The sequence below is a fragment of the Maribacter sp. 6B07 genome, assembly GCF_002700155.1.
In the GTDB taxonomy this organism is placed as follows: Bacteria; Bacteroidota; Bacteroidia; order Flavobacteriales; family Flavobacteriaceae; genus Maribacter; species Maribacter dokdonensis.
On record NZ_PDUT01000002.1, the window covers coordinates 173,015 to 230,685 of the forward strand.

The 57,671-nt window shown below is 33.9% G+C and carries 48 protein-coding genes (2 of these 48 running past the window's edge); 21 read left to right on the plus strand and 27 right to left on the minus strand.

Going from position 1 to position 57,671, the window contains the following annotated elements; all coding sequences use genetic code 11:
• The 6 genes from CSC80_RS10480 to CSC80_RS10505 all read right to left on the minus strand — a co-directional run.
• On the minus strand, positions 1 to 302 hold the 5' end (the start) of the coding sequence (locus CSC80_RS10480; RefSeq protein ID WP_099191664.1) for a peptidoglycan bridge formation glycyltransferase FemA/FemB family protein. The gene continues 760 nt to the left of window position 1, outside the view; the window shows 302 of its 1,062 coding nt (coding positions 1-302); its start codon is at positions 300 to 302; its stop codon lies off the left edge, out of view.
• 104 nt (positions 303 to 406) lie between these two features.
• The gene (locus CSC80_RS10485; protein WP_099191666.1) at positions 407 to 1,588 is read right to left on the minus strand and encodes an acyl-CoA dehydrogenase family protein; all 1,182 of its coding nucleotides are present in this window, start codon (positions 1,586 to 1,588) and stop codon (positions 407 to 409) included.
• Between the two features lie 277 nt (positions 1,589 to 1,865).
• Positions 1,866 to 3,146: a nucleotide sugar dehydrogenase gene (locus CSC80_RS10490; protein WP_099191668.1), complete on the minus strand. Its 1,281-nt coding sequence runs from the start codon at positions 3,144 to 3,146 to the stop codon at positions 1,866 to 1,868.
• A gap of 95 nt (positions 3,147 to 3,241) precedes the next feature.
• Positions 3,242 to 4,234, minus strand: a complete 993-nt coding sequence (locus CSC80_RS10495) for an SDR family oxidoreductase (protein WP_099191670.1) — start codon at positions 4,232 to 4,234, stop codon at positions 3,242 to 3,244.
• Positions 4,235 to 4,315: 81 nt separating this feature from the next.
• Positions 4,316 to 5,341, minus strand: coding sequence for an NAD-dependent epimerase (locus tag CSC80_RS10500; protein WP_099191672.1), 1,026 nt, complete (start codon positions 5,339 to 5,341; stop codon positions 4,316 to 4,318).
• Positions 5,338 to 6,735 (minus strand): nucleotide sugar dehydrogenase, encoded by a 1,398-nt coding sequence (locus CSC80_RS10505; protein ID WP_099191674.1) that lies wholly within the window; start codon positions 6,733 to 6,735, stop codon positions 5,338 to 5,340. Before CSC80_RS10505 ends, CSC80_RS10500 begins: the two co-directional genes overlap by 4 nt.
• Before the next feature lie 290 nt (positions 6,736 to 7,025).
• Here CSC80_RS10505 and CSC80_RS10510 point away from each other — a divergent pair, with 290 nt between their 5' ends.
• Genes CSC80_RS10510 through CSC80_RS10525 form a run of 4 tightly spaced genes read left to right on the plus strand, consistent with a single transcriptional unit; the run spans position 7,026 to position 13,255 of the window.
• A complete protein-coding gene (locus tag CSC80_RS10510) occupies positions 7,026 to 8,114 on the plus strand; it encodes a DegT/DnrJ/EryC1/StrS family aminotransferase (RefSeq protein ID WP_099192302.1) in 1,089 nt (362 codons plus the stop codon).
• On the plus strand, positions 8,111 to 10,045 hold the full coding sequence (locus CSC80_RS10515) for a nucleoside-diphosphate sugar epimerase/dehydratase (RefSeq protein ID WP_099191676.1): 1,935 nt from the start codon (positions 8,111 to 8,113) through the stop codon (positions 10,043 to 10,045). Before CSC80_RS10510 ends, CSC80_RS10515 begins: the two co-directional genes overlap by 4 nt.
• Positions 10,046 to 10,068: 23 nt before the next feature.
• Complete coding sequence (locus tag CSC80_RS10520; protein ID WP_099191678.1) at positions 10,069 to 10,845, plus strand: polysaccharide biosynthesis/export family protein; 777 nt, start codon at positions 10,069 to 10,071, stop codon at positions 10,843 to 10,845.
• A 34-nt stretch (positions 10,846 to 10,879) separates the two neighbouring features.
• The gene (locus CSC80_RS10525; protein ID WP_099191680.1) at positions 10,880 to 13,255 is read left to right on the plus strand and encodes a tyrosine-protein kinase family protein; all 2,376 of its coding nucleotides are present in this window, start codon (positions 10,880 to 10,882) and stop codon (positions 13,253 to 13,255) included.
• A gap of 6 nt (positions 13,256 to 13,261) precedes the next feature.
• Here CSC80_RS10525 and CSC80_RS10530 read toward each other — a convergent pair whose 3' ends face one another.
• The 5 genes from CSC80_RS10530 to CSC80_RS10550 all read right to left on the minus strand — a co-directional run bounded on the left by CSC80_RS10530 (position 13,262) and on the right by CSC80_RS10550 (position 20,958).
• Entirely contained in the window at positions 13,262 to 14,002 is a 741-nt protein-coding gene (locus CSC80_RS10530) for a CpsB/CapC family capsule biosynthesis tyrosine phosphatase (RefSeq protein WP_099191682.1), read from the minus strand.
• Positions 14,003 to 14,208: 206 nt separating this feature from the next.
• Positions 14,209 to 15,024, minus strand: a complete 816-nt coding sequence (gene murQ, locus CSC80_RS10535; RefSeq protein WP_099191684.1) for an N-acetylmuramic acid 6-phosphate etherase — start codon at positions 15,022 to 15,024, stop codon at positions 14,209 to 14,211.
• 4 nt (positions 15,025 to 15,028) lie between these two features.
• Positions 15,029 to 16,426: a sodium:solute symporter gene (locus CSC80_RS10540; protein WP_180268602.1), complete on the minus strand. Its 1,398-nt coding sequence runs from the start codon at positions 16,424 to 16,426 to the stop codon at positions 15,029 to 15,031.
• A gap of 127 nt (positions 16,427 to 16,553) precedes the next feature.
• Entirely contained in the window at positions 16,554 to 17,858 is a 1,305-nt protein-coding gene (locus tag CSC80_RS10545; RefSeq protein ID WP_099191688.1) for a RagB/SusD family nutrient uptake outer membrane protein, read from the minus strand.
• A 10-nt stretch (positions 17,859 to 17,868) separates the two neighbouring features.
• A complete protein-coding gene (locus CSC80_RS10550; protein ID WP_099191690.1) occupies positions 17,869 to 20,958 on the minus strand; it encodes a SusC/RagA family TonB-linked outer membrane protein in 3,090 nt (1,029 codons plus the stop codon).
• Between the two features lie 200 nt (positions 20,959 to 21,158).
• Between CSC80_RS10550 and CSC80_RS10555 the strand changes: the two genes are divergently transcribed.
• Entirely contained in the window at positions 21,159 to 21,914 is a 756-nt protein-coding gene (locus CSC80_RS10555; protein ID WP_071341846.1) for a DeoR/GlpR family DNA-binding transcription regulator, read from the plus strand.
• A 29-nt stretch (positions 21,915 to 21,943) separates the two neighbouring features.
• On the opposite strand, the gene CSC80_RS10560 is transcribed toward CSC80_RS10555, so the two are convergent.
• On the minus strand, positions 21,944 to 22,525 hold the full coding sequence (locus CSC80_RS10560; protein ID WP_071341847.1) for an RNA polymerase sigma-70 factor: 582 nt from the start codon (positions 22,523 to 22,525) through the stop codon (positions 21,944 to 21,946).
• Between the two features lie 115 nt (positions 22,526 to 22,640).
• Between CSC80_RS10560 and CSC80_RS10565 the strand changes: the two genes are divergently transcribed.
• The 6 genes from CSC80_RS10565 to CSC80_RS10590 all read left to right on the plus strand — a co-directional run bounded on the left by CSC80_RS10565 (position 22,641) and on the right by CSC80_RS10590 (position 33,935).
• Positions 22,641 to 23,798: a FecR family protein gene (locus tag CSC80_RS10565; protein ID WP_099191692.1), complete on the plus strand. Its 1,158-nt coding sequence runs from the start codon at positions 22,641 to 22,643 to the stop codon at positions 23,796 to 23,798.
• Positions 23,799 to 24,050: 252 nt separating this feature from the next.
• A complete protein-coding gene (locus tag CSC80_RS10570) occupies positions 24,051 to 27,296 on the plus strand; it encodes a TonB-dependent receptor (RefSeq protein ID WP_236973373.1) in 3,246 nt (1,081 codons plus the stop codon).
• Between the two features lie 19 nt (positions 27,297 to 27,315).
• A complete protein-coding gene (locus CSC80_RS10575) occupies positions 27,316 to 28,767 on the plus strand; it encodes a RagB/SusD family nutrient uptake outer membrane protein (protein WP_099191696.1) in 1,452 nt (483 codons plus the stop codon).
• A 236-nt stretch (positions 28,768 to 29,003) separates the two neighbouring features.
• Positions 29,004 to 30,689 (plus strand): FAD-dependent oxidoreductase, encoded by a 1,686-nt coding sequence (locus CSC80_RS10580; protein WP_099191698.1) that lies wholly within the window; start codon positions 29,004 to 29,006, stop codon positions 30,687 to 30,689.
• A 136-nt stretch (positions 30,690 to 30,825) separates the two neighbouring features.
• Positions 30,826 to 32,271, plus strand: a complete 1,446-nt coding sequence (locus tag CSC80_RS10585) for an arylsulfatase (protein ID WP_201796631.1) — start codon at positions 30,826 to 30,828, stop codon at positions 32,269 to 32,271.
• A complete protein-coding gene (locus CSC80_RS10590) occupies positions 32,268 to 33,935 on the plus strand; it encodes an FAD-dependent oxidoreductase (protein WP_099191702.1) in 1,668 nt (555 codons plus the stop codon). Before CSC80_RS10585 ends, CSC80_RS10590 begins: the two co-directional genes overlap by 4 nt.
• Positions 33,936 to 34,241: 306 nt before the next feature.
• Here CSC80_RS10590 and CSC80_RS10595 read toward each other — a convergent pair whose 3' ends face one another.
• From CSC80_RS10595 to CSC80_RS10655, 14 genes are all read right to left on the minus strand, one after another.
• A complete protein-coding gene (locus CSC80_RS10595; protein ID WP_180268604.1) occupies positions 34,242 to 35,219 on the minus strand; it encodes a HipA domain-containing protein in 978 nt (325 codons plus the stop codon).
• Entirely contained in the window at positions 35,220 to 35,549 is a 330-nt protein-coding gene (locus CSC80_RS19465) for a HipA N-terminal domain-containing protein (RefSeq protein WP_180268605.1), read from the minus strand.
• The gene (locus CSC80_RS10600) at positions 35,546 to 35,764 is read right to left on the minus strand and encodes a helix-turn-helix transcriptional regulator (RefSeq protein WP_099191704.1); all 219 of its coding nucleotides are present in this window, start codon (positions 35,762 to 35,764) and stop codon (positions 35,546 to 35,548) included. Before CSC80_RS10600 ends, CSC80_RS19465 begins: the two co-directional genes overlap by 4 nt.
• A 464-nt stretch (positions 35,765 to 36,228) precedes the next feature.
• Positions 36,229 to 36,594 (minus strand): hypothetical protein, encoded by a 366-nt coding sequence (locus CSC80_RS10610; protein WP_099191708.1) that lies wholly within the window; start codon positions 36,592 to 36,594, stop codon positions 36,229 to 36,231.
• Between the two features lie 118 nt (positions 36,595 to 36,712).
• Entirely contained in the window at positions 36,713 to 37,087 is a 375-nt protein-coding gene (locus CSC80_RS10615; protein ID WP_099191710.1) for a hypothetical protein, read from the minus strand.
• Positions 37,088 to 37,119: 32 nt separating this feature from the next.
• On the minus strand, positions 37,120 to 37,491 hold the full coding sequence (locus CSC80_RS10620; RefSeq protein WP_099191712.1) for a DUF6232 family protein: 372 nt from the start codon (positions 37,489 to 37,491) through the stop codon (positions 37,120 to 37,122).
• A gap of 278 nt (positions 37,492 to 37,769) precedes the next feature.
• The gene (locus CSC80_RS10625; RefSeq protein ID WP_099191714.1) at positions 37,770 to 39,134 is read right to left on the minus strand and encodes a hypothetical protein; all 1,365 of its coding nucleotides are present in this window, start codon (positions 39,132 to 39,134) and stop codon (positions 37,770 to 37,772) included.
• Positions 39,135 to 39,150: 16 nt separating this feature from the next.
• Positions 39,151 to 40,965, minus strand: coding sequence for a P-loop NTPase fold protein (locus CSC80_RS10630; RefSeq protein WP_099191716.1), 1,815 nt, complete (start codon positions 40,963 to 40,965; stop codon positions 39,151 to 39,153).
• A 114-nt stretch (positions 40,966 to 41,079) separates the two neighbouring features.
• Entirely contained in the window at positions 41,080 to 41,232 is a 153-nt protein-coding gene (locus tag CSC80_RS19470; RefSeq protein ID WP_180268607.1) for a hypothetical protein, read from the minus strand.
• A 73-nt stretch (positions 41,233 to 41,305) separates the two neighbouring features.
• Complete coding sequence (locus tag CSC80_RS10635; RefSeq protein ID WP_236973374.1) at positions 41,306 to 44,335, minus strand: type I restriction endonuclease subunit R; 3,030 nt, start codon at positions 44,333 to 44,335, stop codon at positions 41,306 to 41,308.
• On the minus strand, positions 44,332 to 45,573 hold the full coding sequence (locus tag CSC80_RS10640; protein WP_099191720.1) for a restriction endonuclease subunit S: 1,242 nt from the start codon (positions 45,571 to 45,573) through the stop codon (positions 44,332 to 44,334). The genes CSC80_RS10635 and CSC80_RS10640 overlap by 4 nt, the downstream gene beginning before the upstream one ends.
• Positions 45,573 to 47,312 (minus strand): AAA family ATPase, encoded by a 1,740-nt coding sequence (locus tag CSC80_RS10645; protein WP_099191722.1) that lies wholly within the window; start codon positions 47,310 to 47,312, stop codon positions 45,573 to 45,575. The genes CSC80_RS10640 and CSC80_RS10645 overlap by 1 nt, the downstream gene beginning before the upstream one ends.
• Positions 47,313 to 47,402: 90 nt before the next feature.
• Positions 47,403 to 48,980 carry a class I SAM-dependent DNA methyltransferase gene (locus CSC80_RS10650; RefSeq protein ID WP_099191724.1) on the minus strand — a complete coding sequence of 526 codons (1,578 nt, stop codon included), beginning with the start codon at positions 48,978 to 48,980 and terminating at the stop codon, positions 47,403 to 47,405.
• Positions 48,981 to 49,271: 291 nt separating this feature from the next.
• Positions 49,272 to 49,505, minus strand: a complete 234-nt coding sequence (locus CSC80_RS10655; RefSeq protein ID WP_099191726.1) for a hypothetical protein — start codon at positions 49,503 to 49,505, stop codon at positions 49,272 to 49,274.
• A 372-nt stretch (positions 49,506 to 49,877) separates the two neighbouring features.
• Here CSC80_RS10655 and CSC80_RS10660 point away from each other — a divergent pair, with 372 nt between their 5' ends.
• The 5 genes from CSC80_RS10660 (at position 49,878) to CSC80_RS10680 (ending at position 55,251) form a co-directional block, all read left to right on the plus strand.
• Entirely contained in the window at positions 49,878 to 50,654 is a 777-nt protein-coding gene (locus CSC80_RS10660; protein ID WP_099191728.1) for a helix-turn-helix transcriptional regulator, read from the plus strand.
• 240 nt (positions 50,655 to 50,894) lie between these two features.
• On the plus strand, positions 50,895 to 51,353 hold the full coding sequence (locus tag CSC80_RS10665) for a hypothetical protein (protein WP_099191730.1): 459 nt from the start codon (positions 50,895 to 50,897) through the stop codon (positions 51,351 to 51,353).
• A gap of 12 nt (positions 51,354 to 51,365) precedes the next feature.
• On the plus strand, positions 51,366 to 53,072 hold the full coding sequence (locus CSC80_RS10670) for a hypothetical protein (protein ID WP_099191732.1): 1,707 nt from the start codon (positions 51,366 to 51,368) through the stop codon (positions 53,070 to 53,072).
• A 42-nt stretch (positions 53,073 to 53,114) separates the two neighbouring features.
• A complete protein-coding gene (locus CSC80_RS10675) occupies positions 53,115 to 54,236 on the plus strand; it encodes a hypothetical protein (RefSeq protein WP_143751738.1) in 1,122 nt (373 codons plus the stop codon).
• A 4-nt stretch (positions 54,237 to 54,240) separates the two neighbouring features.
• On the plus strand, positions 54,241 to 55,251 hold the full coding sequence (locus CSC80_RS10680; protein ID WP_099191736.1) for a lipase family protein: 1,011 nt from the start codon (positions 54,241 to 54,243) through the stop codon (positions 55,249 to 55,251).
• Positions 55,252 to 55,655: 404 nt separating this feature from the next.
• Here CSC80_RS10680 and CSC80_RS10685 read toward each other — a convergent pair whose 3' ends face one another.
• Positions 55,656 to 55,901 (minus strand): hypothetical protein, encoded by a 246-nt coding sequence (locus CSC80_RS10685; RefSeq protein ID WP_099191738.1) that lies wholly within the window; start codon positions 55,899 to 55,901, stop codon positions 55,656 to 55,658.
• Between the two features lie 158 nt (positions 55,902 to 56,059).
• Here CSC80_RS10685 and CSC80_RS19325 point away from each other — a divergent pair, with 158 nt between their 5' ends.
• The 5 genes from CSC80_RS19325 to CSC80_RS19765 all read left to right on the plus strand — a co-directional run.
• Complete coding sequence (locus CSC80_RS19325) at positions 56,060 to 56,278, plus strand: hypothetical protein (protein WP_143751739.1); 219 nt, start codon at positions 56,060 to 56,062, stop codon at positions 56,276 to 56,278.
• 64 nt (positions 56,279 to 56,342) lie between these two features.
• Positions 56,343 to 57,074 carry a DUF6088 family protein gene (locus CSC80_RS10695; RefSeq protein WP_099191741.1) on the plus strand — a complete coding sequence of 244 codons (732 nt, stop codon included), beginning with the start codon at positions 56,343 to 56,345 and terminating at the stop codon, positions 57,072 to 57,074.
• Positions 57,071 to 57,250 (plus strand): hypothetical protein, encoded by a 180-nt coding sequence (locus tag CSC80_RS19685; RefSeq protein WP_236973375.1) that lies wholly within the window; start codon positions 57,071 to 57,073, stop codon positions 57,248 to 57,250. Before CSC80_RS10695 ends, CSC80_RS19685 begins: the two co-directional genes overlap by 4 nt.
• A 48-nt stretch (positions 57,251 to 57,298) precedes the next feature.
• A complete protein-coding gene (locus CSC80_RS19760; protein ID WP_262497241.1) occupies positions 57,299 to 57,559 on the plus strand; it encodes a hypothetical protein in 261 nt (86 codons plus the stop codon).
• Between the two features lies 1 nt (position 57,560).
• Positions 57,561 to 57,671 carry the 5' portion of a nucleotidyl transferase AbiEii/AbiGii toxin family protein gene (locus CSC80_RS19765; protein WP_262497238.1) on the plus strand. The gene runs 99 nt beyond the window's last position, so 111 of the gene's 210 nt are visible here — the first part of the coding sequence; its start codon is at positions 57,561 to 57,563; its stop codon lies off the right edge, out of view.

The following is a 57,671-nucleotide window of genomic DNA, read 5'->3' on the forward strand; positions in this document are numbered from 1 at the left end:
AGGAAATAAGCTTTTAGGCTCTTTTGAAATTCTGATGCATTGATATTTGAACTATTATCATTAGTTAATATGCCAGCATAGCCATATACGGAAATGGCGTCTTTATATTCGGTACCTGAAATATTTCTTAAGAGTAGGGGTAACAAGATACTTTGGTTGCCTTGAGTGTATTTCAACAGAATTGGCTGTTCACCTTCGCTTTTAGATAAATGATGATAATCATATGTAAAGTAAAAATCAGTATTGCCGATTTTGGCCAATTGTTCAACCCATTTTTCTTTGTGTTCAATTGTCTCTATCATAAGATGTGTGTTTTTGATTAATTTGAGTCTAGGTTTTTTAATTGAATATAGATAAACCTTAAAATCACAATGTTTTATTTAGAAAATCGGTCTTTAGTATGGTATTAAATCCTAAACATTGCCGCTGTAGGTTTTAAGCCCACATAAGCCATACCGGCTTGGTTCATCCAATGAGGTTGGATTATGCCATGTTGTAGAACAGCATAAATGTCCCTATGGATTCTTTCTATCCTAAATTTGGAATACAATGAGGATGTACCTGCTACGGCATAAATTTCAGAAACCATAGTTCTTGCTGCGGTTGCCGCTTCATAAGATGCCGCCCAAACATCTGCTAATTGTACATCGGTAAAGGAATTTTCTTTTACCGATTCTTCCCATATTATATTGACTGCATGATGTAGCTGTGTTCTATGAGCAGCTAAAATTGTTTTTGCCTTAGCTAATGCCATTTGTACCGTAAGTCTGTCACGTAAGTCTGGATTTTTGCCAGGAGTAACCCTTTCTAAACACATTTTGGTAAGTTCATCTATGGCACCCTTTAACAGGCCTAAGGCCATGGCTGCACAACCAGAGGAATTGATTGCCCCAATAGGAAGTCTATTGTAAGCACTATCATTTTCAACATGACTTTCAAAATCAACGGCGTAGCTGTCTTTTACGAAAGTTTCTTCAATTTCAATATCATGACTTCCGGTACCTCTTAACCCACCAACGTTCCAAGTGTCTATTACCTTTACTTTGTCCTTAGGAACATACATTAATTTTAATTTTGCACCAGGTCCTAATTTGGTAGGAAGATCCCCGCCAGTTACCAAGCAGCGTAAAACAAACCAATCTGCAAGCTCGCATCCGGAAACTAAGCTCCACCTGCCAGATACCATATAACCACCTTCAATTATTTTTGCAACACCTTCTGGTCTAGTAGAATTGGCATAAACATCATTTGGGTTTTTGTAAATTTCGTTTAGGTTTTCATTGTTTAAAAATCTGCCAAAGGTACAAGCTAAATGATTGTTCCATACAATCCATGCAACCGATGTTTCCGCACTGGCTAAGGTTTCGTAAACTTTTAAAGTTTCAACAGGGTTGCCTTCCCATCCTCCCAAATGTTTTGGAAGTGCCATTTTGAATAACTGGTGGTTTTTAAGTTCTTCTATAATGGATGGCGCTAATTTTCTCTCAGATTCTGTAACTTCTCTATTGGAAATTGCTGTAGAGCAAATTTCTTTAGCTAATTCAGATGGGGTGCAAATCAATGTTTCAGATGTTTTTACATTGTTCATGGATATGGGTTTTGAGTGATATAATATTTTAACGAGTTACAATTTTAACTTTAGAAAGTTACTTTCTTAGGAATTGTTTAAAACTTTACGTAAAACTATGTAGTAATTTTAATACGAAAATAAAAATTAGTTCAACAGCAATAAAAGCAGATGATTAGAAGTGAGGGAAAAGTTTGAAAGGAGAAATATATGGTGGTGCGCTTTTTTATTAAAAAAACAATACTATGTTAAATACGATAGCATTGCTTGATTTTTAGCAGAGTTGGTAAAAAACAGTTTACAATCTACCGTCTACCTTACCGGTTAATATTCCTTTGACGTCATATATAATCCCGTTATCAGTCAATAAGTTGGTGAAATCAATATTTAGAAATTGTTGGTGGGCCACGGTCAATACTATAGCATCAAATTTTTCTGAAGGAATATCATTGACTATGTTCATTTTGTACTCATGTTCAACTTCAGCTTTTGAGGCCCAAGGATCATAAATAGTAACAGCGGTGCCATAAGATTTTAGATTGTTTATAACGTCTACCGCTTTTGTGTTTCTTACATCTGGACAATTTTCTTTAAAGGTTATTCCTAGTGCCAATATTTTACTTCCTTTAATTTTTATGTCTTTTTGTACCATTAATTTTACGACTTCTGAAGATACATATTTACCCATAGTATCATTCATACGTCTACCGGCCAAGATAATTTCTGGATGGTAACCAAATTCTTGTGCTTTTTGGGCTAAGTAATAAGGGTCAACACCAATACAGTGACCACCTACCAAACCTGGTTTAAAAGGTAAAAAGTTCCATTTTGTACCTGCGGCTTCTAAGACATCGTGGGTGTCAATTCCCATAAGATTGAAAATTTTAGCCAATTCGTTGACGAAGGCGATATTAATATCACGTTGTGAATTCTCTATGACCTTGGCAGCTTCAGCTACCTTTATTGTTGGGGCTAAGTGTGTTCCTGCAGTAATTACGGAGGCATACAGTTCATCTACTTTTTTACCAATTTCCGGTGTGGAACCAGAGGTGACTTTTAATATTTTTTCTACGGTATGTTCTTTGTCGCCAGGATTGATCCGTTCCGGGGAATAACCGGCAAAAAAATCTTTGTTATAAACCAGACCACTTTCTTTTTCCAAGACAGGGATACATTCGTCTTCTGTAACCCCAGGATATACTGTAGATTCATAAATAACGGTATCTCCTTTTTTTAATACTTTACTAACAGTTTCAGAAGCTTTATACAGTGGGGTCAAAATTGGTCTATTGGTGCTGTCTACTGGTGTAGGTACGGTAACAATATAATAATTACAGTCTGCAATATCTTCTAATTGATTACTGCAAAATAGACCGGTCTCCATTTTTGGTCCATCTTTGAGTACAGCTTGTAAAATGTCATCTTCTACTTCTAAGGTACTATCATGACCTTTTCTAAGTTCAGCTATACGGTCTTTATTAATATCAAAACCGATAACAGGATATTTTGTTGCAAATAATCTAGCAAGTGGCAAGCCTACATACCCTAAACCAATAATGGCAATTTTTATATCTTTCATATTCTTATTACTTCGGTTTTTATCAGTAACCTAAATTTATTAGTAAGGTTGCGAAAAGCAACCATAGTATTTATATTTTTAACTCCTAGCGTATTTTATTTCAAATTTTTCCAATACCACTTCACCGCTTCTTTTAATCCGGTTTTAATGTCATACTGAGGGTCATAATGTAATAACGTTTTGGCTTTGTCAACTGAGGCTAAAGAATGTGGTACATCTCCTGCTCTTGTTGGTCCATACACATTTTTTACTTCTTTTATTTTAGGGTCAAATTCACCTAAGTACTCTTTTAACAGTTCGGTAAGTTCATTTAAGTTTGTACGTTCACCATAAGCTGTATTATATACGGTATTCATTGCATTTTGGTTGTCGCAGACAATTGCGCGAATATTCATTTGTATGACATTGTCTATATAGGTGAAGTCTCTGGAAAATGAACCATCGCCATTAATAACGGGAGATTCATGTTTCATCAATTGCATTACAAATTTTGGAATTACTGCTGCATAGGCACCGTTAGGGTCTTGTTTTCTTCCGAAGACATTAAAATAGCGTAAACCAATGGTTTCCATACCATAAGTTTTGCTAAAGACATCGGCATATAATTCATTTACATATTTTGTTATGGCATAGGGGGAGAGTGGTTTGCCTATAATATCCTCTACTTTGGGCATATTGGTAGAATCTCCATAAGTTGAAGAACTAGCGGCATAAATAAAACGCTTTACTTTAGCATCTCTAGCAGCCACTAGCATATTTAAAAATCCTGAAACGTTAACGTCATTACTGGTTATAGGGTCATTAATAGACCTTGGAACGGATCCTAAAGCTGCTTGGTGTAAAATATAGTCTACTCCGTCACAAGCCTTTTGACAATCGCTCAAGTTTCTGATGTCACCTTCAATTAAAGTGAAATTTTGATGATTTACTATTGAAGCCAAGTTTTTGCGCTTTCCAGTTGCAAAATTATCTAAACAAGTTACTTGGTTTCCGTTTTGAATTAACTCGTTGCACAAGTTGGAACCAATAAAGCCGGCACCACCTGTTACTAAGATGTGAAAATTTGATTTAAGGTTATATAAACTCATGTAAGGTTTTTGTGTTTTTCAGTTCTTTTTTAGAGAAATACTTTGTTACATCAATGACAAGCAAGTTATACCAATATTGTGCTAAGAGATGTAAAAATTCTTATACCACTCTACAAATTGCTGAACACCTTTTTTAATTGGTGTATTGGGGCGATATTCATAATCTTTAATCAAATCGTCTACATTGGCCCAGGTTTTTTCAACATCACCCGGTTGCATGGGGTACATGTCTTTTTTTGCTACACCACCTAAACTTTCTTCAATAGCAGTGATAAAATCCATTAATTTTACAGATTTGCTATTGCCAATATTGTAAATTTTAAATTCACCTTTAATTCCTGATTTTTCTACAACCGGCTTTTGTATTATGCGGACAACACCTTCTGTAATATCGTCTATATAAGTAAAATCGCGTTCTAATTTTCCGTTATTAAAAACTTTAATGGGTTTGTTGTTAACAATAGCATCGGTAAATAGGAACATAGCCATATCTGGTCTTCCCCAAGGGCCATAAACGGTAAAAAATCGTAATCCAGTCGTTTTAAATCCGTACAAATGACTGTATGCATGAGCCATTAATTCATTACTTTTTTTTGTGGCAGCATATAAACTTACGGGGTGGTCCACAGTATCAGTTGTTTCGAATGGAATTTTTTCATTTAAACCATAAACACTTGAACTACTGGCGTATACTAGATGTTTAATTTTAAAATTACGACAACATTCTAAAATGTTTAGAAATCCAACCAAATTACTATCTACATAAGCTTCTGGATTTTCTAAACTGTAACGAACCCCTGCTTGGGCGGCTAAATTACATACCACATCAAAATTTTGAGCATTGAAGAGTCGAGGTAAATTGTCTCTATCTTCAAGTGTCAGTCGTATAAAAGAAAATGATTTAGTAGTATTACTTGGGCTTAAAGCATTAAAAATTTCGGCTTTTTCTTTGGTTATACCAAGTTCGTTTAATCTAGCATATTTAAGGTTGACATCATAATAGTCATTAATATTATCTAAGCCAACCACCGTATGCCCTTTCTCTACTAGCGATTTTGCAACAAAAAAGCCGATAAAGCCAGCGGCACCGGTTACTAAAATTTTCATGATTGGCCTATTTTATAATAATTAAAGCCAATGGATTCCATATTATTAGTATCCAATAAACGTCTGCCATCAAAAACAAATGCCGGCTTTAACATTTGTTCGTAGATGGTTTTCCAATCATAACTTTTAAATTCATCCCATTCGGTTAAAATTGCAATGGCATGGGCATCTTGAGTAGCTTCCATTGGATTTTTAGTGACTTTCAATAAACGTCTGTTTTCCTCTGGAGATCTAGTACCTAAATAGTCTAAATCAGCATAGATACGTTCTTCCGATACTTTTGGGTCATAGACGATAATTTCGGCATGTTCTTCCAATAAAGCATCGGCCACTGCGATGGCAGCGGATTCACGTGTGTCATTGGTGTCTTTTTTAAATGCCCACCCATATATGACGATTTTTTTACCCGAAATGGTATTGTATAGCGTAGAAATAATATTTTCCGCAAAACGACTTTTTTGATAATCATTGGCAATGATAACCTGTTCCCAATAATCAGCAACTTCTGTTAAGCCATATGATCTTGCGATATAGACCAAATTTAAAATGTCTTTTTGAAAACAAGACCCACCAAAACCTACAGATGCATTAAGGAATTTAGAACCTATACGACTATCAAAGCCTATAGCTCTTGATATTTCCTGAATATTGGCATCTGTTTTTTCGCAAAGTGCAGATATTGTGTTAATAGAAGAAACTCGTTGAGCTAAAAATGCATTGGCAACAAGCTTTGATAATTCTGATGACCAAACGTTTGTTTGTAAAATGCGTTCTTTTGGAAGCCAATGTTCATAAACAGCACTAAGTGCATCTTTGGCAGCTTGTCCAGATGCAGTGTCGTTCCCTCCGATAAGTACTCGGTCAGCATCCAAAAGGTCTTCTATGGCAGTACCTTCAGCAAGGAACTCAGGGTTTGATAGTATTTCAAATTTGACGGAATTTCCAGTATTGTCTAAAATATTTTGAATAGCTTGTGCAGTTCTAACTGGTAATGTTGATTTTTCCACAACGATTTTATCATCTTTTGCAACCTTGGCAATATTGCGAGCGCAAAGCTCAATAAATTTAAGGTCAGCAGCCTGCCCTTTCCCTTTACCATATGTTTTTGTAGGAGTGTTTACAGAGATGAAAATCATTTCTGCTTCATCAATTGCCTTGTCTACTTCTGTAGAAAAGAAAAGGTTTTTACCTCTTGTTTCTTTTACAATCTCTTTTAACCCGGGCTCGTAAATTGGAAGTTGGTCTAAGTCATCTGTATTCCATTGGTCAATACGAGCTTTGTTAATATCAACAACGGTTACTTTTATTTCTGGACATTGTTTAGCAATAACTGACATTGTAGGTCCACCTACATATCCAGCTCCAATACAACATATTTTCGTAATCTTTTTCATTTAAATTTTATAAGGATTAAAAAAGCAAAGATTAAAAAATAACGTGCTAAAAAGAAATATATTTTAGATGAACTCGTTATTTACAGGGTTCAAAAACCTATAGCTACGATTAAAGGATGAACATCTTTACTTTGACCGATAATTTACACATATTAAACGAAATATATTTATTATTCGTTGTTTTCAGAAAATGTATAGTTAATTTTGATGTCTAAATATTTGTAACCCTAAATTGTCAACTATTGAAAACCGTATCAACACCTACTAAAATTTGGCTTTCTTCTCCGCATATGGGAGGTTCTGAGCAAAAATATGTAAATGAAGCATTTGAGACTAACTGGATAGCCCCTCTGGGTCCTAATGTAAATGCTTTTGAGCAATCTATTAGGGATTCGCTAGGCAATGATGTTCATGTAGCTGCATTAAGTGCAGGTACAGCAGCAATTCATTTAGGTCTTGAGCTTTTAGGTGTTGGCAAAGGGGACGATGTCATTTGTCAAAGCTTTACTTTTTCGGCGTCTGCAAATCCAATTTCTTATGTAGGGGCTTCTCCTGTTTTTGTTGATAGTGAATTGGAAACTTGGAATTTATCGCCGTCTTTATTGCGTAAGGCTATAGAAAACGGAATTGAAAAAGGTAAAAAGCCAAAAGCAATAATTGCTGTGCACTTATATGGGATGCCTTATAAAATTGCTGAAATACGGGCGGTAGCAGATGAATTTCAAATTCCTATTCTAGAAGATAGTGCAGAGGCATTGGGAAGTACTTATAAGGGAATGCCTTGTGGAACTTTTGGAGATATAGGTATTCTATCTTTTAACGGTAATAAAATTATTACAACATCAGGAGGAGGAGCATTAGTTTCTAAAAATAAAGAGTTTGTAGAGAGAGCTGTGTTTTTAGCAACGCAAGCTAGGGACGATGCACCTCATTATCAGCATTCTAATATAGGTTATAATTATAGGATGAGTAATGTATTAGCTGGTATAGGAAGAGGTCAAATGGAAGTTTTGGATGATCGAGTAAATGCTCGTAGGGCTAATTATCAATTTTACTTGGATTCTCTTAAGGAATTTTCTCAATTAGAATTTCTAGGGGAACCGGAGGGTTGTTTTTCGAATAGGTGGTTAAGTTGTATCTTAACGCCATCATTTGAAATTAGGGAAAAGCTTAGAATGAGCCTTTTAGATGAGAATATAGAATCTAGACCTTTATGGAAACCTTTACATTTGCAACCTATTTTTAATGGAAATCAACATTATGTAGATGGTACTTCAGAATCATTGTTTGAAAGAGGGCTTTGTTTACCTAGCGGGTCTAACTTAACTAAAGATGATTTGGATCGCGTAGTAACAACTATCAAAAACGTTTTATCATGATACAGAAATATCTTAATTATAGTGCACAACGTTATGCTTCTAAATGGCTTGTGTTATGTATTGACCTGATAACGGTAATTTTTTCTTTTATCTTATCTTATTTTATAAGATTTAATTTGACCTTAAATTTTGAAGTTAAGAACTTATTAGTGCAAATACCACTTGTAGCTGTTACTTCATTATTAGCATTTTTGATTGTTGGCTCATATAAAGGAGTTGTCCGTCATACGGGAGTCAGGGATGTTTATAATATTTTTAATGCGGTTTGTCTTTTTAGTATTTTGGTCATATTTGTTGTAATGGTTAATGGGCAAATGAATATTCTAAGCCAATTTACAATTCCATTATCCATTATTATTATTATTAACAGTTTAATTACGTTCGTAGGTCTTGCAGCTTCTCGTTTTGTTTTTAAATCATTTTATAACAAAATGAATAGTAATATTAAGGTATCCAAGAATATATTAATTTATGGCGCCGGTGATTCTGGTGTGTTAACCCATGGTGCAATAGCTAACAATGCTAAAAGTAGATATAAGGTTATAGGTTATATTGATAGAGATGCGAAAAAAATCGGAAAAAATATAAATGGAGTTCCTGTATTTGCAAGAAGGACTTTGACAGAAGCATTTATTGTCAAGAATAATATATCTGAAATTATATTTTCAATACAGAATATTGATTCTGTTAAATTAAGAAAGACAGTAGAAGGCTTAGTTGATTTACCTATAGTGGTAAAAATTGTGCCTCCGATAGAAGATTGGATAAACGGAGAATTAAAAGTTTCGCAAATTAAACAAGTTCAGATTGAAGATTTGTTGGATCGTGCTCCAATTACAATTAAAAATAGTAAAATTGCCATGGAGCTGATGAATAAATCGGTAATGGTGACTGGTGGTGCAGGGTCTATTGGAAGTGAAATTGTACGTCAGATTTGTAACTACGATTATAAATCTTTAATTGTAATAGATTCAGCAGAATCTGCTTTATATGATTTACAACAGGAATTAAAACAAAACGGTTTTCATAATTTTATTCCAATTGTGACGGATATAAGGGATAAAAACCGAATGAATGCCTTGTTCAGTGAGCATAAACCTAATGTAGTATTTCATGCAGCTGCTTACAAACATGTGCCTTTAATGGAATACAATTCATACGAGGCAATTAAAATAAATGTTGGAGGAACAAAGAATGTTGCGGACTTATCCATTTTGCATAACGTGGAGAAATTTGTTTTTGTATCCACAGACAAAGCGGTTAACCCTACCAATGTAATGGGGGCAACAAAGCGCATTGCCGAGATGTATATTAGTTGCATGCAAAAGGAAAATAAAACTAAATTTATTACAACTAGATTTGGCAATGTTTTAGGCTCTAATGGATCCGTGATTCCTTTATTTAGAAAACAAATTGAAAAAGGTGGTCCTTTAACTCTGACGCATAAGGATATTACCCGATATTTTATGACGATTCCCGAAGCTTCTCAGTTGGTACTAGAAGCTGGAGCCATGGGAGAAGGTGGTGAAATTTTTATTTTTGATATGGGTGAATCCGTTAAGATTTATGATTTAGCCAAAAACATGATAAAACTTTCTGGTTTACGATATCCAGAAGATATTGATATTAAAATTACTGGTTTGAGACCAGGAGAAAAGTTATATGAAGAGCTTTTAGCCAATGGGGAGAATACCTTGCCAACGTATCATCAAAAAATTAAGATTAGTAAAGTTCGTGATGTTGAATATGCGAAAGTGAGATCAAAAATTGATGAATTGTGTATAACAAACATGTTTTTTAGTGGTAATACAGTAAAATTAATGAAGGAAATAGTTCCTGAGTATATTTCTAAGAATTCTGAATTATGCGATTTTGATAAAGTTGATTCTAATCAAAGTCCAGAACAAAAACTAAAAGTAGTAAAATCATAAACTCCATCTTAAATTAGACATTAATGAAACATTTAAAAGTAAACTTATTTAAATTTTTTTTATTATCAATATCTATTGTTATGCTGCACTCTTGTGCTTCTCATAAAGATGTTGTTTATTTTCAAGGGGTAGGAGATTACGAGACTAAGGTTGGTGAAAATAATCACTCACAAACATTTAAGGTGGACGATGTGGTATCGATTAATGTTTCTACATTAGATCCGCAGGCAAGTATGCCATTCAATTTAGTTGGAGGAATTGATGAGGGCGGTATGAGAGCAGAACAGTTAGATTATATTGTTGATAAAAGTGGCAATATTGATTTTCCGGTAATTGGTCCGGTGAAAATTGCTGGGCTAACGGCTGAAAAAACAAAGGAATTGTTGAAAGAGAAATTGAGCAATTACTTAAAAGATCCAATCATTAATATTCGACTTAAGAATTTTACTGTAACTATTTTAGGAGAAGTTAAATCTCCAGGTACTTACCCTGTTATAGGGGAACAGATAACAATTTTGGAAGCATTAGGGCTTGCAAATGATTTAACCATAAAAGGTAAAAGGGATAATATTTTGGTCATACGTGATTTTGACGGAACTAAAGTCTATCATAGGATTAACCTTACTAGTAAGGAAGCGTTGGATTCACCTGTTTATTATTTAACGCAGAACGATGTGGTTTATGTTGAACCTAATAAATCTGCAATCACGGCATCTGCTTTGGATAATAGAGCCACCATTTGGGTTTCTATAGCCTCTGTTCTAATTACATCTACTGTTTTAGTTTTAACTAGAAACTAGTTGTGTTTAATATTTTCAATTTTACAATTATCTTATGAGTGAAAGTTTGAATAATGGTCAAAATTTAAGTGAAATACTTAATATTTATACCAAAAAGTGGAAATGGTTTTTAATCGGTGCGGTAATCGCAATTTTATTGGCTTCCATATATTTAAGATATGCTACACCACAATATGCAGGACAGGCAAAAATTCATATAATTGAGGAAAAGAATGCCTCTTCTGAACTTGCGGCTTTTAATGACTTGGAGATTTTAGGTGTAGGTGGAACTAATAAGGTGGAGGATGAAATTGAGATTTTGAATTCTAGATCAAATTTTATTGAAGTTGTCAAAAACTTAAAATTAAATATACGATATAATGTTATTGGAAATGTCAAATCTTCTGAGGTGTATAGAAAGCGACCTTTCAATATCAATTTCATTGCGAATGATTCTATCGTTAATAGCTCGGAACTAATATTTTATGTTGATATACAGGATTCAAATAATTTTGGGTTTAACTTTTTAGAAGATGGTCCGGTAAAAATTTACTCCTATGGTAAAAATATTGAAACTCCTATCGGTGACATAGTTCTGACTCCAAATCCGGAGTTTGTTAAGCTTCATGCTGGTAAACGGTTTCTCATAGAGGTTATGCCAATTTTTAAAGTGGCAGAGGCTTATCAGGCTAATACTTTAATTAGTGCAATTGGGGAAAAATCTAATATCATTAATATTGAATTGACTGATCCAATACCACAAAAGAGTATTGATTTAATAAATGGTTTAATATCTGAATATAATCAAAACGGGATAGAAGACAAAAAGATAATTGCAGATAGAACTTCTAATTTTATTGATGAACGAATAAAAGAGATTTCAGGAGAATTAAGTTCTGTAGACCAAGACGCTCAAGATTTTAAGACTTCAAAGGGTGTTACTGATATTGCAAATGAATCGAATATCGCATTAAATTTAAGTGCAGCAAATAGACAGGAGTTAGAAAATGCTAGAACTCAGTTGAATATTGCTAGTGGAATGAATCAGATTATATCTGAGGAAAACGGTTATGACGTTTTACCTGCCAATGTTGGGCTTTCAGATCCCAGTATTGCAAATACTACGGCAAAGTATAATGAATTAGCTTTAGAGCGTAAACGTTTGTTGAAAAGTGCTGATGAGCAAAATCCAATAATAGTAAATTTGGATGAACAACTTGCAGGTCTAAAAGGAACAATTAAAAGTAGTTTGTCCGGTATGGAGAGGAATCTTGGTATGCAGGTGAATAATTTAAGTGGACAACTTTCACGAATTAATTCAAAAATATATTCGGCTCCTAGTAACTCTCGACAATTAAGAGATATTGAAAGACAGCAACAAACAACAGAGTCTTTATTTTTATATCTCTTGCAGAAACGAGAAGAATCTCAAATTGCAATGGCTTCCAGTGCGCCTAAATCTAAAGTCATTGATAGTGCTCATTTGATTCAGCAAGAGCCAGTAAAGCCAAAGAATGGTATCGTTTATCTTGCGTCATTAATTTTAGGATTACTCGTTCCTTTTGGTATTATTTATGGAAAGGATTTATTGGATACAAAAATTCATAACAAACATAGTTTGGAAGCTTTTACTAGCGATGTTCCTGTTTTAGGAGAGCTACCTAGATTGACTAAGAAAGACAATAAAATTATTATTAATGATGATAGGTCAGTTTTAGCAGAGGCTTTACGTATTATTAGAACAAATCTTGATTTTTTAATTAGGACTAAAAATGCAACGAATAGCAATAAGAATAATATTGTTTTTATAACATCAAGTACTCCTGGTGAGGGTAAAACATTTGTGTCTACCAATCTATCTATGATTTTAGCTAGTACTGATAAAAAAGTCTTATTGGTAGGTGCGGATATTAGAAATCCGAAATTGTATTCATTTTTCTCAGGTGATTCAGTGGATAAACTAAAAACTCCCTCAAGAAATAAAGATGCAGGTTTAACTGAGTTTTTGTTGGATGACTCTATACAGGTTAAAGATATCATCAGGCCTATGTTAGTACATCATAATACAATTGACGTAATTTATTCTGGTAAAATACCGCCAAACCCGGCGGAACTTTTAATGAGTTCTAAAGTTGAAGATTTGTTGGATGAGGTTTCGGAATTATATGATTATGTGATTGTGGATACTGCACCAATGATGGTGGTAAGTGATACTTTATTGATTGCTCCATACGCTAATCATATTGTTTATGTTACAAGAGCAGGTGTAACTGATGAAGCTGCAGTAAAGTTTCCACTAGGTCTTCGCGATGAAGGTAAGCTCAAAGGAATATCTTTTGTAGTTAATGATGTTACTCTAGATGAATTAGGATATGGCGGAAAATACGGCTACGGTTACAGTAAAACAAGTAAAAAATGGTGGAAATTTTAAACCACTTTATCTAAAATTATAAATCGTTTTTTCAATAATAGGCTTTATAAGCATCAAAGTTTTTTCTTTGATGCTTATTTTTTTTAATGCGTTTAGCTGAGTTGTTTTATGGACGTCACTGGCTGCAAAATCAATTAAATTGTTCTTTAATAGCCAGTTTGCAACTTTCTGCACTTCACTTCCGTAATAATCACCAAGCGATAACAAGTTTAATTGAAAAAGCACACCATCGGTTTTAAAATGTTTATACTTATCCATTTTATTATGAAGATACATGTATCGTTCAGGATGTGCTAATATTGGAAATAAGCCATTAGTCTTAATTTTTTGAACGGCGCTATCAAAATTAATGGAAGCTTGTAGATAAGACATCTCTATTAAAAGATAGCTTTTTGTAAGAGGCATGACTTTATGTTCATTTAAAATTGTTTCAAATCCTGAATCAATCATGTGTTCTGCAGCAGCTTCTATATTGATATGCTCAAGATTATTCATCTTCAAAGCATTTTTCAGTAACGATAAAGAACTTTGAATTGTAGAGGGATTATTAGGATAATAATTCTCCATGATGTGTGGGGTGCAAATAAAATCATTTACCCCAAATTCATTAAAACCTTTTATTAGTTTAATGGAATCTTCAACAGTTTTTGCGCCATCATCAATGCCTGGTAAAATATGATTGTGTATATCAATAAAACCTTCAAGATGATCAATTAAAAAATGTTTTTTAGAAAAAAAGTTGAACATGGTTAAAATTAAAATTTAGTTATTTGCCGATACAGGAATTGTAATATCAATAAATATAGTGTCTCAGGTGAATTGAGGTACAATATGTATTGAAAAGTGTACGGAAATTAGCATAGTTGCATTTAGATAAGGTAAAATTAAGTAATCACCCTTAATTTACCTAAGTATGCAATCTACGTTCTATTTTAATTCTATGTGTGCTTATTTTATTGTTTATAGCACTCAATAGACTTTCTAACACTACCATGCTCTAATAATAATGATTTTGCAAGACTTTCATTTATTCCTAATTCTTCCATTATCATTTTAGTTCCGCGATCTACTAGTTTATTGTTAGATAGTTGCATGTCTACCATTTTATTTCCTTTAACTCTACCAAGGTTAATCATAATTGAAGTAGAAATCATATTTAAAGCCAGCTTTTGGGCTGTACCTGCTTTCATTCTCGTGCTGCCAGTAACAAACTCTGGACCTACAACGAGTTCCATAGGGCAGGTTGCAATTTCTGATACTAAAGAATTTTGATTGCATGAAATACTCCCTGTAAGTATGCCATTGGCATTAGCGGCTTTTAATCCTCCAACTACATAGGGTGTTGAGCCCGATGCCGCTATACCTAACAAAACATCGTTTTCATTTATTTTATAGACTTCAAGATCTTTCCATGCCATGGCTTCATTATCTTCTGCATTTTCAACGGCTTTTCGTAATGCCTTATCTCCACCTGCTATTAGACCAATAATCCAATCATCTGAAACTCCAAATGTTGGAGGGCATTCGGAGGCGTCTAGAACGCCTAATCTGCCGCTGGTGCCTGCTCCTATATAGAATAGTCTACCACCTTTTTTCATTCTAACTAATGCCTGCTCTACAAAATGTTCAATGCTAGGGATAGCTCTTTCTATGGCCAACGGAACGGCCTTGTCTTCTTGATTCATGTTAACTAGCAATTCGTTAACGGTCATTTTTTCTAAATCATCGTAATTTGATGACTGTTCTGTAGTGGGTTTAAGTGTATTCATAGTATTATTTTTTAATAAGCAATAACCCTATTACGGTTAAGCTTGCATTGACTGCTATGTTTATAAATCCGAAATCAAAGTTGAATGTGTTTATTGAGAATTGTCCTAGTAGATAAGTTATTATCGGTGCGGATAAGCATATTACAGGAACCCATTTATCTTTTAATTTTATTTTTGAAAACATACCAAGAAGGTATAATCCTAACAGTGGACCATAGGTGTAACCTGCAACTTTAAATATTAAGGAAATAACATCTCCCTTGCTATTAGAAAAGGAAAGTATAATTACGAATATTATGCAGGAGAAAAGTATTATGACTAGATTCTTTAACTGCTTTTTTGTTTTACTTGATTTGTTTGAAATATCTAAAAAATCATAGGTAAAAGAAGTAGTCAATGCGGTAAGTGCGGAATCTACACTAGAGAAAGATGCTGCTATGATGCCTAGTATAAAGAATATACCCGCTAAAGTACCAAGATGGTTTAGTGCAAGGTTAGGAAAAAGGTTGTCGGTATTTAAAAACAATCCATTTTCGCCCTTGGGTAATAGTATGCCCATTTCATTTGCATAAATGTACATTAACACTCCAAGACCCATAAACAGAAATTGTGTCAATGCTAAAATGATACTGTAGGTCAATGTGTTTTTTTGAGCATCCCAAACATTTTTACAAGTGAGTGTTTTTTGCATCATGTTTTGATCAAGTCCGATCATAGCAATCGCTACTAAAATACCTGCTATAAATTGTTTGTAGAAGTTATTTCCAGAATCAGATTCCCAATTTAATATTTTAAAATATTCGTGGGAAGTTATACGTTCAAAGGATTCGGTAATACTAAAGTCTAACGTGTTTATTATTGTATAAATGGTTATTGAGGCACCAAGTATTAAAAATATAGTCTGCATAGTATCTGTCCATACAATGGTTTTAATGCCTGACTTGTTTGTGTAAAGCCACACCAAAATCAAAATAATGATGATGGTTACATAAAAAGGAATATTGAAATAGTCAAAAACTGCATATTGTAGAATTTTGGCGGCTAACATTAAACGTAATGCCGCACCGAAAGATTGAGATACCAGAAAAAACAATGAACCTGTCTTGTATGTATTGTTTCCAAACCTCACTTTGAGAAAGGTGTAAATGGAAACGAGTTGAAGTTTGTAGTATAAAGGAGTTAATACAAAGGCTATAAAGAAATAGCCTACAATGTTTCCGAGTATAAATTGATAAAAATAGAAGTTATTGTTTGCCACCATACCAGGTAAGGACACAAAGGTGACACCGGATAAACCAGCACCCACCATACCGAATGCTACTAAATACCATGGTGATTTTTTGTCGCCAGTAAAAAATGTATCATCACTGTTTTTCTTTGAGGTGAAATATGATATAATCATAAGTACAGCAAAGTAAAAGGCAATAATTAGAATGATTGTTGTAGGTTTCAATTGGTAATTTTAATTAAAAATTAGGGCAGTTTAATAACTGCCCTAATTTAGATAGTGGTTGTTGAAATTAAACTTACTAAGAAGTAGGGTTTGCGGGGGTATTTGTGTTGTTGTCTCTTTCAGAATTAGGGTAGGGGTAATAGTCCCTGTTTCTTTCGGCATCCGTTTCCGTTGCACCTGGTCTATCAAACCTTCTGCTGTCCTCTAAAGAGAGTCCGGTCAAGTATAATTCTACTCTTCTGTTTTTATAAATTTCATCTAGAATTGCAGATTGTTCCAAAGCACCATCATACTCGGGTAGATTTGCACCTAAACCATAAATGTCAGAACTGGATGTTTTGGTTAACACAGCATTCAATTCTGTTACAGCACTTGTTAAATCATTACTTCTAGCATATGCTTCAGCTTTTATCAGCATTATTTCACCCGGAAGATATACTGGTATTTCATCTACATTGTCACTCCAAAAACCTACAACCTGGTAATTTGGTGTTTCGGCTTCTAAATCTTCAGCGGTTATATAGAATGGTATTCTCTCGTCATTTTCATCGGGTAATAAATCTGTTGGTAGACCGAATGTTAAATCTTTGGCTTGGGTCACATTTTGTGAGCCAAACCAAAATGCTAAAGGATTAGGGATGGATGCATCGTACTCCCAAGTAGATTTTACTGAAAGATCAACATTGTTGGCAGCTGTAATTGCCGCGTCATAATTCCCTGCCATTAAATTAAACCTTGCTAATAGGGCATTTACAGAATTTTCAATATCAACAGAAGTAAAGATATCTGCTGTAATGGATGTATCTAAACCTGCATCAATATATCCCTTAGCTTCGTTCAAGTCTGCTATTACATCATCTAAAACAGCAGAACGTTCAATAAAATCGGCATCCTCAACAATTTCTAGTGGTATGCTTTCAAAATATTGAATTAGTGTACCGTGAGCCAGCGCTCTATAGAATAGACCGTAGGCTTTTAAAGAACCCGAAACAGAAGTACTTTCGCTAACATCATCAGCGGCATCGATCACTGTAGTAGCTTCCTTTCGGGTTAATAATGCATTGGTCCAAGTGTTAATTAATAATTCATTGCTTCCGCTAACATCATCTCCTCCAAGTAAGATTTCATTTTCACCAAGGTTTCCAGGATTCAATAACCTTAATTCATCAGTATTCAATCCAGAAATATGTGTGCCTGTGTAAATTAATCCGGTTCTTTCTGTACTCCATCTTTGCTGAACACCATTGATAAGGCGTACCAGATTATCTGTGTTGTTGACTACATCTGGTTCTAATGTGGAATTAGGATCCAAATATTCAGTATTACAAGACGTGGTTGCAATGAGCAATGTGATAGCTATTGTTTTTACTATATTTTTCATATCTGTCTTTTTAGAAGTTAGCGCTTAGTGATAATGAGATTGTCATTGGAATTGGCACGTTACCAAAATTCACTGAGCGCAATAAGTTTGATTGCCCTCCAGCATTTGTTTCAGGATCATAGCTAAAGAATTTGTCAAAAGAAACAAGGTTTCTTCCAATCAATGAAAGTCTTACATTTTCTAAACTAGAGTTGAACAATGACGGAAATTCATAACCTAAAGAAACTTCTCTAAGCTTAACAAAAGAACCATCTTCAATTCTGAATTCTTCTATAGGATAAATACCAGCGATATATCCTCTAGGTAACTCTCCTGTTAATTCTTGCGCTGCTAATTGACCAACACCTACACCTTGTCTGGTTCTTTTGTCAGCATCAAAGACATCAAAGCCCTGTACCGCTTCCCAAAGCATACTGAAATTGAAATTCTTGTAGGTAAGGTCAGTACCAATTCCAAGGATGTAATCTGGATTAGGGTCACCAATAACTTTTCTTAAAACATCCCCAGTCGGTTGTCCGTCTGCATCACGCTGTGGTGTATTGGTTGTAAGGTCACCTCTTTCTTGTTGAGGAACCCCAACCGGACTACCATCTGTAGATTCACCTGTTAATATTAATTCGCCATTGTCATCTGTAGCATAGTAAGTACCATAGAATACGCCCAGAGCTTCACCTTCTCTTACAATTGGCGGAGCACCGGTTACACTTTCAATAGTAATATCGCCACCTACCGTGCTTAGTACCTTGTTTCTATTACTACTATAGTTGAAATTAAGATCCCATGTTAAATCATCAGTTTTAATAGGTGTTATTTTTGCATAAAGCTCAATACCGTTATTACGCATTGTACCAACATTTTCTGTTCTTGTTGAGCCACCTAATGAAGGTGCCAATACACGACTTACAATTAAGTCTTCAATGTTTTGACGGTAATAGGTAAATAATAATGATGCCCTGTTGTTAAAGAAACTTAAGTCTGTACCTATTTCAAATTCTTTGGTGCGCTCAGGCTTTAATCCTTCGTTACCCAATCTGGTATTTTGTTGTAATGTTGAGGAGCCTAAGTAATCATTTGAGGTATAGCTGCCATATCTTTCATAAGGACTTATTGCGGTTAAGTTACCGGCTTCACCGTATGATGCTCTTAACCTTGCGGAATTCAAGAAACTTTCCGTATTCCAAAATGGCTCATTTGAAAGAACGTAAGATCCAGAAACTTTTGGATAGAAATTAGATCTTTCGTCAACATCAAAATTTGTAGCCCCATCAATTCTGCCAGCTAGTGTTAAAAACAGTTTGTTATCCCATGATAAGGTCTCTTGTAAAAAGAATCCGTAAATATCCAAGTTGGTGTCAATGGGTTGTGTTTGCAATGGAATAGTAGGTTCATTATTGCTATCCAACCCTCTTCCTTGAGTTCCTTCAAAAGAAAGTTCGCTACTTTGAAAACTATATCCTGCAGTTGTAACCGAGTTTAATTTGTCTGTAATATTGGTGTTGTATGCCATGTTAATGTCATAGTTCCAGTTAAATACCTTCGCCTCGGCACTACCTATATAACCATCGTCATAATATGCAGGGTTTACATTTTCATAAGGATAAACTGGTATATAGATATTACCTTTTTGATTATATGTATCAACACCTATAATTTGATCAATAGATAACTTTTCTGTGGGCTTAATTTTAAGATGTAGATTAGGAATAAAGTGATTTACATCTTGAGTAATATCAAAAGTTTCAATAATAGTCAATGGATTTACTCTGGTATTTTCAACAGCCATTAAATTTCCATTGGCATCTCTTTGAGTGATGTCGAATGTGTTGTTAGTTATATTAATAGAGTTGATAGGACTCCAAAAAACATTTCCATCTGGTTTTTCATCAGATTTACTATTGGCATAGTATAATCCTAAATCGTAAGACATCCAATCGGTTACTTTATGATTAAAATTAACTCTTGCAGAAAATCTATCGAACTTGGTGTTTTTGATGATACCTTCATTGCTTAGATATCCTATGGATGCCATATATCCCATTTTATCATTTCCTCCTTTTGCAGAAAAGTAATTGTCGCTACCAAAACCGGTCTGGAAAATCTCATCTTGATAATCATATCTGGTAGTTTCAAATTTATCGGTAGATAAATTTCTGTATGTTGTAAGGGCATTGCCATCATTTGGGTCAAAACCAAAAATTGGCCATAGTCTACCGGAAAGCGCACTGTTAGGTACAGTTTCAAATTCTTCTCCTATGAGATTTAAATCTAGTTTCTTACGAATTGTATTTACGCTGAAAGTAGATTTGAAATAAAATTCTGGTCCGTCTTCATAATTGCCACCTTTTTTTGTTGTTATTACCACAACACCGTTGGATGCTCTAGAACCGTAAATGGCAGCAGCGGCAGCACCATTTAAGATGTTGACATTTTCAATATCGTTGGGATTAATGTCTACCATTCTATTTTGTCCTGGTGCAGCATCGCCCGCATCAACATTTAAGTTGGTAACATTGGTAGTTAAGTTACTGGTGATTACTCCGTCAACTACGTATAAAGGTTCTGAAGATCCTTTGATCGTACTTGGTCCTCTAAGTCTAATAGAAAAACCACCGGCGGGATCACCTGAATTTTGTGTTATTTGTGCACCAGGAACTTTACCTTGTAAGGATGTCGTGATATTTGCAGGTGAAGCTTTTACTAGCTCTACCGACTTTACGGTAGTAATGGCGTTACCCAATTTTTTTCTAGATTGGGTAACAGATGAACCCACTAGAACTACTTCGTCTAAAGCATTTGAATCTTCCATCAAGGTAACATTGATAGTTTGATTCATGCCCGTTAAAGCAATTTCTTCTGTTTTGTAACCAATGTAACTAATAACTAGTGTTTTGCTATTAGAGTTAGAAAGCTGTATGCTGAAATTACCATCAAAATCAGTGGAGGCCCCCGTAGTGGTTCCTTTTAACAAGATGGTAGCGCCTGGCAACGGAAGGCCGTCTTCGGCAATAACAGTACCTGAGACTGTTGAAGTTTGTGCATAAGTACTGAGTGAAAATAGCATCAGCAAGAGCACCGAGAGAACATGATAGGTTTTCTTCATAATATTAGTTTTAAGTAGTTGTGCTAACAAACCTAGCAGAATATTTTATGTTTTGCAATATTTTATTGCAACAAAGCAATTAAATCTAGAAATATTTATTGTATTCTAAAATGAGGTATATGTTTTGCAGTATTTTGTTGCAAATGTTAGTTGTTTATTATTAATTTGATATCCTTGTAATAGTTTTTAAAGAATATATTTTGCAAAAAACCGATAGACATCAAGTAATAGTAGAAGAGGTTCAGTTACATAATAGGGTGTTATTGACAGATTTAGCCAACATTCTAAATGTGTCAATGGATACCGTTAGGCGAGATATAAAAGAGCTTGATGAGTTAAAGAAATTGCGAAAAGTTCATGGAGGAGCAATCTCTAATGGATTCAATACCTATTCCGATCGGTCTAAGGAGATTTTTGAACAGGATAGTAAAGTGAAGATTGCAAAAAAAGGCATCTCTCTTTTAAAAAATGGTGATGTTGTTCTTATAAGCGGCGGGTCTACCAACTTGGAGCTTGCTAAACTTATTCCTAGAAAAATGGACCTTACCTTTTTTACGCCAAGTTTACCTATGGCAATAGAACTTTTGAATAATAAAACTCATCATCATGAAGTATACATAATAGGAGGTAAGCTGTCAAAGGAATCTCAATTGGTTACCGGTGGAGTGTCTATTAATAGTTTAACGGATATTTCTGTGGATGTTTGTTTTTTAGGTACTGGATATTTGGATAGTGAAAAAGGTATTACGGAAACCGATTTGGAAATTGCGCAGTTAAAGAAGGCTATGATAGATTCATCAAAAAGATTGGTGGCTTTAACCATCAGTAAAAAGTTAAATACTGTAAGTCGTTATAAAATATGTGAAATTAATACACTAACTGATTTAGTCACAGAGCTAGAGCCCTCTGCCAAGATTTTGGAATCTTACAAGAGTAAAGGGGTTAATTTATTGTAGGTGTTAGATGATAATTCGATAATCTATGCTTAAACCAATTTTTTATTGAAAATAATAAGCAAGATAGTTTCGTATTTATCACCTAATTCATTTTTTAATATTCTAAATGCTTTGGTAATTTGTGCTTCAACAGTCTTAATAGAGACGTCTAAATAATCTGCGATTTCACTATTCGATAGACCTTCTTTTTTACTTAGTACGAAAACCTTTTGACATTTGGGAGGTAGTTTTTTAATTTCTCTATTTACAATGTCCATCATTTTACTCATCATGTTGTCATCAAATTCAACCGCTACCTCATGAGAATACTCAATGTACTTTTTATTCAATAGTACAACAGCTTTATTTTTCTGATATGTATTCAAAAATTCATTGTAAACACATTTATAAAGAAAATTACGGATAGAGAATTCTGGATTAAGTTTTTTTCTTGATTTCCAAGTCTTTAGAAATACATTTTGAACAATGTCTTGTGCGGTTGATTGATCATGGGTTAAGGTTACCGCATAGGCATTTAGTTGTTGATGATATTTTTCTAGAAGTAAAATGTAGGCTTTTTCTTCTCCGGATATAAGTTTTTTAATTAATCTTCTATTTTCTTCAGCATCCATAATAAATGATTATTTAACAAATAAACGGTAAATATTATGAGATTATGAAAAAAATATCAAAAAAAAGTTAGGGTATTGAGAATTTCACTTGTATTAATTAAAAGAGAAGTAATCAATGATATCAAAAGATATTGAAAATCGAATCATTAAATATTTTACTCAGTCAGCTGATGTAGAAGATTTGGATGTTCTTAATAATTGGTTGTTAGATGATAAGAATCATAAGATTTTTAAATCATATGTTAAAACCCATTTCTCTATAAATTTGGCTATGAACAATTCTGAATTTGATAAAGTAAAAGAAAAACTCCTAAAGGAAATTAATAAGGATAAAAAGCAAAGTTCTAAAATTAGAATGTTATCTGTTTTTAAGTATGCTGCTATTGCGGTTTTGTTTTTGGGACTTGGATTTTTAATGAAAAATAAATTATTGGTCAATGAAACAGCAGATGTAGTTGTACCAAGAGAAGATTCTATAGTACTAGAGTTGGGCAACGGTGAACAGCAGGTTATAACAGAGACAGGTTCCGCTAAAATTATTGGAACTTCGGGTGAGGTTATCGGCAACAAGAAAGATGATCAATTAATTTATGAACCGCAGGAAAACCAAATACTAGAATATAATACATTGAGTGTTCCTAATGGTAAACAATTTGGAATTGTATTGTCAGATGGTACTAGGGTGCATTTAAATGCTGGTAGTTCAATAACATATCCTACTGTTTTTGAAAAAGATGTTATTAGACGAGTTGTTCTGAGAGGGGAAGCTTTTTTTGATGTAATACACGAAAACAATAGACAGTTTGTAGTAAATGTTCAAGATTTAGATGTTAAGGTATATGGTACCAAATTCAATGTCACCAATTATGACGAAGATAAGCAGACGGAGGTTGTACTTGTTGAAGGTTCTGTTGGTTTGTCTTCTAAAGAAAGTAAAAAAGATTTAGAAGAAGTCTTTTTGGAACCGGGTTATATGGGCGTATTCAATAAAACGGATAAAAATATAATCAATCGCAAAGTTAATACAGCGCTTTATACCTCTTGGATGAATGGGAATCTTGTTTTTCGAAATGTTTCTTTCGAAAATATAATCCAAAAACTAGAACGACATTATAACGTGGTCATAATTAACAATAATGTAGCGCTAGCTAACGAGAAATTTAATGCGACAATTGAAACTAAACACGAGACAATAGAAGAAGTGTTTAGTTATTTCAATAAAGTCTATCAAATTGAATATCAAATAGTAGAGAATAAAATAATAATCAATTAAAACTTAAATGCAATGAGCTAAAATCAACAAACATCATTAGATCATTTTAATATTTCGAGAGGACGAAAAAAAATCGGAAAATGCTGGAACATTTCCCGATTATAAGAATGATCACTCTTAAAGCGTAATCACAAATAAACACTCAAAATTATGAAAAAACCACCAATGTCGAATGGGTTTCTCTCTCGGCGCTTAAATTATGACCTAAAAATGAAGTTATCGCTTCTTTTTTTCTTGACAATAAGTTTTTTGATGCAGGCCAATACCTACTCTCAAAAAACAAAAATTTCTATTGCGAAAGAAAATTCAACTGTTCGTGAGGTATTAGATGAAATCGAAAGCCTTAGTGAGTTTAAATTTTTATTTAAGACAAATACCGTTGATTTAAATAGAAAGGTAACTGTAAAATTTAAACATGTTCCAATTGATGACATTCTTAAAAGTCTCTTTAACGATCAAAATGTTACTTACGAAATAAAAGATCGTAAAATATTTTTGAAAAAAGATTCAAAGCTAAATAGGGCTAGAGGACAAGACGAAAAAGTCGAAGCCTATCAAAGAACGGTGACCGGTTCCATTGTAGATTCTGATGGTGTTCCTTTACCAGGTGCTAACATTGTTGAGAAAGGAACTACTAATGGTGTAACAGCAGATTTTGATGGTAATTTTTCCATTTTGATTTCTGATCAAAACGCAACTCTAATATTTTCATATTTAGGCTATGCAACTAAAGAGGTTGCTTTAGAAGGAAAAGGTAATGTTGATATTGTACTTCAAGAAAGTGCAGCGGGCTTAGAAGAGGTTGTTGTAGTTGGTTATGGTACTATGAAAAAGGCAGACCTAACGGGGTCGGTTTCTCAGGTTAAAACTGAAACCCTAGAATCTGTTCCAGTTTTCAATATGGCACAGGCACTTAAAGTAGGTGCATCTGGTGTAAGGGTTACTCAAAACTCAGGTACTCCTGGTTCTAGAATTGAGGTACGTATTAGAGGAGGGAATTCATTGATAGGTAACAATCAACCGTTATATGTAGTGGATGGATTTCCAGTTACTAGCGGTATAGATTATTTAAATCCTGCAGATATTGAATCCGTCGATATTTTAAAAGATGCATCGGCAACTGCAATTTATGGCTCACGTGGTGCAAACGGTGTTGTAATTATTACTTCTAAAAGAGGGGTGAAGAACCAAGAAAGTAAAATAGAGGTAAATAATTACTTTGGTATGCAACAGGCCATAAATCAATATGATTTACTTAATGCTAAAGAATATGCCATTATAGCCAATGAGTGGTTAAAAAATGAAGGTCTGGAACCGAATTTTAATGTTGATGAGGTGCAAAACCCAGGAACCGATTGGTTAGATGCAATTTTTAGAACTTCACCTGTTCAAAACCATACCATTACTTTTTCTGGTAGTTCAGATAAAGGGAGATATTCTATATCCGGTAATTATTATGATCAGGAAGGAATCATTGAAAACTCTGGAGTTACAAGAGGTTCAGTTAGAGTTAACTTAGATCAAGAATTGAAAAGCTGGTTAAAAATGGGCATTAACCTTCAATTATCTAGAAGTGAGACCCATTCAGTAAATGTTGATAACGGATACCGAGGTACATCAATGCTTTCTGCAGCGGCTTCGGCACCACCTACATTACCATTATATGATGAGGATGGACTACCTACCCAAATAGGACAGATTTACAATTTTGGGTCTGCAGATATGAGAAACCCTTTATTATCTACTCTTAATAAGAATCTTAGTTTTGCTAATAGTGTATTGGCTAACTCAACTTTCGATTTTCAAATTACACCCAGCCTTTCTTTTAAGACCTTATTAGGCTTGCAATATAGAAATTCACGTAGCGAGTTGTTTACGCCAACTGTGTATGAAAATGATAGAGGTTCTGCTCAAGAAGGTAATAATTATTTTAATTCATTTTTAACGGAAAATGTCTTGACGTATTCTAAGACATTTAATGAAAAACATAGCTTAAACGTAATAGGCGGTGCTACTTACCAAACGCAAATGAACCGTTACTCTGGTATATACGTAAGCGGTTTTTCCAATAATATCACAGAAAACTATAATTTGGCTGCCGCAGAAACTGTTGGTAATCCTTGGTCCGGTTATTTTGACTGGACGTTAGCTTCGTTTCTATCGAGGGTAAATTATGCCTATTATGGTAAATATATGGTGACCGCTAGTATTAGAGCAGATGGATCTTCGAGGTTCGGCGCAAATAATAAATGGGGATATTTTCCTTCAGCAGCTTTAGCGTGGCGTGTTTCTGACGAATCTTTTCTAGAAAATAGTTCAACCATTTCAAACTTAAAATTAAGAGCAAGTTACGGTATTACGGGTAACACTGCGCTCAATCCATATCAGTCACTAGATAGACTAAACTCAACTAAATTCATCTTTGAAAATCAAGCTGATGTTATTGGGTTTTATCCTGCCGGTATTTCCAATAGTGCTTTAAAATGGGAAACTACTGGTCAGTTGGATGTTGGGTTTGATTTAAACCTATTCAATAATCAATTAAGGTTTGTATTTGATTACTATAAAAAGAATACTAAAGACTTACTTGCATCGGTACCTCTTCCATCAAGTGTTGGGTTTAGTTCAATTCTTAGAAACCTTGGTGAAATACAAAATTCAGGAGTAGAATTTAGTGTTGACGCTGACATTTTAAGAAACGAATTTAAATGGGATGTATCGGCTCAAATTTCTGCCAATAGAAACAAAGTTATCGAGCTTGCTGGTGACAGTGATATTTTTGGTGCGGCACAAGCTGCGGTATGGCCAAGTGCGAATATTGCAAGAGAAGGAGAACCATTAGGTGTTTTTTACGGACTTCTTGAAGATGGTTTGGATGAGAATGGGTTTATAAAATATCAAGATATTAGTGGACCCGATGGTGTTCCTGATGGTTTAATAAATTCATTGGATCGTGTGATTTTGGGTAGTTATCATCCAGATTTTATATATGGATTAACTTCTAACTTTAGTTATAAAGGTATCGAACTAAATGTGATGTTGGAAGGGGTTCAAGGAAATGAACTATTTAATGCCACCAATGGAACACACTTAAATTCTTTTCAACGAGGTAATAATCAATTTAGAGATATTATTGGAAATTATTGGACAGCTGAAAACCCTGATCCTAACGCAAAATATCCAAAAATCAGTAGTGCTACTCAAATTACTGTTTCAGATAGATTTATTGAAGATGCCAGTTATTTGCGTGTAAAATCGATGAGGTTGGCATATAATTTTCCTGTTTCTGACATAGGTCTAAGTGATTTTGATATGCTTCAATTATATATTTCAGGTACCAATCTATTCACTTTTACAAATTACTCAGGTATTGATCCAGAAGCTAATACTAGAGGAACTGATTCAAGTAATATTGGCGATCGATTACGTTTTGGTCACGATCAGAGTAGCTATCCTAGTGCCAAAATTTATGCGATTGGTCTAAAATTTAGATTTTAATTTATAAAGACATAACATTATGAAAAATATAGTTTTAGGATTAATAATAATCATGTGTTTCTCTGCCTGTGAAAAAACACTGGAAGAAGTTCCAAGGGATTTTGTTTCAAAGGCAAACTTCTACAATAACGAAGAAGATGCTCAAGCCGCCATTGTCGGTGTTTACGCTGGATTACAAAGCGATTTTTATGGTATGAACCATTATTTAATGACTGAGCTACATGGCGATTTTATTTTTGGTAGAGGGTCACAAGCACCAATTACTATTTGGGATCAAATATTGGATCAAACAAGTATTGGAAGGTGTGCCTCAAATTGGTCATCACTTTATACTACGATTAATCGTGCCAATGCGGTTTTAGATAATGTATCACAAATAGAAGATATAGATGCGGAAACTAAAGAGATGATACTTGGAGAAGCCTATTTTTTAAGAGCTTTAAGTTATTTTGAACTAGTTCGTGGTTGGGGTGCTGTACCTATTAAGACTAGTGAAAGTGTAGATTTAAGTACCGTAGAAGCCGCACGCGAGCCAGAAAGTATGGTGTATGAATTAATAGTTGCTGATGCCTTGGCTGCAGAAAGTAGACTTGGTGAAACAGGTTCTCAAACGGGTAGAGCTTCAAAATGGGCTGCTAAAATGTTATTGGCTCATGTGTATTTGACTTTAGAAAATTGGGAAGCAGCAGCAGATAAGGCCAATGATGTAATTGTTAACGGTCCTTTTAGTTTAGTAGAAGTTGAAAGTCCAGATGATTTTTATAAGATTTTTGCCGTAGATTCTAGCTCAGAAGATATAATGTCTGTTCACCACTCTGAAACAAAAACTTCGGGTATTCCAACATATATTCATAGAGGGCAGGCGCTGCCATATAATTATTCATCTACAGGTTATTTTGCATGGCTTCCTGATACAAATTCATTTATTGGAGATAGTTGGGATGATAATGACTTACGAAAGGACTTTAATTTGTATACAGAGTATCAAAATTTTGATGGGTCATGGGTTTCTTTACCGGAAACATTGCCGGTACTCTTTAAAAAATTTATTTCCAATTCGTCTGGGCAAAATGTATACAGTGTGCCTATTTATAGGTTTGCCGAGGCATATTTAATTTATGCGGAAGCGGCAAGTAACGCCAATGGTGGTCCAACAGCACTTGCATTAGAGCGACTTAATATTATTAAGAGACGAGCATATGGTTTAGATTTGAACACGGTATCTGCAGAAGATTATCCTTCTGGTATGAGTTCAGGAGATTTTAGAGATGCGGTCTTACAAGAACGTGGTTACGAGTTTTTATTGGAACGTAGACGTTGGTTTGATTTGAAACGAACCGGTACGGTTAAAGAGGCTTTTACAGCTGCTGGCAAAAATATTATTGATGAACGCTTATTGTGGCCAATTCCTGAAAATGAAATCAATAACAATCCGGCAATAAGCCAATCTGACCAAAACCCAGGTTATTAATATTTAAATAGTGTCAAGAATACAGGTCTCAAATTCGGCCTGTATTCTTTATCTCTTTTTGCTAAATATTTTTAAAACTAGAGGGACGCTAAAAACTATTGAGTGATTGATAGTCTGTGCTTAAAAAGTGAACACTGTCAAGAAAAATGGTAGTGCTTTTTTAATAAAACCAAGAATTTTTAAACGAATAAAATTTTAGAAAATAGCATAAAGTATATTACTAATTAATAAAGAATATGACCAAATTAATACAAATTTTCACTCTCATATTAATGTTTCAAGGCTTGAACGCACAAACAAAAAAATATGATATAGTAATTTATGGAGGTACATCGGCCGGTGTTGCAGCAGCTATTCAATCGAGTAGAATGAATAGATCAGTAGTACTTATAGAACCAACAAGCCGAATTGGAGGTTTAACTACAGGAGGCTTAGGACAGACGGATATTGGTAACAAGCAGGCAATAGGAGGAATTTCTAGAGAATTTTACGAGAACATTAAAAAGTATTATGATGATTCAAGTAATTGGAAATGGGAAGATAAGTCTGATTATAAGGATGGTGGCCAAACACGAACGCAGAAAGGAGAGCCTACCATGTGGACATTTGAACCTTCGGCAGCACTATCGGTTTATAATCAGATGTTAAAAAAAGAGAAGGTAAAACTAGTATACAATGAAAGATTGAATAGGGATTCTGGTGTAGAAATGAAAAATGGTAGAATCGTTTCTATTACAATGGAAAGTGGGAAAAAATTCATTGGTAAAGTGTTTCTTGATACAACTTATGAAGGTGACTTAATGGCTACAAGTGGTGTTAGTTATACTGTAGGTCGTGAGAGTAATGAAGAATACGGAGAAACTTTAAATGGTGTACAGGCAAATAATTATAATGTTTCCTTAACTAAATTAGTTTCTAAGAATGCAGCTAATCATAATTTTATACAAAGAGTAGATCCTTATGTTGTAAAAGGGGACCCAAAGAGTGGACTTTTGCCGAATATAAATGAAAAACCAGGGGTAGAGGGAGCTGGAGATGATAAAGTACAGGCTTATTGTTTTAGAATGTGCCTAACAGACAATCCTGAGAATAAAATTCCTTTTAAAAAACCGGATGATTATGATGAATTGAATTATGAATTGCTATTTCGCAATTATGAAGCAAGGGAAGGGTCAGTACGTGATATGTACTACAATGGCGGACCTATATTGCCATTAATTAATTCTAGTATGCCAAATCGTAAAACCGATTCGAATAACAGATTTGGTTTTTCTACCGATTATATCGGAAAGAACTATAACTATCCAGAGGCTTCATACGCTGAAAGAGAACGAATAGTAGAAGATCACCGCAATTACCAAATGGGTTTAATGTGGACATTGGCCAATCACCCCAGAATTCCTAAAGAGGTTCGTGATGAAGCTTCAAAATGGGGGACAACAAAAGATGAATTTGAGAGAGAAGATGGTTGGCAGCAACAACTATATATTCGTGAAGCCAGGCGCATGATTAGCGATTATGTAATGACACAACATAATTGTGAGGGGCTTGTAGTGGCAGAGGATGTTATTGGATTGGCTGCGTATACAATGGATTCTCATAATGTTCAAAGGTATGTTGATGCTAACGGTTATGTTCAAAATGAAGGGAACGTAGAAGCTCACGGTTTTGATCCTTACCCTATAAGTTACAAGTCTTTGACTCCAAAAAAGGAAGAGTGTGAAAATTTAATAGTGCCGGTTTGTCTTAGTTCTACACATATAGCTTTTGGTTCTATAAGAATGGAGCCTGTATTTATGGTTCTGGGTCAGTCTGCCGCTACTGCCGCTTCTTTGGCTATTGATTCAGATAGTTCGGTTCAAGATGTTCCTTATAATACTTTAAAATCTGTTCTTTTAAAAAATGGTCAACGCCTTGAATAATTAATAAAGTTTAATTGAATTGATTATGAAGATTTCGAAAGAATCTGTTAGCCAATATATCAATAAATCTGTACTAAATAAGCATGGCTTTTATGGTCTGATAGTATTGTGTGTGATGTTTTTTACATCTTGTAAAATGGAAAAAGAGAAGGCATCAACTTTACCGAATATTATATTAATATTAGCCGATGATCTCGGTTATGGTGACCTGCGTTCATATAATGACCATTCTCTTGTGCCTACGCCTAACTTAGATAAATTAGCATCTGAGGGTATCAGTTTTACCAATGCTTACTGTCCAGTCTCTGTTTGCACACCATCTAGATATGCGTTGATGACCGGTACATACCCCTTTAGAAGTTGGAAGAAATCCGGTGTACTTGCAAATTATGAACCTTCCATGATAAGCGAGGGTCAATTGACACTTCCTAAAATGTTACAAGAAGCAGGTTATACAACGGCAGGTTTTGGAAAATGGCATCTAGGAGCAACTTTTCCAACATTGGACGGACTAAAACCTGCAGGTTATGGACAGTTTAAATCTAAGAACAATGGTGAAAATATCGACTTAAGTAAACCTATTGAAAATGGTCCTGTTGATAAGGGTTTTGAAAATTGGTATGGGTTTAGCTGTGCGAGTGAATGCTGGGTAATGGAAGGTAATGATATAGTTGCGGCCTTACAACATGAATTTTATAATATAAATGCTGCCAAGGGTAAGGAACATATTGAAATTATTCCATCAAATGAGTATTTAAAACTACTTACTAAAAAAAGTATCGCATTTTTAAGTCAAAGATTCAGGTCACCAGATAAAAGTCCGTTTTTTCTATACTTTGCTCCTTATGTACCACACATTCCATTGTCGGTAAGTGATGAGTTTATAGGAAAAACCAAAGCGGGTACCTATGGTGATTATGTAGCTGAGTTAGACAGCAAAATTGGTGAGATATTAGATACTTTAGAAAGCTCTGACCAAAAAGATAATACTATAATAATCTTTGCAAGTGATAATGGGTCTCAGTTTGAAAGAACCGGCTTACATATAAACAATGCCAACCCAAGTAATGATTTGGTAGATGTACAAGGAAAAAATAATGGTACTGATGAACATCATCCAAATGGTAATCTCAAAGGCTCTAAATGGACAATATGGGAGGGTGGAGTTCGTATGCCTTTTATCGTAAAGTGGGCGAATAAAATTCCTTCAGGAGTTAAATCTGATAAATTATTTGCTTTAAACGATGTAATGGCAACTTTAGGAGCTCTTGTCAATTATGACTTGCCGGAGAATGTTGCGATAGATAGTTATGATCAATCTTTAAACTTTTTGGGAAAGGAAAATAATATTAGAAATACTGTCGTAGTACAATCTTCCAATGGTCAAATGGGATTACGGAAAGGGGACTGGAAGTATATTCAGCCAAACGAGAATGAGTTACAGGGTCAATTATATAATCTGTCAGAGGATGAATCTGAATCTAATGATTTAATTAACGAGCACTTTGAATTGGGAGAAGAAATGAAAAAAGAATTACTTGAAATAACATCCAATACCTATTCTAAAAATCAAAACAAATGAAATATATAAGCCGTTTCGTACTTCATATGATAGGGTTGATGATTTCAACTTTAATTTTGTATTCATGTGAGGATAAATCTGCAGATGTAAAAGAAACAATTACAGCAGACATTATTATTTATGGGGGAACTTCAGCGGCAATAACGGCAGCGGTAGAGGCAAAACGCTCTGGGAAATCGGTTATAGTCGTTTCTCCAGACAAGCATTTGGGAGGGTTGACCTCTGGAGGATTAGGATGGACTGATACTGGTGATAAAAGTGTAATTGGAGGACTTGCAAGAGAATTTTATCAAAGAATTTATAAGCATTATAATACTGATGAGGCTTGGAAATGGCAACCTAAAAGTGAATATGGAAATACAGGACAAGGTACACCTGCCATGGATGGAGAAAATAGGACTATGTGGATCTTTGAACCTCATGTAGCAGAAAATGTATTTGAAGACCTAATTAAAGAGAATGAAATTAGGGTTGATAGAGATGAATGGTTAGATCGAGAAAATGGTGTAGTTGTAGAAGACGGAACAATTAAATCAATTTCTACATTGACAGGTAAAACGTATTCTGCTAAAGTTTTTTTAGATGCAACTTATGAAGGTGATCTAATGGCAGCTGCAGGTGTAAGTTATCATGTAGGTAGGGAGGGCAAAGATGTTTATGGAGAAGAATGGAATGGAGTGCAGACAGGTGTTTTACATCATAAACATTGGTTTCAATCTAATGTATCCCCTTATATAATACCTGGGGATTCAACTAGTGGATTGTTACCTAGGGTTTCCAGTAAAGCACCAGGTAAGAAACATGATGGGGACCATAAAATTCAAGCATATTGTTTTCGTAGTTGTATGACTAATCATGAAGTCAATAGGGTACCTTTTCCAAAGCCTGAAGGTTATGACCCAATGCAATATGAATTGCTTGCTCGTGTATTTGATTCAGGTTGGAATGAATGGTTCAATAAGTTTGATGCCATCCCCAATCATAAGACAGATACAAATAATCATGGACCGTTTAGTAGCGACAATATCGGTATGAATTATGATTATCCAGAGGCTTCATATGAAAGAAGAAAGGAGATTATAAAAGAACATGAGCAATACCAAAAAGGACTTTTATGGTTTGTAGCAAATGACCCTAGAGTGCCAAAAAGTGTTCAAATGGAAATGCAAAAATGGGGGTTAGCTAAAGATGAATTTGTGGATAATGGTAATTGGCCGCATCAAATTTATGTTCGGGAAGCAAGACGGATGGTAGGTGAATTTGTAATGACAGAAAATGAACTATTAAAAAAGAGTAAAACTCCTAACCCAATAGGATTAGGTTCATATACTATGGATTCTCACAATGCACAGCGTTATATAAAACCCGATGGTTTTGTTCAAAATGAGGGAGATATAGGAGTAGAAACTAATGGTCCATATACTATTTCTTATGGTTCTTTGGTGCCAAAGAAAAATGAATGTAAAAATTTGCTTGTTCCTGTATGTGTATCATCAAGTCATATTGCTTTTGGGTCAATTAGAATGGAGCCGGTCTTTATGATTTTAGGGCAATCAGCTGCTACAGCTGCGGTAATAGCTATTGATGAAAAAATAGCAGTTCAAAATGTAGATTACAAGCAATTGAAAAAAGTGTTATTATCTAAAGGGCAAATAATTGAATGATTTTATTTGGGCTTTTCATCAAATGTGAAAAATATTATTTGAGTATGTTAGTTTAATTGCAAATAGGGATAACGATATGTAGTTGTCCCTATTTTTTTATTTAAAATACAAACAGTTATAAATAATGTTTTACATGTATCAATAATGAAAAGTGATGTTTTACTTCCCGATACAGTAAGTAGCAAAGTTAGTGTTTATTAGGCTTTGAGAGCTTTGGGGTACAAATGGGGTACACGAAGGTAGTTTCTTTTGGTGGTATATACATTGACTTTCATTGTTGATAACTATAAAACGTTATCTAATGTTTTAGGGTCTAAGTAGTTTTTTAAGTCTTGTTTGATAAGCTTGAGCATAGTTTCTTTTAGTTTTCTCATCAAGATATGAAAGTTCAATTAAGGCCAGGACTTTATCTTCATGAGAGGTAATTTCTTTAAATATTTTGGTACTTTGTTTTGCTGAAATACCTGCAAGTTCTGCAAGTTTTGAAAATTGCTCTGTAACTTTCCCTGTTGTCTTATTTAGTGGTAAAAGCCTATCTTCTAAAGCGAAATCTCTATCCTCAATATGAATCCTGCTATTCAATAAATCATATGCCGGACTCAGTTTAAAATCTCCCATAGATGTTTCTATTAAAGAGAAATTCTTAAAATGGGCATCACCGTTAGAGATGATATAATTGAAAAGGATTAATCTAAATAGTTTTAATGCTTCTATTGTATAAGCAGGAACATATTGTTTTAAAAGGTCGAACATTTCTAAATAGTTACCTGTATATTTAAAATCTGTTCCATGGGTTTGTGGTGTCCTTTTGGTTAATGTTGCAAAATCTTCTACAGCTAATTTTGTTCCGTCTTCATTTAGATCAAAACGTTTAGTTATATAAGCTGGGTTTCCATTTTGAAAAAAAACTAAACCATTTTCAGCTGTTTCAATTCCAAAAACTTGTCTTGCTATTTGCATGCTCAGATGTTCATTTGCAGGCATCTGTTCAGTTCGGCTTCCCACATTGGGAATAGGTTTTAAAATGTACTGACCTTGTTCTCCTTCATTTATCAAGCGTAGTTTGTTCTTTTCTAGTAGTACAGAGAATTTTTCTTGCACACCAGAAATGGACAATCGCTTTTTGTTTTCTTTGAAAAGTTCTTCGGTAATGGCATTTGATACTGGTGATTCATAAGGTAGGGTAGGGCTTACCTTTCTTCCATTGAATAAACGATTTAAAGCAGTCTTGCTGTATGTATCAAGTCCTTTCTTTAAAGTGCTTGGACAGTTGTTTATAATCATTTAATTAAGTTTTATTTCTTTAACCTGTATAGCTCCAATGGTATCATATTTCGCTGTAGTTAATAATAGACCAAAATAGTCTTCAGGATCAATACGTAATTCAAAACAAATATTTTGTTTGTTTGATCCTTCAGGTAACATATTATAAAAAAAAGGAAATAGATATTCTGAATGATATTCTTGTTGATTTTTAGGTAGCGTAAGACTAATAGCTGGTTTGTCATTTGACCGAAACCATACGTCTAGATATCTGAATTTGAAGGTTCCATCATTAAGTTGAGTTAATCTGCCAGCTTCTTCTTTCTTGTACAATATCAATGCTTGTCTCATTCTTCAGATGTTGTTGGTTTTATTTGGAATGTCAATTCCATACCCAAGGCATTACCTAACTTATTCAAAGTTTCTGCTGTTGGGTTACCTTTCCCACTTTCAAACTGTTTAAGCGTACGTAAACCAACTCCTGAAAGATCTGCTAATGTTTCTTGAGTTACATTTAGTATTTCTCTGCGTTCTTTTATACTATTTATTAGACTTTCAAAGTGCATTATATGGCTCTTTTTTATGTAAATATAGTTATATATTTCAGTTCAATAACAAATAGTGCTTTAAAATGCACTATTTAGTGTTTTAGAGCTTGTTTATTTAAAATAATTATTTAAAGTGCATTATAGTACACTTTATTTAGAATTGAAAGAATTAAATAAATTCTATTTTTAGGTTATCAATTTAGGGTTTGAATTCTTCTCTTCAGAAAAACCCGGTAAATTCCATCTAAATCTTTTACTGTGATGGCTAAGCAGTCCAAATCAGGATCATCTTCATATCCTTTAAACACTTCTTGAATGCGCTTGAACTCAATTTCAGATACACAGATAATTGAAAATGATTCAATACAGACGGTTTCAAAAAATATTGCAAAATTTACAAGTTTAGGTTCTTCATCCTTCTTATTGCATGAAAATACAATGGTTGATATTAGTAAAACTATTGTGAGTTTTTTGAGCATCGTTTATTTAGGCTTATTTAAATCAGGAAATTTTACTACTTCATTTTTCAATGGACTTTTCTCTTTAAAAGGATTGTAAACATCAGTTTTCCAACCGCTATCGGTCTTTATTAATCTTATTGTAGTATTTAAATCTCTACCATCGTTAAGACTTATCCACGCCACGTTATCAATAATGGTATCTGCACGTACTTTTATATTCTCTGTCATTAATTCATCTTTATTGGCACTATTAAATAAATCCGTTTCAACCTCAAATTCTTTATAAGCCTTGTCTGTGCTAACGGTTCTAAATAAATCTAAATCACCTTGAAGCATAAACAAGTTTTGACACTTCAATATGATTTTTTTGGTTAATAGCTTCTCCATCTTTACAGCTAGTAAAAAAAATACTTGTAATTCCGATAAATATTAAAATTGCTTTTTTCATGATTATTCTTTTAATAAAAATTTTAATGACACTATTTATTCTTTTTATAAACTTTAATTAATCTAAGTTTAGGTCTTTCCTCCATCTATTGTAATTTTCTTTTGAAATCTCCAAATCATATGCTCGTTCAGCAAATAAAGTATTAGCAACTTTAATATAAATTTCAAGCAGTGATCTTTTTTTAATTTTCAGAGTATTAAGTTCCTTGTCGATTTTTTGAAATTCAGATTTATATTTTAAATATGATTCCTCGTGGTTAGAAAAGAAATTAGTTTTTTTTGCATTTAGTTTATTCTCAAATTTTCTAGCCTCTCTTTCCTTTATAGGTATTTGAGACCAGATATTTTTAATTGAATCTTCTAATAGATTAAAAAGCTCAAATGACTCATAAAAATTAAATTCATAATTATAAATATTGTCAGTTTTATGCATTTTAGTATCCTTTAATTGAACTTTATCTTAATCTAGCCCCTGTGTATAATAGCCTCATTTATTGCATGTATTATGGATTGAATATAATCTCTATTTTTTGAGCTCAATGCATTACTATTTCCCGAATTACTAGATATTATCATGACATACTCATTTCTGGCATTAAGCAAAATTATAATTGCAATTCCAAGGGCTGCAATGCCTATCCAATAATCTTTTAAGTATAATCCTATCAACGCAAAAATGAACATAATTGTAGATGTAATTTTGAGGAATAACTTCGAATTTTCGGATATGTCAACAGAGGAAATATTTCTCATTGCATATGTCTTTCCATAGGCCACTATTCTTGATTGAGTTACTAGGACATTAGCGTCTTGATAAAATGTTTTTTCAATTTCCATTTTGTAATCCTTTAATTGAACTTTATAATTTACGACATGGTGTCTTTACTCATCCTATATTTTGAACTTAAGGTGTTAAAATATCAATAGCTCTTACCTCTCCTTCAGCTAGGCAAACAGGTCCATTTTGACCTGGTATTTCTATATACCCGTCATCACAAGGTAGCGAGTCAGTTTCGCAACCCAATAGGGGTGGGATAAGCCCAATGAGACTTTGTTTTTGTTAACTTTATTCCATTTTATTCTTCTATGTCGGAATTGACTAAGTCTTATAGTAGTTAACTATTTCTACTATACCAAGGGACCCATTGGACTCCTAAGCACTTATTCTTATATCGACCATCATAATCTAAAATTTTTAATAAAGCTAAGTCGATATACATTATTGCTAGTCTTAAGGCTTGGAATCTTGCATATGGACCAATTTTACGAATTTTATCCCTATTCTTTTCATGAGCATGAACTAAAGCATTTCTAACATAAACAATAGATTCAGGACCGTCATTTATGGCCTGTCCTTTCATTATATCTGTTAATTCCTTGAGTTCACTTGGTATGTCCTTAGTTACCATACATGATGATAATATTAATCTTATTTTGTTCGAAGCACTTAAATTACGAGAGTCACTACCTTTAATCAATCCGTTAAGTTCCACTAGCCACCAGTTAAAAATTAACTCTAATGTCGATTGTGCCATTATTAGTCTTGTATCTGAAGAAAGTTCAGGCGAATTTCCTTCACAATACCATTTAATAGAAAAAATCAAAAATTCCTTTGCTTTTTTCTGAGTCCATAAATACCAAAATTTCCACCATATTTTTTCGATTTGTTCGCTTTTTAAGTCATCAAGTGCCCATGAATGGGAGCTTTGGTATGATTCATTTACATGTCTTGTATATTTATTGAATACTATTTCATTATTCAATTTACCCTCTAGAAACAAGCTTCCAACACGCCTACCATTTATAAATGAAAGAAACGTGTTTAAGGCAAGACAAATTTCTTCAGTACGTTCATACGAAACGGGCTTTTTAAATTCAATTTTTCCATTATAAAGAAGTATGTAACCTCCTGAAGAAAATAATTTTTTTCGAAGAGTTTTATAGTCTTTTCGTTGGTCTATGATGATATTAAATTCTTTGCATGAAAATGATATTCGACCAGATATTCTAGTGATGCCTTTTTCCGTATTTAATTGAAATGCATTACCCCAAAAAGGTTTAAGGTTAGGTATTGCGAATCCAATTTCGTCTATTTCTGGATTTATTTCACCTATAGTTACTGCATCTTTGAAAACACCTGTTATTTCAGTTTCCGTTTTATTACTAGATTTTTCTTCATTAGTTATTATAACCTCTCCTATCAACCGATCACCAATGAAAATACTTGGAGAGTAATTTTGTTTCACAATACTTATGTTATCAAAAAAGGAGATACTACATGTGCCTTTAAATTTTATTGACATCGAGGGAATCCAATTAAAATAAATTTCACCTAAGACATCAACTTTATCACCATTATTTTGAAGTATAAAATTCCCCTTATGAATTAAAACGGGCTCGTTTGGCTCAGACATTAATACTCTATTTTCAATTCCAAAAGGAATATTTATAGGGGCTGAACTTGATTCTTGATTTTCCATGTTAATGTTGCCTTATCTACGTTAACTTTTCACAAATCTCTTTCGTCTTGGCTGATAACTCTTTTAATAGAAACTCATTAATAGTATACTCATCTTTATCATCTAGTTTTTCAATTAATAAATCATTAAACGGGATAAGAAATAAAGCGTCTTCACTTAGAAATTCTTTTACATTTGTGAAGTTGTATTTGTCTTCTAGGTTTATAGTAAACTTATTAAGAACTTCATTTGTAGTCAGGGTAAGCGTTTTCAGTAATTCACTAGGTTGTAAATTTTGAAAGAGGTCTTTTCTTAATTTATCGCCTTTAAATATTTCATCAATTTCCTCTTCATTGTTTTCTTTTAAAGCCAATAATAAAAAATTCACTTTTTCATGTATTTTTTCGGCTTCAATTTCATCATGGGTATCTTTAACTAAGTTATAAATCACAGGATTGTCATCCTCTTTTTTAAACCTGAAAATCGAATCGTATAATTTCTTATTAGTTTCTTTTCGCTGTTTGGATATTTCTATTCCTTTTATCACAGCTAATTGAATTTCTTCCTTAGATTGAGGAATTAATTTATTTTCGGAAAAGTATTTAAGAAATGCAGAAATCTGTAGGTAATCATAGATTGAATATTTTCCTTCTTGAGTATATTGGTATACATTGGTAAATAAACTTTTAAATTCATCACTTGATAAATGCCTGAAAGAATAATTAATTAGTTTTCTAAAAGCAATAGTTTCTTCGGGTATTACTTCAGGGTATCTAGATTTTAATTCCTCATGGAGTTTCTCTTTGTCTAAGTAACCAGTTAGTATGTAAGCATATATTGAAGTATAGAAAAAGTAATCGTTAATTTTTTCAACTAAATATCTAAGATAAAATTCCTCTATCTCGTCTATCTCTTTGGGCTCCTGTTCAGTTGCATTGAATAAATGTAGATTATTATCTGCTGGTCTTTCAAAGTTGAATACAACATAAGTCCAATTTAAAGCGTCTAATCCTTTATAATCTTTATAGTCATTTGAAGTCAGATTACCGGTCTTAAACTCAATCGTAAATATCAGGGTGAACATTACTACTTCTTTAATGTAATCATCAAAATCTTTAATAATAGGATACAAACCATTCAATAATTCAAGGTAAAACGAAACCTTCCTCAAATTATCTTCTTGATAGTTTTCCAAAAGTTCTAGGATGAAGCTTTTCTGTCCATTCAAGAAATTATAGAAACCACTATTAGAGGTTTCGTACTTTTTAAAGAGAAATGGAAGTGTTTTGGAAAGATTATTTTTATAAGTCAGAACTCTACCAATGACTTTTTCTTTTATGTTGTTGTAATTATCATCTTCATCGATTTTAGATTCGTCAGACAGAATCATTACTTTTAAATTTTTATGTTCAACATAATTATTAATGAAACCTAAGATTTCTGCTTTTGAGATTAAGCATCGTTCTAAATCATCAAAACAGACTACATAGGTGCTTAATCTTTCGGAATCAATTTCGATTTCCTTTAAAATGTCATTTATATTTACATTCCCAAATGCACTTGAAAGAGTTGCTATTAAAGACTTTCCAATGCTACCTTTTTTTGAGTCTAATATGTTTAAGTAAGGAACTATTTTTATTAAAAATTGATATTTTAAATCCTCAATTTTATTTACTCCATTCAAGGATAAATAGACACTCTTAAAACCATTTTCAGTACACTTTGCTGCTAGGTTGTTTTTCCAAAAATAGGTTTTGCCACTACCCCATGACCCGTTGATTAGTAGAGCGTGATTAGTATTTGGTGTTTTCAAATAGTTTCCAAAAGTTTCTTCTATATATTTGCTATCCATCCTTTAATTAAACTTTACGAATTACGACATAGCATGTCAATTCATCCTTTGTTTGAACTTTTAAGTTCATTTTAGTTAGCCGACAGTATGTCCTAACTCATCCTTTTATTTAGGTTATTTACAACTTTCTGTTGTATTATACCATCCTGTTCCACCTGCTCTACATTGGTGCCAAGTTCCTCCAATACATTTTCTTTCTCCAGGTGTGCATGCGGTTTTTAAAAATTCTTTTTCTTGTTCTGTGTAATTAGGTTTCATTTCAGACATAACTATTCTTATTTAGATTATCCTTTAATTATACTATTCAAATTCCGACATGGTGTCCTAATCAATGATTTTTCTATCCTAACAACGGCCATTCACCATATTGTCCTTCTGCTTGTTCTATGACTTCTTTTAAAAGCTTATCTAATTCTGAGAAAGGTACTTTTCCTCGTAGTTCTTTTTTAACGGCTAAACGTATGGCTGCTCTTGCATTTTCTTTTTTTGTCCAATCTAGCTGAAGGTTTTTCTTGACGGAAGCTACTACGGTATGGACCAAATCTTGTACTGGACCAGCTTCATTTAAGATGGCTCTATTTGCAGATAGTAAATCGTAAAACGCGAGTTCATCTTCGGTAAGCCCCAGTTCTTTGGTTCGCTTATCATCTTCCTTCATCTCATTCGCAATGTCTAGCAAGTGCTTTATTGCTGCAATGGAATCTAAACTGTTCTTATGGTATTTGCCTAATACCTTTTCAAGTTCATCTTTAAGCTTTCTACCTTTTTTAATGTTTTTGCTCATACGTACTTTCAATTCGTCATTGATAATACGGCGTAACAATTCTATTTTAATATTTTCTCCTCCCTTGTCTTTTACAATGGCTTGGAAAGAATCATCTACAATAGAAATATCAATCTTATCTAAATTGTACATGGCAGCTAAATCTACAATAGCTTGTGATTCCAATGACTTGCTAATAAGGTCTTTTATTCGGTCATTTTTGGTGCGCTGAGCACCTGGAGGAGATTTTATCTTTCGTATCTGTTCCCTGAACTTTTGAATAATAGCTACATCTTCTTGAATCTCCCAAATCCGTTCATCTGAATTGGTCATAGCCATCAATTCGCTCAACTTACGTTCTTCTTTTAGATAACCTTCGGTTGTAGCATCATCTTTTAGCAATTCATTTAGGACACTGGTTGTCCACTTCATTTTCTCTGTTGCCGGCATCTCATTAATGTCATCCAATTCAAAACCGCCTAATAGGGATTTAACGATACTTAGCTGTTCTAAACATAATTCTACTGCAGCATCTAAATCTAAGGTGGGTTTTCCTGCACCACCGCTACCGGTATATTTTTTTGTGGCTTCTGCCAAAAAGCCTGATATGCCAATAAAATCAACTACCAATCCATTCGGTTTTCCCTCAAAAACACGATTGACACGTGCAATGGCTTGCATCAAATTATGACCTTTCATAATCTTGTCTACATACATGGTATGGGCACACGGCGCATCAAAACCGGTTAACCACATATCTCTCACAATTACCATTTTCAAAGGGTCTTCAGGATTCTTGAATCTTGACTTTACCGCTTCCATAGCATCTTTGGTCCGCATATGTGCATTCCAACTCACTGGGTCTTTCCCTGGGCTACTGGTCATGATTACTGCAATTTCTGGACAATCTTCTAAAGCCGTCAAAGCATCGTACATTTTAACGCAATTACGGCGGCTCATACAAACTACCATAGCTTTGCCATCTAAAGTTTTAGTACGTGCTGTAAAGTGTTTTAAAATATCTTTAGCTACAGTCTTTACCCGGTCTTCTGAACCTGCAGCATCTTCAACAGCTGCCCAAACTCCTACGGTAGTGTCTTCTGCTTGTTCTTCAACTTCTTCTAGTTCTTGGGTGTATTTTGCTTTTATATTAAGCGGTACCATTTTTGGCTCGTAGTAGATGGGTACCGTGGCACCATCTTCAACGGCTTGTTTAATATCGTATGTGTGAATTGTGGGACCAAAAACTTGTTCTGTATCGGCATCTTTGCCATCTACGGGTGTACCGGTAAAACCAATAAAGGAAGCATTAGGTAATGCTCGGCGAATGTTTTGGGCAAAGCCACCACTTTCAAAACCGTATTGGGTACGGTGCGCTTCATCTGCCATAACAATTAAATTATAGCGTTCACTTAGAATTGGGTGTACCCGTTCTTTTAATTGAATTTCATCACGATCACTTCGGCTCCGCTCAGTATCCGTTTTTAGGCGAAACTTCTCAATAGTCGTGAAAATAACACCACCACCATCAGAGCTTAATAATCTTCTTAGGTCGTCGGTACTTTCGGCATGCTGAACATCACCTACCAAATCTTTAGCAAGCACAAAATTGTCATGCAATTGCTGGTCTAAATCTGAGCGGTCTACTTGAATAACAATTGTTGGATTCTTCAATTCTGGTCGCTGGCGTAGAATACCGGTTAATATTGCCATACTGATGCTCTTACCGGAACCCTGAGTATGCCAAATGACACCTAAACGCCCATCTCCATTTGGTTTTATATTCTTTAGGCTACTTTCTACGGCACGGCTAATACCCCAATATTGATGGTATTTTGCGCCTTTCTTTATAATCTTGCCATTGTGGTCTTCATGAAAGATGAAATGTTGCAAATAATCTAATAGCGTCTTTTTTGGGAATAGCCCATGCAATAACGTTTCTAATTGCAATTCTGCTTTTTGCTCGGTGTCATCTCCATCTAAACTTTTCCAAGGGGCGAACCATTCTAAGGCGGATGAATACATACCGTGTAAAGCCTCCAGACCGTCTGATGCTATACAAATGGCATTATAATCGAATAACTGAGGAATATCCAACACATAGTTGTGTAGTTGCCTATGCGCATTTTCAACCCCTACGGTGGAGTCAAACGGATTTTTAAATTCAAAGACAATAAGCGGCAAGCCATTAATAAAAATAATAAGGTCTGTACGCCGGCTGTTTTTACCTACAATACTGACTTCGTCTGAAACTACAAAACTATTGTTTTCTGAATGTGCATAATCTATAGGGTATAAGTGTTTTGCCTTTTCATTGCCTTGTGCATCTTTCCAAGCGATATCTATACCTTGGGTTAGTTTTCTGTGAAAATCTTGATTACGGTAAGCGACCTCCATACCCTCGTGTTGGGTAAATTGACCAAAAGCTTCATTACGTGCCGTTTCTGGAACGCTGGGGTAGGTGGTTTTTAGAAATTTTTTTAATTCATTTTCTAGCACTACTTTTTTAAGGTCACGTTCTAGGGCATTACCGGCTATATGTGTATAGCCTAAATCTTGTAACCACGCTACCGCAGCATTTTGAGCGGTATGTTCGTTTAAGCTCATAATGCAGCAGTTATTTCTTCCTCAAATTCTTTTAGGCGGACTTCTCCAGAAATGAGTTTGGGGAGTAAAGTGTCTCGTAGGTGGGAGAGGGTTTTGACTTCTTTCATATTATAGTTAATTTGACTATAGATAGGCTTAACAATTTCATTGAATTTTAACGTTTCCAAAAGAATTGGAACTTGAACTTGAAATTTGAGCAAATCTGTTTTCTTAAGATGAGGAATTGTGGTGCCCACAGATTTGTTTCGAATTTCATTTTGAACTCTGGTTGAGCGCAGATAGCAGAATAGATAGTAATTAGTAATGATGTTTTCATTCACCCTCAAAGCGACCATGTCTTGAGCGATACAGAAATCTATTGGGTCAGGAACTAGGTTCACGGAACCTGGTAGACCCTTATTTATAAATATAATATCACCTGGAATAGGATGAGCACGAAACCAGTTCGCATATGTTTTTTGATTGATATATCGAATAGTGTCGTAGGAAGGGAAAATCCACTTATTCTTAACGCAATTTGTAGCAATAAGAGGTATGCCAGAATCTGATACAGGGGCTGTTTTACCTCTATTGTCAACTATAAATGATATTGTATCTTTCAAACTCTTTACCTCCCAACCTTCAGGAATTTTACCCAATTCAGAGTCAATAAACTTACCATCTTCAAACGGAATAAAATCTACAAACCAATGATTGAAAAGTGCCATAGCCATGTCTTCCAGCGTTTTGTTCATGGCAAGGTTGTTTTCTATTTTGTCGTCTAGCGCAGAGAGAATACTGGCGATGGCTTTTTGTTCGGGGAGGGGTGGGAATTTATAAATTATTTGTTGTAAACTATTCCAATCAGCTCTAGGCATCTTAGTTCCAGAACTCGTTTCTGTTGCTCTATCAGTAAAGCCTTGGGTTTTGATTAGCTGATAGAGAAAGTCTTGTCTAACAATATCTTCATTTATAGTTTTAAATATCAGAATATCTGTAGAGCAAATACCCGCAAAATTGGGTCGATATGCTTTTTTAAAATACGGTCGTATTTTTCCATAAAGAATATCACCGGAGCTAAATTTGTACTTATTACTAACAACGTCTTTTGCATTACCTAATCCTTCTAGTAAGAACGTTCCTTGACCAATATGTTCTAATCCTATATAATCTTCATTATTAAAATTTTTAGGATTAATAGAGTCCTTTCGTAAGTCACAAATATCTCCTAGCTTATATGTTTTCCAATTTTTGGGCATTATTTTAATTTTAATACTCTTTGATTGATTTGCATAAGTATGTTCTTTAAATCTTTATAAAAACCAACGTTTGAGTCATAAGGGAACATCTGTGTGAATTTCCGTAGGATAGCTATTTTGTTAATGCCATTTGGTGAAAACTCTCTAAAGTGTGGATTTATAATATCTAAAATTGGTATTGAATATTTGGTAACTACAATTGGCTGAAATGGCTTCAACCAATCAATTGTATCAACTTGTTCCTCATAATAAGAATTGTATGCTTCAACATACTTTTGGGGTAGTAGCATATCTTCAATTGTTCGTTCAGCCCCATCTTTTTTTATTTCATCAAGTGTTAAATGGTCCCAATTATTTTTAGTAGTAATATGAGTTTTAAATTTTGGCTTAGATATTTCTTTAAGTGCAGCTTTATCAGAATCTAATAACACTACCCCTTTTAAATCTAAACTATTTAAATATCTAACTGATGGAATGATTTCGGTAGCGCTATCAGCACTATAAATATGAACCCAAGTTAAATCATTTAACCCTTCATCTTCATGTATGATATAATGAAGGATATATTTATCGGCATTTCCTTCAACCACCAAATTAATATCATTAACTAAAAAAGAATCATTAAGCATTAGTCCTAATTCTTTTCTAAGAACTTGATATTTGTTTGTATAGGTTTTGGTCAATATCTCAGTACCTTTTTTCTCATCTTTAATAGCAAGAATAAGATTATCAGGCTTTTTTCTGTACGCTAAAAATGGATTGTGGGTTGTATATACTATTTGTTCATCTTTTACTATTTGTTCGAAAATTTGGATCAAATCTCTTGCGCCTTCTGGATGTAATGAAGTTCCAGGTTCATCTAAAAGAAATAGGTTGTTTTGTGTACTGACTGTATTTAAGTAGGTTTTATTTATTAAAAAAGCAAAGAAATATTGAAAGCCAAAACTTCGTTCAGATAATTTATATGAGCGTTTAGAAGAATCAAGGAATTTTACTAAAAATTTATTACCTACGTACTTAACTTCTACCCTAAGAGAAATATCTTGTTTATAATTTCTTTGTAAAAGTGCGGTTAGTTTTTCACCAATGGTGAAAAGCTTATCATCTAGTTTTTCTATTTGCGAAATATTTAGTGAACTTATTTTTTCCACTCCACCTATAGCAAACATTCTTCGAAAAGATACATTTGAAGTGGTTTTTGTGTTTAATTCTTCAAAAGTAATTGGAGATAAGGTTAGATTGTCAGTTGTAAATAATTCTATAAACGGAATTAATTTCTGTAATTTTTCTTTTATATCGACTATCTGTTGAACAGCATAATTTGCGGCAAAGTCATATGACTTATTATTTCCCGCTACTAATTCCAATGATGTATCTTCTATTTTACTTCCTTTTATAGATAGTCTTAACCATTTATAATTTATTGGAGTTTTTGGTATTGCTTTTTGTTTCTCATCAAATTGTATTGGGAAAATTTCAAAAATTTCCTTGTTGTCTTCCTCATTCAATAAAAAATAACCTATTATTAGCGGGTATTGATCTTTGTCATACCTTTTTGAACTCTTATTTGTATGTTCAATTTTCAGTTTATATTTAGAGTGATTTAAAAAACTAATTGCTTCTAAAATAGCAGATTTACCAGATTCATTTTTTCCTACAATACATGTTAAATCATGTAATGTTAGATTTAATTTTTTTATTGATTTAAAGTCTTCTATAACTACTCTTTCTAAAATCATATTAACCTTTTAAATAAGCTTTTCAATTTTTGTTCAATTATTTATGGTGTTCAGTGTACATGAACAGTTGTTATTAATGAACAATATGGTTTAAAACCTTTCAAAATTCTTTAAAATTTGCTTTTTCAAATTCTCTCCTTTTTCAAACTGTTTTAACAAAGTAGCTTTCAGCGTCTCCATTTTCTCTTCAAAGGGAATACCATCATCTTCTTCCACTTCGGTACCAACATAAATACCTGGTGTAAGTTTGTAATCTTGTTTTTGAATCTCTTCTAAAGTTGCTGCCTTGCAAAAACCGTTAACGTCTTCATAGGTTTTGCCAACAGTTCTCCAGTCATGGTAGGTGTCCGCAATTTTATCAATATCGGCATCCTCAAAAACCCGAAGTTTACGGCTTGCCATCGTGCCCATTTTAGCAGCATCAATGAATAAAACTTCTTTCATCCGCTCGCGGTGTTCTCCATCTTTACCATCCCGGTTTTTGCTTAGAATAAACAAACAGGCAGGTATACCGGTGGTTAAAAACAGCTTATCCGGCATACGAACAATACAATCAATCATGCCTTCATCAACCATATACTGGCGCACATTCTTTTCTCCCTTGGTATTAGAGGTCATGGCTCCATTGGCCATGACGATACCCGCAGTACCCGTGTCGCTAAGATGGTGCCAAAAAGTTTGCATCCACATGTAATTGGCACTACCGTCTGTGGTAAACTCTTCTCTTGGTCCAAAAAGTCTTGGGTCTTTTTCAGAAAGATCTTCAGGGTGCCAATTACTAACATTAAAGGGTGGGTTGGCAATAACATAATCTGCCTTAAGACTAGGGAACTTATCATCTAACAATGAGTTACCTAATTTGATGTTAAAAGATAGGTCTCGTAATAAAAGATTCATTAGACACAAACGCAGTGTTTGTGACGTCATTTCTTGTCCGTAAATAGAAATGTCGCTTTTATTACCGCCGTGTTCTTTTATGAACTTTAAACTTTGTACAAACATACCGCCACTACCACAAGCAGGGTCAAAGATTCTACCTTTGTAAGGCTCTAAAATCTCAACCAATAAACGAACAATACTACCAGGTGTAAAGAATTGACCGGCACCAGAACCCTCTGCCATAGCAAAACGACCAATGTAGTATTCATAGATACGACCTAAAATATCACTTTCTGGGTTTTCCTTTTCAGAGAACTTAGGGTGAGATAATAGGTTAATTATACCTCCAGTTTGTTTTGCCGATAATTCGCTTTTAACAAATATTCTAGGTAACAAGTTATTTAGTTGCGGGTTATAAGCTGATAATAATTCTTGAATGACATCAAAAGCATCATCAATAATAACTTTAATATTGTCTTGTTCCGCATTATCCTTGAAATACTGCCATGAGGCTGTTTCTGGAATCATAAATGTATTTCGCGAACGAAATTCATCTGGATCAGATAACACGTATTTCTTCTCATCTTCATCTGTCGTAAAATAAGATGATGATGGCTCATTAAGTTCATTGGAAAGTTCTTCTTGAACTACTTCAAAACGTTCACTTAAATGTTTTAAAAAGACAAGTGGTAAAATGTAGTTTTTGTAGTTGTTTTCAGAGACTGCACCACGAAGTTCGTTGGCGGCGTCCCATAACTCTTTTTCAAAATCAATATCTGCTTTTGCCATATTGGGTATGCGCTAAATTTTTAGGGGGAGTAAATTAAATACCAAAATAAGAAAACCATCCTTAATTAGCGTAGGAAAATTCAAGTCTTACCTGTTTTGTCTGTAGAAAATTAAGTAGAATTTTTAATGTGATCTTACGGTAAACCGTAAGAGTATATAACAATGAGTGGGGATTTTATTGTTATGTTTTGAAAATGAGTATTTTATATAATTCTATAGTTATATAATTATATAGAACTTTGAGGTATTTAGTTGGTGATACTTGGTTTTAAAGAAATTTTATAGCATCGGTTACAGAAGTTTTTCTATTTCATGAACTCTTTTTCCGATTCGATGTTTTATTTCTTCTTCATGTTTTTTAAAAAAGCTATGAATCATATTATCCAAAACCTTTCTTCTGCTAATTTGCATAAAATTAGCTAATAACCCAATTCTGTTATTAGATAATTCGCTTAAACTTTGATTTGTAATTCCGCTAAAATCTGTGTTTGGATGCTTCTGGCAAAGTTTTTTCTCTAACCCCATATATGTAAAATAAAAAAGCGCGGAACTGAACCTGTTAGCACCGAAGGTATCGCCAGACACCCTAACACCACACAAGAACAGCCCACGCCAGAGCGTGGGCATTTGTCTTGATTGTAGTGTTTATTAAAACTGGCGATTATATCGGTACTAAATCAAAAGCAAAATGCTTTTATATTTTATTTCAAGTTATGTTCCGTATCTTATAATTAATATTTTATTCAAAGTTAACATAAATTGGTAAGTGTATTTTAAAGTTAGAAAAGAAGAGTGAGAGATGAGTGAAAGAATGTAATACATTGTCAATTTTGCTCTTGAATAGTTAGGAATTTGTATATTTATTTAGCATTAAATACCACATATCTAGCTTGTTATATGGATTCCGGGAAAGAATTATTAGATAAGATAATCAGTTTTAGTAAGTCCAGTATATCTGAAAAAGATACAGTATATGGTGCAGAATACTTAAACAGTTTACTGGCAAATATATATTCTCCAGGACCTTCATTTCAATATGTCATAGATTTAAACACTAAGAGTTTTGATTTTGTGAGTGATAGTGTAGGTGATATTTTTGGTTTTAGTTCTGAATCTTTTAGTTTGGAGGACTATGTCAATCTTGTTCTTCAAGATAGTTTCGATTATGTTTATAATTGTGAAAAAATAGCCGCTTATTTTCTTTTTAAATTTATTAAAGGCTCTGAAATCCCCTATTATAAGGTTTCTTATCAGATTAGCATGTTAGATAGATTCAGAAGACCTACATTGTTTTTAAGGCAATCTATAGCCTTATCTTGTGATGAGAATTATAAAATATCTAAAGTCTTTACCAACCAGTCTAGAATTGACCATATTACAAAAGTCAACAACGGAAAAATCTCCTTCATAGACGTAAGGGGTATCAAGTCTTATTATGATATATCTAATATTTCTGATTTGACAAAACCTGTTCAGTTTAAAAAAACACATTCTCAAAGAGAAATTCAAATTATCAAATTGATTGCTGAGGGTTATTCGTCCAAAGAAATAGCCAAACTATTATTTATTTCCTACAATACCGTTAGAACGCATAGAAATAACATACTTCGAAATTCAGATTGTTCATCAATGGCTGAAGTAATCTCGAATTGTATTAAGCAAGGGCAATTGTAAATACGCATTTTGCAGTATTGCTTTCTGTCAAAATCTTTACAACCTTTCCTACATAATATTAATGGGTCTTGAGAAAGCGACATTTTTTCGAACGTACTTTTTCAGATTAACAAGTCAACTTAGAATATTTGATTGAATGTCTAATGGTGGATTAATGCAATAAGGCTAAGTCATCAAAATATTCTCGTATAGTTTATTTGAAATAAGAGATTTAAAGCGCAAATAATTAAAATTAAAACAATGACAGACATTAAACTTGAAAGCGATTTTGTAGCTGTGGAAGGCAGTTTAAAAATTTTGGGACCGGATTTAAAAATATCTGCTGAAAACAGAAAAGTTAGTAGTAATAGGCAAACCTATCGTAGGGCACTTGTACATGGCAACGGTGATCGGTTAATTGTAAATTTCCACGATGATTATCTTGGTGTCGAAATCAACGGGAGAAGGAATGAAGGGATTCAACTAAATGGAAACGTTTCAGTTAATGGAACTGATATATTGGATATTATCAACGATCTTCAAGAAGCTGTTGGCAACCTTATGGAAAATCAAGAAACTTTGGCCGAACGCATCAAAGAGCTTGAAATAAAAGCTGGGCTACGACCAACAAAACAATTAGAAAGTTGGATTACGGCCAATAGAAAATTATTGACCAAAACAAAAATTAGAATACCTACAATCGATATTACCAGATCTTAAGATAATTTAATTATGGAGAGTATTAGATTAGTACTTGTTGATTACTTGGGAATAGTGGTATCGGGAAGTTTGAGAAATCGTTTTTTTAGGCCGCCTATAGGTTTTCAAGGTGTTCTGAGTTTTCGTTCTCATATCGAATATGTACTAGAAAATGGGGTTTTGCCCCATCCATTTATGAGCCTACATACTACCAATATGCATGAAAATGGTAGCGCAACTGATGTAACTGGACAAGCAGGACCTACCGCTAGATCTCGGTTAATAGATCAAACTTACTTGACATATATAGATGAGGAAGGATCTGGTCGATTAGGCATGTTACCTACATTGGGATATAGGAGTGATGGTAAAATAGTAGCCATAGGTGCAAAGGCTTCTAGCTCAACAGAGATAGCCGTTACTGAAATTAAAATAAATGGTTGGAAAGAATATAGTGTTTTATTAATTAATCCAGATACACTACAAATAGAGCAAAGTGTTCCTCTTCCTAGGCAAGAGGCAAATACATCATCTATTTCAACTGTCGCCGCGGTTTTAACAGGTACGCTTTCTGCTTTTTATCAAATAGCCGATGCCATTTGGGGTTGGGACGAACATAAATTGTATGAAGATAGTAGTGGAGGGGCTTATTTTACCTTAGACAATCAGGATCGGGCTATTATTCCAATTGCAGGTCATGAAATATGGATAGTACGTTTTCGGACATCTACAAGCCCTGAGATTACAATAATTCCTATTCCAGATTTAAGTAGTACAGATGGATTACATTCAGTATCTCTTTGCTGGATGTATGAAGATCATTATTGGTTTACCACAAGGGAAGGTATAATAGGTGTAGTTACGATAACGGGTGATGTAGTTAATAGATATAATATAAGATTATCTTCTGGTGGTGCAATTGATGAGAAGATAAATAATTCTATTGCAGTATGTGCGGATGGTATGTTCGTTGTAAGTTCATATGCATTATACAGATTTGATTATAGACCAGATATTGACAATCGATTTTTCATATGGAGGACTGAATATGATCGAGGTACAGTGCGAAAATGTGGGCAATTACCACCTCCAGGCTCTGGAACTACTCCAACACTTTTAGGGGAACGCTTTGTAGCCATTTGCGATAACTCTTGGAATATGAACGCGCATGTTTTTGACAGGCTAACAGGTAGAACGACTTCGGTAACCCGTATTTTTCAGACCCCAGCAGAAGGTGGAAATACTCCTGATGGGGAAACTGCCTGCGACAATTCAATAGTAGCCTTTAAATTTAAATTGTTTATTGGAAACACATATTGTTATAGAGATCCATTCTCGCCAAATCCTACGGGAGGACTTTCAAGAATTGATATCAATCCTATTAATGGTAGTGCAACTAGAAATTGGACTAGACCTGATATAACCATTTGGAGTGCAGTTCCTAAATATTCAACTCAGACCAATTTGTTATATATCTACGCACGTGAAAATATTAATGATGATGAATGGTGGCATGTAAAAGGAATTGATGATCAAGGAGTTATTCAAGTGTCCATACCTATTCACGAACAGGAAATGGTCAACGGTATAGAAATAGGACTAATTTTTAGGAGGGAGAAAGTAGATAGATATGATAATGGTTGGGGCCCTATGTATATAGGGTTGGATACTTGGGGGCAGCCATCAATTATGCTAGGTATGACGCAAGGATTGTACAGATTGCGTTTTAGTGGAGCATAACTCAGAAATTTTAGATAATAATATAAATCAAAAAATATGGCTATGAGAGATAGTTTTAGAGAAATAGCGCAGTTTATGGACTCAGTGGTAACCCCTACTGGATTAAGAGAGCTTATTGATATCCATAGGTGGCATCCTGAGTATCCAGAGGAGGAAAAAAGTTTTCGCGTAATACACAATCGACATAATAGCGGTCTGAGTGTAGAACAAAGTTTTTTATTTCTTAATACCTATTTAATGGATGTTAAGGGTGCTACAGGTTTGATAGATACCTTTTTTAATACTAGCAAACCGGCCGTAAATGATAGAGCAGTTAAAATTGGTGAATTAGTAAGAGATAATTATGACATTGCTCTCTTAACAGAAATATTTGAAGATAACATTAAAGATAAAGTTCTTAACGTATGGTCAGCTAGGAATAAGCCTTTTGTGATTGAAGACTCAAAATGGTCAACTCAAAAATCTAGTGGTTTAGTTAATATTGTTAATGTTTCGCTTAATAGACCTCGTATTATTTTATATCACGAAAAACTAATTCATAATTTTGACGCTGAGTCCAGCTTATGGGAGGATGGTCTAGCGGCTAAAGGAATAATGATGTCGCGGATAGGTGTAGAATCTACGGAAGCAAGTATAGAATTATATAATACACATCTTGACGCCAGTGACGCAAGTGTACGCACTGCTCAAGTTGCAGAGATAGTTCAATTTATTATCGACACCCATAAAGAGGAGAATGTTGTGATACTAGCTGGCGACTTTAACATAGGGTCAAGGACAGATGAATATATAAACCTTATAACTTCCTTAGAAAGTTTGGGTTTAAAGGATATTTGGGCGGAAAGAAATAGAACACCTGGATATACGACTCTTCCGGGTGACGATGATATAATTGTTGGTAATCAAGTTTGTCAAAGAGATGATGATAATTCTCAATTTTGTGATGATTTCAACGTCCCTTCATTGGACAGTTATTTAGACTCGAGGAGAATTGATTATATTTTCATAAGCAATCCAAGTTCATCTCATGCCTTTGATATAGATTACACTAGACCCAGACGTATAAGGCATAAAAGAAGAAGTGATGCGCCTGATTTAGATAAAATAACTTTCTTATCAGATCATTTTGGATTAACTACTACGTTACAAATAGTTCCAAGATAAGACTATGAGCTTAGCAAATTTAATCCTTGATGAGACTGATCAACCCCATATTTCAGGACTCTTATTCGCATCACTATCGGATATTGTTTATGAAATCGATATCGACACAAGAAAACAACGGTATGAAATGCTTGGATTAGAGGAATGTGATACTCTATTTCATAATTTATTAGCTGTAGGTGATATTGAATGTTCAATATTGAAATCAGAAAACAAATTGATTATTGTTATTAGAGGTTCGGAAGGGCTCGATGATGCACCCAATATTATAGATTGGCTTAGTGATGCAAGTATAGCTACTATTCCTTTTTGTGGAACAACGTTTATACATAAGGGATTTGCGAGTCTAGCTACTTTACTTATTCCAGAGATTTTGGCGAGAATTCGTATACATTCGGATATTGAAGAAGTTTGGTTGACAGGACATAGCCTAGGAGGTGCGATAGCTCAAGCTGTAGGTTATTGTCTACATACACTGCATCCAATCGATGTCAAACGTGTAATTACTTTTGGGGCACCTCGCATCGGTGGTGCATTGAAATGGGCAGCCCCTGCTAAAATATCGAATTTCAAATTAGATTATTGGGTCAACTCAGGAGATCCAGGTCCTAGAGTACCATCAGTAGGTTTAATTAATCCTTTAGATCCAAGAACATTTCATCCAGTCTTTTGGAAACATTACGGACGATTAAATTATATAGACTGGTCAAATTCAAGAATCGATTTTGATGATACTCAAGTCTTTGGACCTCTTATTGATGCTGCAGAACTAGATTTTTCTGAACATAAAATCGTAAGTTATAAACATAGAATTTTTGATTTGATGCCCGATAATGAAAAAGAATCTATTAAGAGCTTTTTCCAAACTAGATTTTGCTTAAGCTTTTTATTTGAACGAGCAGCAACAGAAGACGCTGAAATCAATAGGAATAATAGCTTAAGAAGCCTATTGATTAATATTGGTCTCTCGGAAGAGAAATATTCATTAAAACTTTTAATGCTTCGTTTTCTATAATATCTGTTTCAAATTACTTAAAGTATCTGATTTTTTAGAACATTAGTAATAATAGAAAAGAATCAAAATCTAAACTTTTCTACCCAAGAACTACCTAACTTCAAAATTCAGAAAAAATCTTTTATCAATTGTTTTGTCTGTTTGTATGATATCTTGCAATATTAGACTTTTTTAAAGCTCTAACTAATTTAGTATATGTAACTACTTGGGTTTAATTACTTTATAATTGAAGTATAATATTAAACCATAAATGATTATATAGGCAATTACCTAATTGATAACCATAGAGAGGGTAGGGGCAAGTAAATTTTAATTGGTAAGTTCTTTCAATTTGGAGTTGTTGAGTTTACGGATTCGAATGCGATTTTGATTTATTTTAGAAAGAGTCATAATTTGAACTGACACTATACTTTGTTTTTGTTTTCAAAGTATAGTACAATACCCTCACATATAATTTCCTTTATTGGGCAATCTCTTTCATATGCTTCTTTTTTTAAAGATTTTAAAAGTTCTTTGTCTAACCAAAATAAGAATTGTTTTTCGTTATCTGATTTTTTAGTCTTCGCTCTATGTATTTCTTGAAAAGGGTTTTTATTATAATCTCGGGTCTCTAAATCTTTGAAAATTTTAGAAAAGTTATTTTTTGCCATGTTTATATAGTTATATAATTATATAAGGTTAGTTAATTGATTTTAGATTTAGTTTCTCTAAAATAATATTTGTCAATAAATGAAATTGTAAATGAGCTTTTTCATTTCGGCGTACTCCTTGTACTAAAAATGATCTAGTTATATCGACCAGGTCGCTTATGAAAATTTCAGAAACTGGTACATTATATGATTTAAGTTTTTGGGTAACTTCTTTTGTAAGCGAAGTATTCGGTTTAACCATGTTCATTATTATTATCATTTCTGCTTTTTTAGAAATACTCTTAACGAGATTAATTGTTGCTGAAATTGCCATTACATCTAATACACCAACTAGGTTGAGGATACACAATGCAATCAAAGTTATCAGTATTTATTAATATATGTCCAGTTTTTTAATGAATAAACTGGACATTTTAAATACCTTTTTGTAAATTGCTTCTAATGAAAACCTCTGAATACATTGAAGATAAGATTAATAAGCTGCCAAAAGGGTACGTATTTACCTATATGGATTTTATGAATGAGGTGGCTAGGAGAGAAGCCATTATTAAACACCTGAATAGAATGTCCGCTTCCGGTAAGATAAACAAGCTTTCCAAAGGTAAATACTTCAAGCCGCAGGAAACCGTATTCGGTACTTTGTTGCCAGACCAACACCAAATTGTAAAAGACTTGTTGGAGGAAGATGGTAAATTTGTCGGATATATTACAGGGTATAGCGTTTATAATTCTCTGGGACTTACTACACAGGTAAGTAGTACGATCCAGATAGGCAAACGGGAGATAAGGCCTTCTTTTAAAAGAGGACGTTTTAGAATCTCGTTCATCAAACAAAGGAATACCATTAATAAGGAGAATATTCCCCTTTTGCGATTGTTGGATGCCATACGTTACATCAAGAAAATACCCGATACCACCATTGAAAAAAGTTGTATCCGATTGATGGCGTTATTGCGTGGATTGAAGGCTGACGAACAGATTAAACTTATAAAATTGGCTTTTAAATATTCTCCCGCAACCAGGGCTTTATTAGGTGCATTGCTAAGTGAGGTTGGTTGTAAGGGGGAGACTGAACTAAGGGGTCTTCAAGATAGTTTAAATCCAATAACGGTTTATAATCTTAATATTTCTGAAAAAGTGCTGTCAAATGCTAAATACTGGAATATAAAATGAAGCTGCACGAGAATGAATCACTTTTCAGACAAGCGGTACAAGTAACCGCAGAACGGATGGGTATTTTAGATATCTATATCGAAAAGGACTATTGGGTATGCTATGCCCTAAAACTGATTTTTGATAGTGCTATTAAAGATGAAGTCATATTTAAGGGCGGCACGGCCTTGTCTTAGTGCTATAAATTCATCGAACGTTTTTCTGAGGATATTGATTTAGTTGTAATACGAAGAAAAGAAGAGACAGGGAACCAATTAAAGACTAAGCTTAAAAAAATAACCGAGGAAATAACTTCGCCATTCGTAGAAGTAGAAATGGAAGGAATTACTAACAAAATGGGAATGATTCGAAAGATAGCCTATAACTATCCTAAAAGTTTCAAAGGAAATTATGGGCAGGTAAGAGATGCCATTATCATAGAAGCAACATGGCTAGGCTATTTTGAACCATACACCAAGAGAGTATTGAATACCTATATCTTATGATATGATGAATGCCACTAATCAAACAACAATGGCGGAAGAATATAACCTATTGCCTTTTGAAGCACTTGTATTGGATTCTAGAAGAACGCTTTGTGAAAAGCTAATGAGTTTG

Excerpts from the sequence above, each read along its gene's own strand:
- CSC80_RS10505 (WP_099191674.1), bottom strand. The coding sequence starts at position 6,735 with ATGAAAAAGATTACGAAAATATGTTGTATTGGAGCTGGATATGTAGGT.
- CSC80_RS10500 (WP_099191672.1), bottom strand. The coding sequence starts at position 5,341 with ATGAAAATTTTAGTAACCGGTGCCGCTGGCTTTATCGGCTTTTTTGTT.
- CSC80_RS10540 (WP_180268602.1), bottom strand. The coding sequence starts at position 16,426 with ATGATTATATCATATTTCACCTCAAAGAAAAACAGTGATGATACATTT.
- CSC80_RS10675 (WP_143751738.1), top strand. The coding sequence starts at position 53,115 with ATGAGAGATAGTTTTAGAGAAATAGCGCAGTTTATGGACTCAGTGGTA.
- CSC80_RS10600 (WP_099191704.1), bottom strand. The coding sequence starts at position 35,764 with ATGCACTTTGAAAGTCTAATAAATAGTATAAAAGAACGCAGAGAAATA.
- CSC80_RS10570 (WP_236973373.1), top strand. The coding sequence starts at position 24,051 with ATGCAGGCCAATACCTACTCTCAAAAAACAAAAATTTCTATTGCGAAA.
- CSC80_RS10635 (WP_236973374.1), bottom strand. The coding sequence starts at position 44,335 with ATGAGCTTAAACGAACATACCGCTCAAAATGCTGCGGTAGCGTGGTTA.
- CSC80_RS10595 (WP_180268604.1), bottom strand. The coding sequence starts at position 35,219 with ATGATTATAAACAACTGTCCAAGCACTTTAAAGAAAGGACTTGATACA.
- CSC80_RS10655 (WP_099191726.1), bottom strand. The coding sequence starts at position 49,505 with ATGGGGTTAGAGAAAAAACTTTGCCAGAAGCATCCAAACACAGATTTT.
- CSC80_RS10485 (WP_099191666.1), bottom strand. The coding sequence starts at position 1,588 with ATGAACAATGTAAAAACATCTGAAACATTGATTTGCACCCCATCTGAA.
- CSC80_RS10580 (WP_099191698.1), top strand. The coding sequence starts at position 29,004 with ATGACCAAATTAATACAAATTTTCACTCTCATATTAATGTTTCAAGGC.
- CSC80_RS10545 (WP_099191688.1), bottom strand. The coding sequence starts at position 17,858 with ATGAAAAATATAGTAAAAACAATAGCTATCACATTGCTCATTGCAACC.
- CSC80_RS10615 (WP_099191710.1), bottom strand. The coding sequence starts at position 37,087 with ATGCATAAAACTGACAATATTTATAATTATGAATTTAATTTTTATGAG.
- CSC80_RS10560 (WP_071341847.1), bottom strand. The coding sequence starts at position 22,525 with ATGGATGCTGAAGAAAATAGAAGATTAATTAAAAAACTTATATCCGGA.
- CSC80_RS10585 (WP_201796631.1), top strand. The coding sequence starts at position 30,826 with ATGGAAAAAGAGAAGGCATCAACTTTACCGAATATTATATTAATATTA.
- CSC80_RS19470 (WP_180268607.1), bottom strand. The coding sequence starts at position 41,232 with ATGTCTGAAATGAAACCTAATTACACAGAACAAGAAAAAGAATTTTTA.
- CSC80_RS10610 (WP_099191708.1), bottom strand. The coding sequence starts at position 36,594 with ATGGAGAAGCTATTAACCAAAAAAATCATATTGAAGTGTCAAAACTTG.
- CSC80_RS10590 (WP_099191702.1), top strand. The coding sequence starts at position 32,268 with ATGAAATATATAAGCCGTTTCGTACTTCATATGATAGGGTTGATGATT.
- CSC80_RS10510 (WP_099192302.1), top strand. The coding sequence starts at position 7,026 with ATGGGAGGTTCTGAGCAAAAATATGTAAATGAAGCATTTGAGACTAAC.
- CSC80_RS10490 (WP_099191668.1), bottom strand. The coding sequence starts at position 3,146 with ATGAAAGATATAAAAATTGCCATTATTGGTTTAGGGTATGTAGGCTTG.
- CSC80_RS10685 (WP_099191738.1), bottom strand. The coding sequence starts at position 55,901 with ATGGCAAAAAATAACTTTTCTAAAATTTTCAAAGATTTAGAGACCCGA.
- CSC80_RS10650 (WP_099191724.1), bottom strand. The coding sequence starts at position 48,980 with ATGGCAAAAGCAGATATTGATTTTGAAAAAGAGTTATGGGACGCCGCC.
- CSC80_RS10645 (WP_099191722.1), bottom strand. The coding sequence starts at position 47,312 with ATGATTTTAGAAAGAGTAGTTATAGAAGACTTTAAATCAATAAAAAAA.
- CSC80_RS10680 (WP_099191736.1), top strand. The coding sequence starts at position 54,241 with ATGAGCTTAGCAAATTTAATCCTTGATGAGACTGATCAACCCCATATT.
- CSC80_RS10665 (WP_099191730.1), top strand. The coding sequence starts at position 50,895 with ATGACAGACATTAAACTTGAAAGCGATTTTGTAGCTGTGGAAGGCAGT.
- CSC80_RS10530 (WP_099191682.1), bottom strand. The coding sequence starts at position 14,002 with ATGTTCAACTTTTTTTCTAAAAAACATTTTTTAATTGATCATCTTGAA.
- CSC80_RS10695 (WP_099191741.1), top strand. The coding sequence starts at position 56,343 with ATGAAAACCTCTGAATACATTGAAGATAAGATTAATAAGCTGCCAAAA.
- CSC80_RS10640 (WP_099191720.1), bottom strand. The coding sequence starts at position 45,573 with ATGCCCAAAAATTGGAAAACATATAAGCTAGGAGATATTTGTGACTTA.
- CSC80_RS10625 (WP_099191714.1), bottom strand. The coding sequence starts at position 39,134 with ATGGAAAATCAAGAATCAAGTTCAGCCCCTATAAATATTCCTTTTGGA.
- CSC80_RS19465 (WP_180268605.1), bottom strand. The coding sequence starts at position 35,549 with ATGAGACAAGCATTGATATTGTACAAGAAAGAAGAAGCTGGCAGATTA.
- CSC80_RS10630 (WP_099191716.1), bottom strand. The coding sequence starts at position 40,965 with ATGGATAGCAAATATATAGAAGAAACTTTTGGAAACTATTTGAAAACA.
- CSC80_RS10525 (WP_099191680.1), top strand. The coding sequence starts at position 10,880 with ATGAGTGAAAGTTTGAATAATGGTCAAAATTTAAGTGAAATACTTAAT.
- CSC80_RS10670 (WP_099191732.1), top strand. The coding sequence starts at position 51,366 with ATGGAGAGTATTAGATTAGTACTTGTTGATTACTTGGGAATAGTGGTA.
- CSC80_RS10515 (WP_099191676.1), top strand. The coding sequence starts at position 8,111 with ATGATACAGAAATATCTTAATTATAGTGCACAACGTTATGCTTCTAAA.
- CSC80_RS10620 (WP_099191712.1), bottom strand. The coding sequence starts at position 37,491 with ATGGAAATTGAAAAAACATTTTATCAAGACGCTAATGTCCTAGTAACT.
- CSC80_RS10550 (WP_099191690.1), bottom strand. The coding sequence starts at position 20,958 with ATGAAGAAAACCTATCATGTTCTCTCGGTGCTCTTGCTGATGCTATTT.
- CSC80_RS10520 (WP_099191678.1), top strand. The coding sequence starts at position 10,069 with ATGAAACATTTAAAAGTAAACTTATTTAAATTTTTTTTATTATCAATA.
- CSC80_RS10660 (WP_099191728.1), top strand. The coding sequence starts at position 49,878 with ATGGATTCCGGGAAAGAATTATTAGATAAGATAATCAGTTTTAGTAAG.
- murQ (WP_099191684.1), bottom strand. The coding sequence starts at position 15,024 with ATGAATACACTTAAACCCACTACAGAACAGTCATCAAATTACGATGAT.
- CSC80_RS19685 (WP_236973375.1), top strand. The coding sequence starts at position 57,071 with ATGAAGCTGCACGAGAATGAATCACTTTTCAGACAAGCGGTACAAGTA.
- CSC80_RS10565 (WP_099191692.1), top strand. The coding sequence starts at position 22,641 with ATGATATCAAAAGATATTGAAAATCGAATCATTAAATATTTTACTCAG.
- CSC80_RS10495 (WP_099191670.1), bottom strand. The coding sequence starts at position 4,234 with ATGAGTTTATATAACCTTAAATCAAATTTTCACATCTTAGTAACAGGT.
- CSC80_RS19325 (WP_143751739.1), top strand. The coding sequence starts at position 56,060 with ATGAAAATTTCAGAAACTGGTACATTATATGATTTAAGTTTTTGGGTA.
- CSC80_RS10575 (WP_099191696.1), top strand. The coding sequence starts at position 27,316 with ATGAAAAATATAGTTTTAGGATTAATAATAATCATGTGTTTCTCTGCC.